29 protein-coding genes and 1 pseudogene (2 of these 30 running past the window's edge) are annotated in these 57,671 nt (G+C 71.1%); 16 read left to right on the top strand and 14 right to left on the bottom strand.

Annotation, left to right across the window (positions count from 1 at the left end; translation table 11 throughout):
* Positions 1 to 195, bottom strand: partial view of a hypothetical protein gene (locus tag FKR81_RS19215; protein ID WP_146353456.1) — the 5' portion only. It extends 171 nt beyond the left edge of the window; 195 of the gene's 366 nt are visible here — the first part of the coding sequence; it begins with the start codon at positions 193 to 195; its stop codon lies off the left edge, out of view.
* Positions 192 to 1,091, bottom strand: coding sequence for an SRPBCC family protein (locus tag FKR81_RS19210; RefSeq protein WP_235921638.1), 900 nt, complete (start codon positions 1,089 to 1,091; stop codon positions 192 to 194). Before FKR81_RS19210 ends, FKR81_RS19215 begins: the two co-directional genes overlap by 4 nt.
* An 81-nt stretch (positions 1,092 to 1,172) precedes the next feature.
* Here FKR81_RS19210 and FKR81_RS19200 point away from each other — a divergent pair, with 81 nt between their 5' ends.
* The 3 genes from FKR81_RS19200 (at position 1,173) to FKR81_RS19190 (ending at position 4,441) form a co-directional block, all read left to right on the top strand.
* Positions 1,173 to 2,258, top strand: a complete 1,086-nt coding sequence (locus FKR81_RS19200; RefSeq protein ID WP_186763052.1) for a winged helix DNA-binding domain-containing protein — start codon at positions 1,173 to 1,175, stop codon at positions 2,256 to 2,258.
* A 130-nt stretch (positions 2,259 to 2,388) separates the two neighbouring features.
* The gene (locus FKR81_RS19195; protein ID WP_146353454.1) at positions 2,389 to 3,624 is read left to right on the top strand and encodes an ABC transporter substrate-binding protein; all 1,236 of its coding nucleotides are present in this window, start codon (positions 2,389 to 2,391) and stop codon (positions 3,622 to 3,624) included.
* Between the two features lie 10 nt (positions 3,625 to 3,634).
* Positions 3,635 to 4,441: a methyltransferase domain-containing protein gene (locus FKR81_RS19190; RefSeq protein WP_146353453.1), complete on the top strand. Its 807-nt coding sequence runs from the start codon at positions 3,635 to 3,637 to the stop codon at positions 4,439 to 4,441.
* On the opposite strand, the gene FKR81_RS19185 is transcribed toward FKR81_RS19190, so the two are convergent.
* Genes FKR81_RS19185 through FKR81_RS19160 form a run of 6 tightly spaced genes read right to left on the bottom strand, consistent with a single transcriptional unit; the run spans position 4,411 to position 11,995 of the window.
* Positions 4,411 to 5,253, bottom strand: coding sequence for an ECF transporter S component family protein (locus FKR81_RS19185; protein WP_146353452.1), 843 nt, complete (start codon positions 5,251 to 5,253; stop codon positions 4,411 to 4,413). The genes FKR81_RS19190 and FKR81_RS19185 overlap by 31 nt on opposite strands.
* A complete protein-coding gene (locus tag FKR81_RS19180) occupies positions 5,250 to 6,851 on the bottom strand; it encodes an ABC transporter ATP-binding protein (RefSeq protein ID WP_146353451.1) in 1,602 nt (533 codons plus the stop codon). Before FKR81_RS19180 ends, FKR81_RS19185 begins: the two co-directional genes overlap by 4 nt.
* Entirely contained in the window at positions 6,848 to 7,957 is a 1,110-nt protein-coding gene (locus FKR81_RS19175) for an energy-coupling factor transporter transmembrane component T (protein ID WP_146353450.1), read from the bottom strand. Before FKR81_RS19175 ends, FKR81_RS19180 begins: the two co-directional genes overlap by 4 nt.
* Positions 7,957 to 8,868 (bottom strand): ABC transporter substrate-binding protein, encoded by a 912-nt coding sequence (locus tag FKR81_RS19170; protein ID WP_146353449.1) that lies wholly within the window; start codon positions 8,866 to 8,868, stop codon positions 7,957 to 7,959. Before FKR81_RS19170 ends, FKR81_RS19175 begins: the two co-directional genes overlap by 1 nt.
* Positions 8,865 to 9,446, bottom strand: coding sequence for a flagellar hook-length control protein FliK (locus FKR81_RS19165; protein ID WP_146353448.1), 582 nt, complete (start codon positions 9,444 to 9,446; stop codon positions 8,865 to 8,867). Before FKR81_RS19165 ends, FKR81_RS19170 begins: the two co-directional genes overlap by 4 nt.
* Complete coding sequence (locus FKR81_RS19160) at positions 9,443 to 11,995, bottom strand: hypothetical protein (protein WP_146353447.1); 2,553 nt, start codon at positions 11,993 to 11,995, stop codon at positions 9,443 to 9,445. The genes FKR81_RS19165 and FKR81_RS19160 overlap by 4 nt, the downstream gene beginning before the upstream one ends.
* Before the next feature lie 334 nt (positions 11,996 to 12,329).
* On the opposite strand from FKR81_RS19160, the gene FKR81_RS19155 reads away from it, so the two are divergent.
* Positions 12,330 to 13,340, top strand: coding sequence for a prenyltransferase/squalene oxidase repeat-containing protein (locus FKR81_RS19155; protein ID WP_146353446.1), 1,011 nt, complete (start codon positions 12,330 to 12,332; stop codon positions 13,338 to 13,340).
* On the opposite strand, the gene FKR81_RS19150 is transcribed toward FKR81_RS19155, so the two are convergent.
* From FKR81_RS19150 to FKR81_RS19140, 3 genes are read right to left on the bottom strand one after another with little or no spacing between them, the layout of a single operon-like run.
* Positions 13,337 to 16,360 (bottom strand): family 78 glycoside hydrolase catalytic domain, encoded by a 3,024-nt coding sequence (locus FKR81_RS19150; protein WP_235921637.1) that lies wholly within the window; start codon positions 16,358 to 16,360, stop codon positions 13,337 to 13,339. The genes FKR81_RS19155 and FKR81_RS19150 overlap by 4 nt on opposite strands.
* Positions 16,361 to 16,392: 32 nt before the next feature.
* Positions 16,393 to 17,052, bottom strand: coding sequence for a potassium channel family protein (locus FKR81_RS19145; protein ID WP_235921636.1), 660 nt, complete (start codon positions 17,050 to 17,052; stop codon positions 16,393 to 16,395).
* A complete protein-coding gene (locus FKR81_RS19140) occupies positions 17,042 to 18,379 on the bottom strand; it encodes a TrkH family potassium uptake protein (protein ID WP_268891571.1) in 1,338 nt (445 codons plus the stop codon). Before FKR81_RS19140 ends, FKR81_RS19145 begins: the two co-directional genes overlap by 11 nt.
* A 431-nt stretch (positions 18,380 to 18,810) precedes the next feature.
* Between FKR81_RS19140 and FKR81_RS19135 the strand changes: the two genes are divergently transcribed.
* From FKR81_RS19135 to FKR81_RS19115, 5 genes and pseudogenes are all read left to right on the top strand, one after another.
* A complete protein-coding gene (locus tag FKR81_RS19135; protein WP_146353444.1) occupies positions 18,811 to 20,085 on the top strand; it encodes a serine hydrolase domain-containing protein in 1,275 nt (424 codons plus the stop codon).
* Between the two features lie 50 nt (positions 20,086 to 20,135).
* Positions 20,136 to 27,707 (top strand): annotated as a pseudogene (locus tag FKR81_RS19130) (amino acid adenylation domain-containing protein); the annotation flags it as partial.
* A gap of 11 nt (positions 27,708 to 27,718) precedes the next feature.
* The gene (locus tag FKR81_RS19125; RefSeq protein ID WP_146353442.1) at positions 27,719 to 46,093 is read left to right on the top strand and encodes a non-ribosomal peptide synthase/polyketide synthase; all 18,375 of its coding nucleotides are present in this window, start codon (positions 27,719 to 27,721) and stop codon (positions 46,091 to 46,093) included.
* Positions 46,090 to 47,307: an MFS transporter gene (locus FKR81_RS19120; protein ID WP_146353441.1), complete on the top strand. Its 1,218-nt coding sequence runs from the start codon at positions 46,090 to 46,092 to the stop codon at positions 47,305 to 47,307. The genes FKR81_RS19125 and FKR81_RS19120 overlap by 4 nt, the downstream gene beginning before the upstream one ends.
* Positions 47,304 to 47,501 (top strand): MbtH family protein, encoded by a 198-nt coding sequence (locus tag FKR81_RS19115; protein ID WP_146353440.1) that lies wholly within the window; start codon positions 47,304 to 47,306, stop codon positions 47,499 to 47,501. Before FKR81_RS19120 ends, FKR81_RS19115 begins: the two co-directional genes overlap by 4 nt.
* Positions 47,502 to 47,620: 119 nt before the next feature.
* Here the strand turns inward: FKR81_RS19115 and FKR81_RS19110 are convergent, their stop codons facing one another.
* Positions 47,621 to 48,241: a TetR/AcrR family transcriptional regulator gene (locus FKR81_RS19110; RefSeq protein WP_146353439.1), complete on the bottom strand. Its 621-nt coding sequence runs from the start codon at positions 48,239 to 48,241 to the stop codon at positions 47,621 to 47,623.
* A gap of 66 nt (positions 48,242 to 48,307) precedes the next feature.
* Here FKR81_RS19110 and FKR81_RS19105 point away from each other — a divergent pair, with 66 nt between their 5' ends.
* A complete protein-coding gene (locus FKR81_RS19105) occupies positions 48,308 to 49,066 on the top strand; it encodes an alpha/beta fold hydrolase (RefSeq protein WP_146353438.1) in 759 nt (252 codons plus the stop codon).
* Here the strand turns inward: FKR81_RS19105 and FKR81_RS19100 are convergent.
* On the bottom strand, positions 49,059 to 50,552 hold the full coding sequence (locus FKR81_RS19100; RefSeq protein ID WP_146353437.1) for a response regulator transcription factor: 1,494 nt from the start codon (positions 50,550 to 50,552) through the stop codon (positions 49,059 to 49,061). The two genes, FKR81_RS19105 and FKR81_RS19100, sit on opposite strands and share 8 nt — an antisense overlap.
* 74 nt (positions 50,553 to 50,626) lie before the next feature.
* On the opposite strand from FKR81_RS19100, the gene FKR81_RS19095 reads away from it, so the two are divergent.
* The gene (locus tag FKR81_RS19095; protein ID WP_146353436.1) at positions 50,627 to 51,394 is read left to right on the top strand and encodes a class I SAM-dependent methyltransferase; all 768 of its coding nucleotides are present in this window, start codon (positions 50,627 to 50,629) and stop codon (positions 51,392 to 51,394) included.
* Between the two features lie 9 nt (positions 51,395 to 51,403).
* Positions 51,404 to 52,564, top strand: coding sequence for a metallophosphoesterase (locus FKR81_RS19090; RefSeq protein ID WP_146353435.1), 1,161 nt, complete (start codon positions 51,404 to 51,406; stop codon positions 52,562 to 52,564).
* Here FKR81_RS19090 and FKR81_RS19085 read toward each other — a convergent pair.
* Complete coding sequence (locus FKR81_RS19085; protein WP_146353434.1) at positions 52,539 to 53,852, bottom strand: DUF2252 domain-containing protein; 1,314 nt, start codon at positions 53,850 to 53,852, stop codon at positions 52,539 to 52,541. The two genes, FKR81_RS19090 and FKR81_RS19085, sit on opposite strands and share 26 nt — an antisense overlap.
* A gap of 76 nt (positions 53,853 to 53,928) precedes the next feature.
* Here FKR81_RS19085 and FKR81_RS19080 point away from each other — a divergent pair, with 76 nt between their 5' ends.
* From FKR81_RS19080 to FKR81_RS19065, 4 genes are all read left to right on the top strand, one after another.
* Entirely contained in the window at positions 53,929 to 54,522 is a 594-nt protein-coding gene (locus tag FKR81_RS19080; protein ID WP_146353433.1) for a hypothetical protein, read from the top strand.
* A 93-nt stretch (positions 54,523 to 54,615) separates the two neighbouring features.
* Entirely contained in the window at positions 54,616 to 56,616 is a 2,001-nt protein-coding gene (locus FKR81_RS19075; RefSeq protein ID WP_146353432.1) for a neutral/alkaline ceramidase, read from the top strand.
* A 173-nt stretch (positions 56,617 to 56,789) separates the two neighbouring features.
* Positions 56,790 to 57,548: a bestrophin-like domain gene (locus FKR81_RS19070; RefSeq protein WP_186763051.1), complete on the top strand. Its 759-nt coding sequence runs from the start codon at positions 56,790 to 56,792 to the stop codon at positions 57,546 to 57,548.
* Positions 57,549 to 57,575: 27 nt separating this feature from the next.
* A protein-coding gene (locus FKR81_RS19065; protein WP_146353430.1) for a hypothetical protein crosses the window boundary here: on the top strand, positions 57,576 to 57,671 show its 5' end (the start). 360 nt of this gene lie beyond the right edge of the window; the window shows 96 of its 456 coding nt (coding positions 1–96); it begins with the start codon at positions 57,576 to 57,578; its stop codon lies beyond the right edge, outside the window.

Here is a 57,671-nt window from a genome sequence, read left to right as displayed (position 1 = left end):
GGACTCGACGCCCGGCTCCACGGTGCCGCGCAACGTCAGCTCGCCCGCGGACGGCGTCGGTGTCGGCTGCGCATGAGATGAGGACGACGTCCGCGACTGCGAAGCAGAGGAGGACGAAGAGGACGGCGGCGATGTCTGCGCCGGTAGCCCGCATGCCGCGAGCACCACCAGCAACACCGCCGCCAGGTATCTCATCGGCCTGCCCCGAGTATGCGGGTGAGGCTCTTCTCGGTGTCGCTGCCGAGCTTCTCCATCGCGATCTTCGCAACCGGCGTGCCCAGCCTCGCGAGCCCGTTGAGCTCGACGTGCGCGTGGTAGGCGATCTCGGTGGTGCCGGGTGACTCCCCCGCGCTGAACGAGAGGTCGTCGGTTGAGGTGGCGGTCTTGTTGGTCCCGACGAACCGCAGCCGGTCCGGCTCGCTGCGCGTCAGCACGTAGACCAGCTCGGTCTTCCTGCCGAGGAACATCGACACGTTGCGCCAGCGCGCGCCGACGGCGACCGGGCCGGTGTCGATCCGCGTGCACGACACGGTGCCCGGATCCCACTGCTCGGTGCGGGAGAAGTCGCGCAGGTAGTCGGCGACCTCGTCGGGTGCGGTGCCGACGGTGAACGTGCGCGTGACGTCCACGCCCGCCACCGGGCTGCTGAACGCGGTCTCGGCCGCGCGGACGCGCGCGTCCTCGACGACGCGGGCCTGCGACTCCGCGCGCGACAACAGGCGGTCGAACGCGGCGGGCTCGACGTCCTTCAGCTCGCGCACCGCACGCCACAACGCGCTCTTGCCCTCGATGCCGAGCCGCATGGCCTCCAGCTCGACGAGGTCGCTGAGCGGCGATCGGCTCAGCAGCCGCCCGTTCGGCTTGATCTGGCCCAGTTTCCCGGCGACCCAGCCGGCGGCGGCCTTGTGGCGGCGCACCGGCACGTCCAGCTCGCGCATGAGCCTGAGCAGGGCGAGCCGGTCGTCGGCCACGTCCCGCGCCAGGTCGCGCAGCTCGGTGTTCCTGGCTGAGACGCGCCGGGCGAGCTCGACGCCCGCCGTGGCGCCCGCCAGGTGGTCGTTGAGGTAGATGCCCAGCAGTTGGCTGACCACGCGTTGGCCTCCTCGGTACCGCGGATGATGCCATCCGGATACCCAGTACGGCAGTGGCCATTCACCGCTACCGTCACGTTCGTGGAACTGACGGCCGCCCAGACGCGCGTCGCGCGCACCCACGCCCAGCTGCTCGCCGGCCCGCGGAGCGACCAGGTCGCGGACGCGGTGCGGCACGTGGTCGCGTTGCAGGGACAGGACGTGCGCGCCAACCGGATGTCCGTGCGCGTGCGGACGAACGGCCTCACGGGAGCCGACGTGGACGCGGCGTGCGCCGCCGGATCCGTGGTGCGGACGTGGGCGATGCGCGGCACGTTGCACATGCTGGCCGCCGAGGACGTCGGCTGGGTCGTCGGCCTGCTCGGGCCGCGGTTCGCGTTCGCCTTCCGGTCGCGCAGGCTCCAGCTGGGGCTCGACGAGGCGACGTGCGACCGCGCCACGGGCGAGATCCGGGAGGTGCTGGCCGGCGGGAAGGTGCTGACCAGGGCCGAGATCATGGCCGCGATCGACGTCGACGTTCAGGGCCAGGCCCAGGCGCACCTGCTGGGCTACGCGGCGCTGACCGGGGTGATCTGCCGGGGGCCGGAGATGTCCGACGCGGAGCCGGCCTACACGTTGCTCGAGGAGTGGGCGGGCCCGTCGGAGGTGCTGCCCGAGGAGAAGGCGCAGGCGCGACTGGCGCAGCGGTATCTCGCCGCCTACGGGCCCGCCACCGCGGAGGACTTCGCGGCGTGGTCGGGTCTGCCGCTCGGTCCGGCGCGAGCGGGGTTCGCCGAGATCGCCGCACAGCTGCGCGAGGTGGTGGCCGACGGCCGAGTCGCTTACGTGCTCGACGATCCGGTGCTGGACGACCGGACGACCGTGCGGCTGTTCGGGCACTTCGAGACGTACCTGCTCGGGTACCGCACGCGGGAGAACGCGGTGCCCGCCGAGTACGCCAAGGTCCTCCAGACCGGTGGCGGGTTCATCATGCCGTCCGTGTCGGTGAACGGGCGGATCGCCGGGCTGTGGAAGCACGCGTGGCGCAAGGAGCAGAAGCAGGACCTGATGGTGGTGACGCTGGAGCCGTTCGGCGTGATCGCGAAACAGCTGCTCCCCGCGATCCGCGCCGAGGTCGCGGACATCGGCAGGTTCCTCGGCGTCCGCGCCCGGCTCGACGTCGAATGAATTTGATTGGTTATTGAAGCTTCTCGGGCTCACCGGTGTTTCGCGCCACATTGTTTGAACGGTCGGCTGGAATTGGCAATAATCCGCGCTACCCACCGGTAACTTACGTTGAACGAGCCGAGGCCTGCCGATGTCCATCCCCCGCGTCGTGGTGAGCGCCGCACTGTTGTTGTCCGCGTTGACCAGCGGTTGTGCCGAACAACAGCCACCGGTCCCGATGAGATCCGGGGTCGGTGTCACCGAGAGCTCCATCGCGCTCGGCGTGCTGACCGATATGACCGGCCCGTTCAAGTCTTCCGCCATTCTGCGCATTCGGGGGTATGAGCTCTACCTCGATCAGGTCAATCAGCGCGGCGGTGTGTGCGGACGGAAAATCGAGCTCAAGCAGAAGGACCACGGGTTCGACGTGCAGCGCGCGCTCGACGGCTACTTCGAGCTGGAGCCGCAGGTGCTCGGGTTCATCGACGTGGCGGGCGCGCAGATGACGGCGGCCATCGAACCCGACCTCATGCAGACCAGGGCGTTGACCGTGCCGGGCTCGTGGGCGGCGGCGCTGCTGGGCAACCCGCACATGATGATCGTCGGCACGACGTACGACCTCGACGTGCTCAACGGGCTCGACCACTACCGCCGCACCGGTGTGATCAAGCAGGGCGACACGGTCGGCCACGTCTACATCAAGGGCAACTACGGCGACAACGCCTTGGACGGCACCAAGTTCGCCGCGACCAACTGGGGCATGAACGTCTCCGAGCAGCCCATCGGTGACTCGACGGCCGACCTCACCACGCAGATCACCGCGTTGAAGACGGCGGGCGCCAAGGCCGTCGTGCTGAGCACCACCCCGCCGCAGACCGCCATCGCGGTCGGCATCGCCGCGCGGATCGGCTGGGACGTGCCGTTCCTGGCGAGCGCGGTCGGGTTCGACCCGGCCATCCTCGAGTCACCGGCCGCCGCCGCGGTGCAGAAGCAGGTGCTGATCGCGTCCCCGGTCGCCCCGTTCGTCGCCGACGCGCCCGGTCCCCGCGAGGTCCGCGACGGCTACCAGGCGAAGTTCCCCGGCGAGAAGGCGTCCATCAACGTCGTACACGGGTACGTGGTGGCCATGGCGTACGTCGCGGTGCTCGAGAAGGCCTGCGGGAAGAACGACCTGACCCGCGACGGCGTGCTCCGCGCGTTCCACGACACCAACGGCATCGACACGAAGGGCATCACCAGTCCCCTGCGGTTCTCGCTGGTCGGACGGCCGTCCGCGACCCAGTCGTACATCGTCCGGCCCGATGCCGGGGTGCCGGGCGGGCTGTCGGTCGTGGAGCCGCTGCGCGAGTCCGAACTGGTGAAGGCCAAGGGCACCAGGGCCAAGTAGCATCCGGGTCGTGCCGGACGTCTACGCCACCATCAGCCAGGCCGACGCAGCCGTGGTCGAGCAGCTGGCCGGGATACTCGAGCTGCGGGCAGCAGACCCGCAGCAGCAAGAGATGCGCACGGCGTATCTGTCCGATGTGGACTTTCCGCCGAGCGCCCGCGTGGCCGAGATCGGGTGCGGCACCGGCCCGGTCGCGCGGACGCTCGCCGCGCTGCCCGGCGTGGGTGAGGTGGTCGGTGTCGACCCGTCGCCCCTCTTCGTCGAGAAGGCGCGCGAACTGGCACGGGACCTGCCGAACCTCACGTTCGTCCTCGGCGACGGGCGTGAGGTGCCGCTGGAGGACGACTCGTTCGACGTGGTCGTCTTCCACACCACGCTGTGCCACATCCCCTCGCCGGACGAGGCGCTGGCCGAGGCGCGCAGGCTGCTCAGGCCGGGCGGAACGCTCGCCGTGTTCGACGGTGACTACGTGACGGTCAGCGTCGCGCACAGCCCGAACGACCCGCTGCAGGCGTGCGCGGACGCGTGCGCCGAGAACCTGATCCACGACCCGTGGCTCGCGCGGAAGCTACCGGTGCTGCTGCGCGACGCGGGGTTCGGCGACATCCGGCTGCGCGGCCACAGCTACGTCGAGGCGCCGTCGTCCGGCGGGTACCTGCTCGCGGTCATCGACCGCGGCGCGGACGCGTTGCACAGCGCCGGGCGCATCAGCGGCGACATGGCCGCCGCGCTCAAGTCCGAGGCACGGCGCCGGTCGGACGAGGGCGAGTTCTACGGCCACATCAACTACTTGAGCGCGGTGGCCCGCAGGTCCTGATCGAACGTCGCCACCGCACCGAACGAGGCGCGCCGCGACGCGCGGCGCAACGTGGCCAGCACAGCCGGGCCGAGCACCAGGATCGCGATGGTGTTGGTGATCGCGCGGCCGGTGTCCCAGCCCGCGGTCGACGTCAGCAGGGTGAACACCGCGAACCGGTGCAGATTCTCCAGCACCGGATCACCGGGCACGTACGAGATGTGGCCGTCGTGGTACGGCACCTCGGCGTCGGTGATGAACGGCCAGAACCACAGGTTCATCATGAACCCGAACAGGTACGCCACCACGATCCCGTACCCGACGAGCATCGCGATCTCGGCCTTGCCGCGCACCCGCCGCGGCAGCAGACCGGCGCCCATGCCGATCCACGCCGACGCCATCATCTGGAACGGCAGCCACGGGCCCACACCGGCGGTGAGGAGTGCCGACGCGAACAGCGACGTGCAGCCCAGCACGAAACCGAAGCCCGCGCCGAACACCCGCCCGGACAGCACGAGCATGAAGAACACCGTCTCGATGCCCGCGGTCCCCGCACCCAGCGGCCGCAGCGCCGCGTTCACCGCCGACAGCACGCCGAGCATCGCGAGCGCCTTCGAGTCCATGCCGCCCTCGGACAGCTCGGCCAGCACCACGATGATCAGGATCGGCAGGATCCCGATGAACACGAACGGCGCGTCCGGGCCGTGCTGCATCGACTGCGGTTCGACGCGCACCAGCAGCGGCCACACGAACATCATCAGGCCGGCCAGCGACGCCAGGCCCAGCACCGCGGCCGAGCGCGGGCCTAGCCGCACCACCGACGGCGCCCTCACCGGACCACCTGCGGCAGCGCAGAACGCACGTCGTCCACGGTCAACCACGACTCCCCCATGATCTTGGCGACCTGGGTGGCGAACGCGGGCGAGCCGCCCAGCACCTCGCCGGTCGGGCCGTCCGAGACGATCTCGCCCTCGGCCATGACCACGACCCGGTCCGCGACCGACGCGACGAACTCGACGTCGTGCGTCGCCACGACTACCGCCCGGCCCTCCGCCGCCAGGTCGGTGATCATGGTCGCCAGTGCCGCTTTCGCCGTGTAGTCCAGGCCGCGGGTCGGCTCGTCGAGCAGCATGATCCGCGGCGCGGCGGACAGCTGGACCGCGAGCACGAGCGCCAGCCGTTGCCCCTCGGACAGGTCACGCGGGTGCGCGGAACGCGAGATCCCCGGCGCCAGCCGGTCGAGCAGCGAACTGCAGAACCCCGGCGTGGCACCGGATTCGACGTCGGCGGCGGCGCACTCGTCCGCGACCGTCTGCAGGTAGAGGAGATCACTGGCGGTCTGCGGCACCATCCCGACGAGCTTGCGGGCCCGCGCGCTGTCCAGCGACTTGGGGTCCGTGTCGTCGACCCGCACGGTCCCACCCCGCCGCGGACCGGAGCCCTGCAACGCCCACAGCAGCGACGACTTGCCGGACCCGTTGCGCCCCATCATCGCGAGCACCGACCCCGCGCACAGGTCGAGCGACACCGCCCGCACGGCGACCTTCGGCCCGTACCGCACCACGACGTCGGAGCTGCTCAGCAACACCGGGCCGGCCCCAACCGGCCGCGACGGCGCGGAGCCGAGTGAAGAACGCAGCGAGCCGGCCGCACGACGCGCGTCGCGCACGGACATCGGCAGCGGGTCCCAGCCGGCGAGCCTGCCCAGCTGCACGATCGGCGGCGCGATCGGGGTGTCCCGCAGCACCTCGGCGGGCGTGCCGTCCACGACACCGCCGGTGCCGGGCACGTAGATCATCCGGTCGGCGAACGGGATCACGCGTTCCATCCGGTGCTCGGCCATCAGCACCGTCGTCCCCAGGTCCTCCACCAAGCGGGCCAGCGTGGCCAGCACCTCCTCGGCCGCGATCGGGTCGAGCGCGGACGTCGGCTCGTCCAGCACCAGCACCTTCGGGTGCGTCGTCAGGACCGACCCGATCGCGACGCGCTGCTGCTGGCCGCCGGACAACGTGCGCAGCGCCCGGCCGCGCAGCTCCGCGATGCCGAGCAGGTCGAGCGTCTCCTCGACGCGGCGGCGCATCACCTGCGGCGCCAGGCCGAGCTGTTCCATCCCGTACGCCAGCTCGTCCTCGACGGTGTCCGTCACGAACCCGGCCAGCGGGTCCTGGCCGACCACGCCGACGAGGTGGGCGAACTCGCGTGGTGGGCGGGAACGCGTGGTCTCGCCGTCGACCGAGACGGTGCCTTCCAGGTGGCCGCCGGTGAAGTGCGGGACGAGGCCGTTGATCGTGCCGAGCAACGTCGACTTGCCCGCACCGGTCTGGCCGGCGAACAGCACCAGCTCGCCCTCGCCGATGGACAGCGTCACATCGGACAGCACCGGCTCGGTCTGCCCGTGATAGGTGAAGCTGACGTGGTCCAGTTCGATCATGCGGCGACCTTCTCGGCGGGGACGTGCGGTGACGCGGGCAGCGGGGTGAGCACGGCGGGGATCACGCCGAGCAGCACGCCGAGGAGCGGCGACCACGACAACGCGGGCCACGACAGCGTGATCAGCGACGGGTTGAGGTTCATCGGGTTCACCGTGGACGTCACGAACATGACCGCGGCGACACCGATGCCGCTCGCGGCGACCACCAGTTCGGGCAGGTGCCAGCGGTCCGGCCGGTACCGGGTGCGCCGCACGCGGCGGCCAGCCAGCCGGAACCCGGCCAGCGCGACCAGGACGCCGGAGGAAAGCACTGGTGCGGCGAGGAAACGCGGCGTCGAACCGTCCAAAGTGGCGTAGACGCCGACGCACACGCCGATCAGTCCGACGATCATCAGGGCACCGGTGAGCAGCCGGGCGCGCGCCTCGACCAGTCCCGCCCGGCCGTAGCCGCGCGAGTCCATCGACGCGGCCAGCTGCAACGACCGCGACAGCGCGTCCTCGAGCACCGGGATGATGATCGCGTGCAGCGCGGCGACGCGCTTCCCGCTCGCGCCACCGCGCAGCTTGCGCGCCCGGCGCACCCGCAGCACGCTCTCGGCGAGCTGCGGGAACACCGACAGCGCGACGATCACCGCCGTGCCCACCTCGTACAGCGCGGGCGGCATGGCCTTGAGCAGCCGCTTCGGGTTGGCCAGCGCGTTCGCGGCACCGAGGCAGATCACCATCGTCGCGAGGCGCAGACCGTCGTACAGCCCGCCCAGCAACGACTCCGCGGACACGTCACCGAGCAACCGGATGCCCGCCGCCCACGCGGGCAGCGGGATCTCCGGCAGCCGCAGGATGATCGTCGACCCCTCGGCGCCACCGAACACGAGCCGGAAGAACACCCGCACGCACACGATGACCGCGCCGAGGTAGAGGTACATCCGGAACGCCATCGCCCACGGCGCGTCCGTGCGCCGCGCGACCACCACGTACCCGGCGACCGCCACGATCATCAGCAGCAGCCACGGGTTCGTCGTCCGCGTGGCCGCCACCGACAGGCCGAGCGCCCACACCCACCACGCGGCCGGGTGCAGGTCGCGCGGCAGGAAGTACCGGGCCATCAGGACTCCTGCGCGCGCTTGCGCCTTCGTCCGACGAAGAACGCCCCCGCACCCAGCGCCAGCACGCCGGCGCCCGCGACCCACGGCGCGTAGTCGCTGGCGCCGGACTGCCGCTGGATCGCGACGGTGACGTCCTCGGCGTCCTCGCCGCCGGTGAACTTCACGTTGTCCGCCGGGTTCGGCGCGGACGGCCTGGCCGACGCGCTCGGCCGCGGCTTCGGTGGTGGCAGCGCGGCCGACGTCGGACTGCCCGGCTGCGGCGCGGACGTGTCCTCGGTCTGTTGCCGCTGCTGCTCACCAGGTTGCCTGCCCTGCACGGGCTGCTTCTCGTTCAGGTCGTTGGACACCGGCGGAGGCTCTTCTTTCGCGTTGCACCCGCCGCCTTCGGTGCCCGGCCGGACGGGCGCGATCCGCGGCTGCGGGTTCGTGTCCGCCCCCGCGTTCAGCGAGAACGACCAGCCCTCGAAACCACCGGCGCTGAAGTCGCGGTTCTTCACACCCCACTGGCTGTATTCCCAGCCGCAGTTGTTGCCCGCGTGCCAGTACGACCAGTAGGCCGCGGCCGGTGGCGTGTCGACGCACATCTCCCGGTAGCGGTCACGCCCCTTGACCGGGAGCTCCTCGGTCGCCGAAGGCCGGTTCTCGACGCGGCAGATGAACGCCTCGCCCCAGCGCTGCACGCCCGCGATCTGGAAACCCGCGCCCTTCAACGCGTCCAGGCCGGTGCCGCGCGTGGTCTGCGGGTTGCACCGCACGATCGTCGTGCCGCCCAGCTGCTGGAAGTCGACGACGACGGTGACGCCGGTGCCGTCCCTGCAGTAGCCGGGGTGGCCCTTGCTCTGGTCGATCGCGTGCGCGGGAGGCGCGGTGGCCAACACCAGGAAGGCCACCGCGCACAGGACTCGACTCACGGGTTGACGGCCGGGTTCCGCGGCGTGACGCGGGGCGGCGGGTTCGTGGTCGCGGTCTTGTTCAGCGAGAACGACCAGCCCTCGAAACCACCGGGGATCGCATTGCGGTTCAACGCGCCGAAGTTGCTGTACGTCCACGTGGTGCCCGCGCCGTCAGCGTGCCAGTAGCTCCAGTACGCCTCGGCCGGCGGCGTGCGCACGCAGGCCTCCTTGTAGTTCGGGTTGCTCGCGCGCCGGATCACCTCGGTGGACGACGGCCGGTTCTCCAGCCTGCACACGAAACCGAGCCCCCACTGCGCGACACCCGTCACCGCGATGCCCGCGTCCTGCAACGCCTTGATGCCCGTGCGGTTCGTACCGGGGCTGGCGTTCGGCGAGCAGCGGGTGATGGTCGGCGCCGCGACGCCGCCGTTGCCGTCGAGCTCCTGGAAGTCGATCACGACGGTGGTGCCGGTCAGCGCGTCCGCGCCGGTGCAGATCCCCGCGTACCCCAACGCCTGGTCGACAGCGGACGCCTGCGGTGTCGCCGCGACCATCAGTCCGATGAGGACGGACGCGACGGACAGTGCCCTTCTCATGGTGCTACCCCCTTGTTCCTCGCGACAACCCGTCCCGCGACGAGCCCCAGCGCGATGACGAGCACGATCCCGCCGAGCCCGATGAGCAACGCGGGCCAGTGGACCGCCAGCGCCCGCGCCTGCACCGGTTGCGGCTCCTGCGCGGCCTGCTCCGCCTTGTGCGCGGCCAGCGGCAGCCGCACGACCGGCGAGACCGGCGACCCGGTCGCGCTCGCCCACGACCGGCCCGCGACACCGGACGCGACGGCCAGGCTGGTGAAGAGATCGGCCCTGCCGTCCGCGTTCGGCACGCCGCCGGTGGCGGGCACCAGCTCGCCGAGCGAGCGCGCGGTGGCGCTGGCGTCGAGTCCGGCGAACTGACGGGCGCCCGCGACGGCCGAGCTCAGCGCGACGTCACCGGTGATGAGGCCCTTGCCGTCGGTCCTCGCGGTGAGCGCGGCCGCAGCCGCCACGAGTGCGGTCGCGCGATGCTCCGACCAGGCGTCCGGCCATTCGGTGGCGGGTGGGTCATCGGTGCGCGGCCCGCTGTTCAGCGCCAGCACGGCGGCCGCGGTCGCGGCGGTGTCGCCGGACGCGCACTTGTCCGTGGTGAGCTCGGCGGGGAACGTCCCGTCGTCGCACTGGTGCTTGGTCAGCAGGTCGATCGCGGTGCTGTCGGTGGTCGCCATCGCGATCCACGCGTGCCTGCGCACCGTGTTGTCCGCGTCGCCGAACGAGCCCTTGTCGGTGAACTTCCCGTCCGGGCCGCGCAACGCGGTCAGGTCGTCGTGCAGCTGCTTCGCGGCCTCGTCCGCGGCCGCGAACCTCGCGACGATCAGCAGCTTCGCGAGCGGTTCCGCGTAGGACGCCGCGCCCGTCTCGTACGGCGCGCCGTGCGCGTACGCCTTGACCGACTCCGGGGTCAGCAGGAACTTCGACGCGCGCTCGACGGCCGTCGGCTGCTCACCCAGTGCGCGCAACGCGAGCACGAGTTCGGCCGTGGCGTCGTAGTCGACGAAGGTCTTGCCGTCCTGCGTGACCTCGACGTGGTCGCCGCCCAGGAGCTGGTTCGCCAGGTACGCGCCGAGGCGCGACGCGGGCGTCGGCGTGGCGGGCTGCGCCTTGTTCGTCGGCGGCGGCAGCACCACCGTGCGCACGACCGTGCGCGGTGGTGACGTGGCGTTGCCGGGCGCCTCGCCCTGCGCGTTCGGGACGACCTCCGGACTCGTGGTCGTGGTCGTGGTCGTGGTCGGTGCGGTGGTCGTCGTCGGCGTGGTGGTCGTCGGCGGCCCAGGCGGGATCGTCGTCGTTGTCGTGGTGGTCGTGGTGGTCGACGTCGTGCCGGTCGTCGAGGACGGGTCCCCTGGGATCTCTCCCTTGGCCAGCGCGAAGAACCCGACCTGCGAGAGCCCGAGCGAGGCCTGCGCGCTCGCCCGGATCCACGGGTCGAGCGCGGTGATCCCGCTGGTCCGCCCGGCGAGGTAGGAGTCGGGGTTGTACGCGATGGCACCGATGTGACCAGCGAGCGCGTTTCCGGCGTCCGCGGCCGCGTTGGCCTGCGCCGACTTGAGGAACCCGACGCCCCGGTCCACCTCGGCGCCGGACCCACCGGCGTCCGCGAGCGCCTGCGCGATCAGCCCGGTGCTGTTGGTGTTGGCCGCCTCGGTGCCGACGCCACCACCCCACCCGCCGCTCGCGGTCTGGTTCGCCTTCAGCCACGCGACGGTGCGCGCGATCGGCGCGTCGAGGCCGGGAGCACCCGCGGAACGGGCGGCGACCAGCGCGGACAGCGCGAGTCCCGTCGCGTCGCCGTCCGGCGTTGACTGGCCGAACGGCTTGCCCTCGTCGCACGTGGAGATCTTCTGGCCGTTCGGGGTGACGTGGTCGCCCGTCTCGTCGGTGGGGATGAGCCCGAAGAAGATCCGGAAGTAGCCTTCCGAGCACTGCTGGGTGATCAGCTTGTCGATCGCGAGCTGGTCGTTCTCGCCCGCCGCGGCCAGCCCGATGACGCCGAGCGCCTGGCCGAACATGTTGGCGTTGTTGCTGACGAAGTCCGCGAAGTCCGGGTTCTTCGTGTAGTCGCTGACCCGGCCCTTGTCCGGGCCGGAGCGCATGATCGCGGCCTTGGTCTCGGCGACCATGTCGTAGCCGTCGAAGGAACGCGGGTCGTGCCCGGACACCTCGGCCGCGACCAGGACCTTGGCGGCGGCACCGCCGACGATGATCGCCTCGTAACCCTCGCCGGGGACGAGCCCGTCCCAGGTGAAGTAGTCGGTCGCGTGGCCGCCCTCGTCGAGGAAGCCCGCGATCGGCGCGGCCAGCGCGCCGTCACCCGACGCGTGCAGCGCGAACAGCGTGTCGATCATCAACCCGTGGTCGGGCAGCGTCCCGCCGTTCGGGTTCTCGAGCGTGCCGTCGGGTTTGAGCTGCTTCGCCAGCCACTGGGAGTTGGACCTCGCCGCCACGCGGTCGCTCGCCGCCGAGGCCGTACCGGCCACCACGGCCACGACCAGGCCGATGCTGACGACGGACGACAGCGCTGCGACGTGCCTGCGCCGGGTGTGGTTCACGTTCTCCTCCTTTGCGGCTCGGAGGAGAGACCGGCGCGTGCGCCGAACGTCACCCCTGCTCTCGCGGCAGTGGTCTGACTTCGTGATCCACCCGTGCGGTGACCCGACTCGTCACATGAGTGACCCACGGTTGCGCGACAGTGCCGGACTTCGACCGGCTTCCCCGTCACGGGCGGCGAAGTGAGACTAACACCAAGATCTGGGCTCTCCGACCCCCATTCACCCTGGCCACAACGTTTCCACGTGGCGGATCTCACGACCGCGGGGCAGTGGATCTTGTGGTTAGCCTGATGCGGTCCGGCCGCGTCGGAGCGGCCGAGGGGGAGGAAGTCTCATGAGACGGTTCGTGCTCGCTGTCGCCGTGCTGTGCGGCATCTCGACCGGCCTGGCCGCACCCGCGGTCGCCGGAACCCACAACCGGGCCGAGGCCGCCGCGGGCTGGCTCGCGCGCCAGCTGGTCGACGGTGAACGCTTCGAGGCGGACTTCGGCGGCGAGAAGTTCCCCGACCAGGGCCTGACGATCGACGCGATCTTCGCGTTCGCGTCGGCGCGGGTGTCGGACGCCAATGCCGAGAAGGCGATCACCTGGCTGGCCAGGCCGGAGATCACGACCGGCTACGTCGGCAGCGGCACCGAGGCCTACGCCGGTGCGCACGCCAAGCTGATGCTGGCCGCACTGGTCAAGCACAAGAACCCCGCGTCGTTCGGCGGCGTCGACCTGCCCGCCGGCCTGCGCGGCCTGCTCACCCCGTCCGGCCGGTTCTCCGACCGCTCGGACTTCGGCGACTTCAGCAACGCGTTCACCCAGTCGCTGGCACTGCTCGCGCTCGACCGCACCCAGGCCGGTGCACCCGCGCCGGCCGTCACGTTCCTCGCGGGCACGCAGTGCGCCGACGGCGGTTTCCCGCTGAACTTCGGCCAGGCCACCTGCACCAGCGACGTGGACTCGACCGCGATGGTCGTGCAGGCGCTCTTCGCGACCGGCCGGGCGACCGACGCGCGTGAGGGCGTCGCGTGGCTCGTCACGCAGCAGCAGGCCGACGGCGGTTTCCGCGCCGTCGCCAACGGCCCGACGAACGCCAACAGCACCGGTCTCGCCGCGGAGGCACTCGCGAAGCACCGCCCGGCCGCGGCGGCCAAGGGCCGCGCGTTCCTGCGTTCGCTCCAGGTCGGCTGCACCGGCCCGGCAGCCGACCGGGGCGCCGTCGCCCACGACGCGTCCGGCTTCAACCCGGCCACCGCACCGCGTGCCACCGCGCAGGCGATCCTCGGCCTGAGCGGCGTCGGCCTCGCCGACCTCAACGGCGGCGGCCGCCCGCAGGCCCCCGTCCTCGCCTGCTCCTAGCCGAAGGTCCAGCGGCCCTGCGGGGCGCTGAACACGTGATAGCCCCGGTCGGTCCTCAGGTGTCGAGCACCGGCCGGGGCTTCAGTCGAACCCGGCACGTGGATCTCCGCCGTCGAACCGACCGGCACCTCGACGGTGAGGCGCATTCGTCCGTCCACAACGGACCAAGCCACCGAGATGCGGCCGCGCACGGACTCGAAATCCATCCGCGCCCACGACACCTTCGTGATCTCGGGACGGACGGTGAACGTGCGGAAGCCCGCGTCACCCGGTCGCAGCCCGGCGATCCTGGTGTAGAGCCACTCCACGACCGTGCCCTTGTAGTAGTGGTTGCGCGACCTGGTCGCGGTGTCCCACATCTCCCACATCGTGTCGGCGCCGTTGTCGAACCAGTAGCCCCAGCTCGGGTGCGCCCGCTCGGCCGCGACGGCGTGCGCGAGGTCCGCGTACCCGTTGTCGGACAGAGCTTGCAGCAGCACGTGCGCGCCGAGGCAGCCGACGTCGAGCCGGTTGCCGCGCGCCTTCAGCTCGTCGGCGAGCCGTCCGGCGACGGCGGCCACCGATCCCGGCGGGACCATCCCGAACGCCAGCGGCACCGCGTTGGACGTCTGCCGGTAGCCGGGGTCCTTCGCGGTGCGGTAGTGGCCGGACGGGTCGAGGAAGGTGGCGTTGAACGTCTTCAGCAGCCCGTCGGCGACCGAGCGGTACCGCGTGGTCTTCCCGATCACTTCCCCCAGTTCGGCGGTGAGCACCAGGCCCCGGTACAGGTAGGTGGTGGCGGTGAGCCGGGTGTCCTCCGGCGGGACGCCCGGCACGCCGGGCGGGTGGTAGTCGCCGAGCGCGGTCACCGCGAGCCCGTCGCGCAGCCGGGCGATCTCCCAGTCGAGGTAGCGCACGAGCGCGGGCCAGTGCCGCTCGGCGACGCGGGTGTCGGCGTACACCCGGTACATCTCCCTGAGCAGGAAGGGGTACACGGTCGTCCACTCGGGCGCGGGCGACATCTCCTTGCCGCCCCACCCTCCACTCGGGACGATCAGCGGCAGCTGCCCGGACTGCTCCTGGCTGTCCGCGAGGTCGCCGATCCACTTGGTGAGGAACCGCGCCATGCCGAACTCGGCGAGCATCGACGGCGCGCCGAGCTGCGCGTCACCGGTCCAGCCGTTCTTCTCGAACACCGGGGTGTCGGTGGGGATGTCGTGCAGGTTGTTCGTCACGGTCCGGCGCATCGCGGCGTCGTAGCGCTCGAACAGCGGCTCCGAGCAGCGGAACGCGCTGACCTTCCGCACGTCGCTGTGCACCACCCGGCCCGCCAGCTCGACCGGACGCGCACCGGTGACCTGGACGTACCGGAAGCCCTTGTAGGAGAACCGCGGCTCCCACGTTTCCCTCGCACCACCGCAGACGTACTCGTCGAGCTGCTGCCGCGGCCCGGTGACGTAGCGGTTGGCCATCCGCACCGTGCCGTCCGGGTTGAGCGTCTCGCCGTGCAGCAGCCGGACGACCGTGCCCGCCGGGGCGTCGACCGTGATCCGGGTCCAGCCGGACATCGTGCGGCCCATGTCCGCCACGACCACACCGGGACTCGGCTCGCTCACCCCGGCCGGGGTGACCGTCTCGACCACCCGGATCGGTTCGTGTTCCTGTGCCCGCACAACACCTTTCGGTGCCGCCATAGGCACGACCGGCTCCCACTCCCGATCGTCGAACCCCGGTGACGTCCACCCGCTCGGCGCCAGCCGCGCGTCGTACGTCTCGCCGGTGTACAGGGAGTTCGACCGGGTCGGCCCGGCGGTGACGCGCCACGTCCCGTCCGACGCGACGGTGGTCGTCGTGCCGTCCGGGTGACTGATCTCCAACTGGGCCAGCAGTCGCGGTTCGCCGTGCCACGACGGCCTTTCCCAGCCGAACACGTTCGGCGTGCGCATGCCGTAGAACCCGCGGCCGAGCGCGACCCCGATCGCGTTCCCGCCGGGCCGCAGCGACGAGGTGACGTCGTGCACCGAGTACAGGACGGTCCGGTCGTAGTCGGTGAACCCCGGCTCCAGCACCCGGTCGCCGACGCGCAGCCCGTTGATCTCGGTCTCGTGGTACGCCATGCCGCTGATGTACAACCGGGCGCGGGACACCGGCTTCGCGAGGACGAACTCCTTGCGCAGCAACGGTCCCGGATCCTCCTCGACGGTGACGCCGCTCCCCCACGGCCCCTGCCCGTACGGGTGCAGCACGGTCGCCTCGGGCCACGCGCCGTCGTCGAAGCCCGGTTGCTCCCAGCCGGGCACTTCTGTCGCCGACGCCTTCCAGCCGGTCACCGGCGAGTTCCCCAGCCGCAGCAGGAAACCGCCGTTGCCCGCCCGGTTCGTGACGCGCGCGGCCACCACGAGCCGGCCACCGGTGACCTCCGCCCGGCGGCCGATCTTCCACCCGTCGGCCGTCTCGGGTGAGCGCAGCACCTCACGTCCGTCGACGAACAGCGTGAAGTCGTCATCCGCTGTCGCGACCAGGGTGACAACGTTGTCAGGAACTGTCACGACCCCGCGGAACCAGCGCGTTCCCACCGGGTCGCCCGACCAGATCCACGACGCGCCAGCCAGGGAGGGCGACGCGTCGGCCGCGCCGATCCAGCGCGCCTGCCACGGGGCGCCGAGCAGGCCGGTCTCCCACCAGCTCCGCTCGCTCCACTCCGACGCGCACCCGTCGCCGTCCCACACGCGAACCCGCCAGTGGTACCGGGTGCGCGGCCGCAGAGCCGGTCCGCCGTAAGCGATGCCGACGGTCTCCCCGGAGTCGACCTTCCCGGACGACCACCCGTCGACCTCGATCTCGTACGCGGTCTGCCGCACACCGGTCCCGTCGGCGGCCAGCACCCACGACAGGCGCGGCCGTTCGACATCCGTGCCCAGCAACGCGTCGGCGTACTCGACGGTGGTGCCGGTGACTCTCAACCGGGACCCGGCCGAGAACAGGGGCGCCGAAAGGGCGACACCCACCGCCGGGGTCTTCAGGAAGTCACGCCTGCGCACACGGCCTCCGATGCATTGATCTTCAATGCACACTAGGGGAGGTCCGCGAACCGCTCCACCTCGCCGGTCCTGCCGGCCACGATCAGCACGTCACCGGGATTGACCACGGTGTCGACGGTCGCGTACGTGAACCCCTCGCCGGGCCGCTTCACGCCGACGACCGTGACGCCGTACTTCGCCCGCAGCCGCGACACCCCGAGCGAACGGCCCAGCGCCTCGCCCGGCGGCCGGGTCTTGATCATGGCGTAGTCGTCCTCGAACTCGATGAAGTCGAGCATCCGGCCGGTCACCAGGTGCGCGACCCGCTCCCCCATCTCGTGCTCGGGCAGCACCACGTGGTGCGCGCCGATCCGGGAGAGGATCCGGCCGTGTTCCCGGCTGATCGCCTTGGCCCAGATGTGCGGGATCTCGAAGTCCACCAGCACCGCCGTGGTGAGGATGCTGGCCTCGAGGTCGGTGCCGATGCCGACGACGGCACGGGTGAACTCGTCCACCCCGAGCTGCCGCATGACGTCGGCGTCGGTGCTGTCGGCGACGACGACGTGGGTCAGCTCGTCGGCGTGCCGCTGGACGAGTTTGGGATCGGAGTCGATGCCGAGCACCTCCGACCCGTGCGCGATGAGCTCGATCGCGAGCGAGCTGCCGAACCGGCCCAGCCCGATCACGACGACGCGGGACGCCTTATCCGACAATGGGTCGCTCCTCGGGTAGTTCGTAGCGCCGCGTGCGTTCGCGCAGCGCGAGCGCGGAGGCCAGCGTGATCGGGCCCAGCCTGCCGACGATCATCAGCAGGATGATGACGACCTGGCCGGTCACCGGCAGCTTCGGCGTGATGCCCGTCGACATGCCGACGCCGCCGAACGCCGACGTCGTCTCGAACAGCACGTCGTCCAGGCGGAACGAGGTGGTCCCCAGCAGGATCAGGGTCGCGGCCATCACCGCGCCGACGCCGAGCAACGCGACGGTGACGGCCTGCCGCTGCACCTCGTTGCCGATCCGCCTGCCCATCGCGTGCACGGTCGGCTCGGCCCGCACCTCGGCCAGCAGCACGAACGCCAGCAGGGCGAACGTGGTGACCCTGATGCCGCCCGTGGTGCCCGCGCTGCCGCCGCCGATGAACATCAGCACGTCGTTCACCAGCAGCGTGGCGGGCTGGAGCTGGGAGATGTCGACGGTGTTGAACCCGGACGTCCCCGGCATGACGCCGTGGAACAGCCCGATGAGCAGCTTCTCCGGCACGCTGAACGGTCCGAGCGTGCCTGCGCGCCCCCATTCGACGACGAGCACGACGAGCGTGCCGAACGCCATCAGGCCCAGGTAGACGGGCACCGTGATGCGGGTGTGCAGCGAGTACCTGCGGTGCCCGCGCCTGCGCATCAGCTCCAGCAGCACGGGGAAGCCGAGGCCGCCGGTGATCGCCACGGCCGCGATCGGCAGGCAGATGAACGGGTCCGTCGCGAACCGCATCAGGTTGTCCGGGTAGAGCGCGAGCCCGACGCTGTTGAACGCGGACACCGAGTGGAACACGCCCTCGTACAGCGCGCGGCCGGGTGAACGGCTGTAGCCGAGCCAGAACCGCAGTCCGAGCAGGATCGCGCCGACCGCTTCGACGGCCAGGCTGATCAGGATCACGCCCGCGACCAGGCGGCGCACCTGGCCGAGGTTGAGCGTGTTCGTCTCGGTCTTCACGGTGAGCTGCATGCGCAGGCCCATCCGGCTCGAGATCAGCATCGCCAGCAGCGACGCCAGCGTCATGATCCCGAACCCGCCGATCTGGAACAGCAGCAGCACGACGGCCTCACCGAACGCCGACCAGTGCGACGCGGTGTCGACCACGGCGAGCCCGGTGCCGGTGACGCCGGAGACGGCGGTGAACAACGCCGTCATCGCGGCGGTCGGCCTGCCGCTCTCCGCCGCCGCGGGCAGCATCAGCAGCAGCCAGCCGACGACGGTCGCGGCGAGGAACGCCATGACCACGAGCCGGGCGGGATGCCGCCACCCGGTTGTCCGCCCATGCACCCGGCAAGATTAGCTTCGGCGCCCCGTCTCAGCCGACCAGCGCGGCGAGCGGGCACCCTAAGCACTCACACACTGAAAGAACTTCCACACTTCCGCCCAATCCCGAAAAGTCGACATTTGCTTGTAGACTGAGCATCGCTCAGTTACTCCGCGTCAATGTCGGGCAGCGCACACGGTTCTCCGGGATATCACCTAGCCGGCCGTGCATTACGAGACGTTTCGGTCCAAACACGGCCATTCAGGTGAACTCCCGCCAAAGAGCGGCGAACAGCCTGTGACAACCGAAGACGAGCAACGTCTTAATTGGATAATCCCTGTCGTATGCTCCATTCGGCGGTCCCGTTCGTCTATACGTGTTTGACAACGTACGACTGAAGCTGAACGGCCTAATGAGTTGATCCTCTGGGGGTTCGACATGCTCGCGAGGAACCATGGATGACTCCCTTCTCTCCCCATTGCTGGAGAAACTCGCCCGACACCATCTGATTCCCGGTGCGCAGTTCGCGGTTCACCGGGACGGCCGGACCCAGGCCGTCGAGTTCGGAGAACAGGAACACGCGGGCGGAGTGCCGATGACCGGGCAGGCACGGGTGCCGGTCGGGTCGATCAGCAAGACGTTCACCGCGGCGCTCGCGATGGTCCTGGTGTCCGACGGGGACCTCGACCTCGACGAGCCGCTCGCCGAGTGCCTGCCCGCCGGGCTGAGCGAGGGGCTGACCGCGCGCCACCTGCTCAGCCACACCGGCGGCCTGCCGTCGGACCCCGACGAGGTCAGAGCGACGTCGTTGCGGCGGCACGCGCAGGACCTGTGCCGGCGGACCGCGCCCATGCACGAGCCCGGCCGGAGGTTCTCGTACTCGAACAGCGGCTACGTGCTCACCGGCCACCTGATCGAGATCGTCACGGGTATGAGCTGGTGGGAGGCCATGTCGTCGGTACTCCTGCGGCCGCTGGGCATCGATCCGCACTTCGTCGTGGCGCCGGACGGCGGCCAGGCGACGGTCCCAGGGCACGCCGTCAACCCGGCCACGGGCAGGGTCGTGCCGGTCGAGCAGTCGCTCACGCTCGTGGACGCGCCCGCCGGCTCGATCGCCGCCAGCGCGCTGGACCTCGTCGCGCTCGGCAAGCTGCTCGCGGGCCTCGGGCCGGGGCTCGTCGACGACGACGTGCTCGCCGGGATGAGGGTGCCGGTGCCCGGCGCCGAACCGTTCGGGATGGCCGACGGGTGGGGACTCGGGGTCGCGCTGTACGACGGCGGCTGGCTCGGGCACGACGGCACCGGTGACGGCACGTCGTGCCACCTGCGGGTGCACCCGGAAAGCGGGACGGTCGCCGCGCTCACGACGAACGGCAGCACCGGATTCACGATGTGGCGCGAGTTCGCACGTGAGCTGGGTATAGGTGATTACGACGGTTTTCGTCAACTAGGTAAACCCCTAGAATCCACGCGGGAATTCATGGGACGTTTCTTCAACGGCGACACGGAGTATTCCGTGGTGCCCGGTGTCGATGCTCCGCTGCGCCTCGTGGTAGACGGCGAGCCATTCGCCGAGTTGACTCTCTACAACGACCTCGTGTTCGCCATGCGAGACGTTGACACCGGGGAGACGAACCAGACCGGCCGGTTCCTGCGGGATTCGCACGACGCGGAGATCAGCTGGTTGCAGGTCGGCGGCAGGCTAGCGCGCCGCCACACCGCCGCCTGATCCGCCCCAGTTTCAGCCTTGTCCTCCGAAAGGCAACCTCGACGATGATCCTCACAGAACTCTTCCGCGCCCAGGTCGACCGGACACCGGACGCTCCCGCGATCATCTCCACCCGAGAGACGCTCACCTTCGCCGAGCTGAACGCCCGCGCCAACCGGCTCGCGCACTGGCTCATCGCCCGCGGCGCAGGCCCCGAACGGGTCGTGGCGCTGCGACTACCGAGGTCCGTGGAGATCCTCGTCGCCCAGCTGGCCGTGCTGAAGGCGGGCGCCGCCTACCTGCCGATCGACCCGGCCTACCCGGCGGACCGCATCGAGTTCATGCTCACCGACGCGGCGCCGCTGCTCGTGCTGGACGGCCCGGTGGACACGAGCGGCTGCCCGGACACCGACCCCGTCGTCGACGTCGACCTGGCCGGCATCGCGTACGTGATCTACACGTCCGGTTCCACGGGGCGCCCCAAGGGCGTGCTCGTGTCGCACGCCGGGCTCGCGAACTTCTCGGCGGCCGAGATCGAGCACTTCCAGGTGCGGCCCGGTGACCGGGTGCTGGAGTTCTCCTGCCCCAGCTTCGACGCGTCCGTGCTGGAGCTGTGCATGTCGCTGCCCGCGGGCGCGGCGCTCGTCGTGCCGCCGATCGGCCCGCTGCTCGGCGACCAGCTCGCCGAGGTCATCAGGGACAACAAGGTCACGCACGCGCTCATCCCGCCGGTCGCCATGGCGACCGTCCCGGACGTGCCGCTGCCGGACTTCCGCACCCTCGTCGTCGGCGGCGACGCCTGCTCCGCCGAGCTGGTCGCCCGGTGGGCACCCGGCCGCCGCATGATCAACGCCTACGGTCCCACCGAGTCCACCGTGGTCTCCACCTGGAGCGAACCTCTAGTCCCCGGCGGGCTTCCGCCGATCGGCAAGGCGATCCCGGGCACGGTGACGCACGTGCTCGACGACGAGCTGCGCCCGGTGCCCGACGGCACGCCGGGCGAGCTGTACGTCTCGGGCATCGGCCTGGCGCGCGGGTACCTGGACCGGCCGGGCCTCACCGCGACCCGGTTCGTGGCGAACCCGTTCGGCGCGCCCGGTGCCCGCATGTACCGCACCGGCGACATCGTGAACCGGGACGCGGGCGGCGTGCTGCACTTCGTCGGGCGCGCCGACCACCAGGTGAAGATCCGCGGGTTCCGCATCGAGCCGGGCGAGATCGAGTCCGTGCTGCTCGAGCACCCCGGCGTGCGCGAGGCGCTGGTCGTGGCGCGCGCCGACCAGGGGCTCAAGCGACTCGTCGCGTACGTCGTCGGCGACGCGAACCGGGTCGAGCTGCGGCAGCTGGTGGCCGGCAGGCTGCCCGACCACATGGTGCCGTCCGCGTTCGTCACGCTCGACGCGTTCCCGTTGAGCGCCAACGGAAAGCTCGACCGCAAGGCGTTGCCCGCTCCGCTCACGGGCACCGAGGACCCCGGTTTCCTCGCTCCGCGGACCGACGCCCAGCGCGCAGTCGCCGAGGTGTGGCGGCAGGTGCTGGGCGTCGACGCGATCGGCGTGGAGGACGACTTCTTCCAGCTGGGCGGCGACTCCGTGCTCGCCATGAAGGCGCTCGCCCTGCTCGCGCCCGGACTGCCGCTGCGGACGCTCTTCGACAACCGGACGGTCGCCCAGCTGGCCGCGGTGCTGCCCGACACCCGCGCCGACCGGATTCCGCACGTCCACAACGGACAGCGACCCGTTCCGCTCTCGTCCACCCAACGGCGGTTGCGCGGCGCCGAGGGAATCGACAACAACACCGCGGTCGCCGTGCGGCTCGTCGGCGAGCTGGACCTGCCGCGGCTCCAGAACGCGCTCAACGCACTCGCCGCGCGGCACGACGCGCTGCGCACGACGGTCCACGACGACGTCCAGGTGATCGCACCGCACGCCGAACTGCCGCTCACGGTCGTCGAGAACATCGACGACGAGCTGCGCAGGCCGTTCGACCTCGCACGGGGCCCGCTCACCCGCGCCCTGCTCGTTCCCCAGGGACACGACGACCACGTACTCGTGCTGTGCCAGCACCACATCGTCACCGATGGCTGGTCGGTCTCCGTGCTCTTCGCCGAGCTGGCCGCGCTGTACGCGGGCGAGGTGCTCGCGGAGCCGGAGCTCCAGTACCCGGACTTCGCGCTGTGGCAGCACGAGCAGCCCGCGGGCGGCGTCGACTACTGGCGGCACAAGCTCGACGGCATCGAGTCGCTCGACCTGCGCACCGACCACGTCCGCCCGCCGCTGCGCGGCACGAACGGCGCCGTCCACCGCGTCCGGCTCGCGCCCGAGCTGGTCGGCCAGCTCGCGAAGGTCGGCCGCGCGCACGACGCCACGCTCTTCATGACGCTCACCGCCGCGCTCAAGGTGATCATGGCGAGGTGCAGCGGCCAGCGCGACATCGCGCTCGGCACGGTCAACTCCGGCCGGGGCAGGCCCGAGCTGGACGGCGTCGCGGGCTTCTTCGTCAACACGCTGGTGCTGCGGTCGTGGATCAACCCGAGCGACAGCTTCACCGAGTTCCTCGGCACCGTCCGCGACACCGTGCTGGAGGCGTTCGCGCACGACGACGTGCCGTTCGACCGGCTCGTCGAGGAGCTGCGCCCGGACCGCGACCCGAGCCGCACGCCGATCGTGCAGGCCGCGGTGGCGCTCCAGCAGCCGCTGCTGCGGAGCGCCGACTTCGGCGGCCTGCGCGCCGAGGAGTTCGACCTGCCGCGGCACGCCGCGCGGTTCGACCTCGTCGCGGACTTCTGGCCGCGCGACAACGGGTTGACGCTGGCGCTGGAGTACAACACGGACCTGTTCGAGCCGGACACGATCGAGCAGATGGCCTGCCACCTGGTCGCGCTGTGCGAGGCCGTCGCCGCCGACCCGGACATCAGCCTGTCCGGTTTCGCGGGCGAGGCGGAGTCCACCACCAGGGTGCGCGGCTTCCGGGTCGACCCGGCCGTCGTCGAAGGTGCGCTGAAGCCCCACGTGGCCGACGCGCACGTCGTCGCCCTCGACGGCAGGCTCGTCGGCTACGTGACGCCCGGCGACGTGAACCCGGCTCTGCTCAGAGGTCTGCTCGGCCAGGTGCTGCCGGACTACATGATCCCGGTGACGTGGGTCGTGCTCGACGTGATCGACCGCGACGACCTGCCGGAGCCGCCGGAGGAACGTCCAGCGGACGTGCGGTACGTGCCGCCGCGCACGCCGGTCGAGGCCGTGCTGGCGTCGGCGTTCGCCGAGGTGCTCGGCGCGCCGAAGGTCGGTGTGCGGGACAACTTCTTCGCGCTCGGCGGTGACTCGATCCTCGGTATCCAGGTCGTGTCGCGGGCGCGGCAGGCCGGTCTGAAGCTGACCGCGCGGGAACTGTTCGTGCACCAGACGATCGCCGCACTGGCGCCGCACGTCGAGACCTGCGTGACCCCGGCCGCCGACCAGAACCGGGTCGCGGGCTTCGTGCCGCTCACGCCGATCCAGCGGTGGTTCTTCGAGAACAACCCCGACCACGAGCGGTTCCACCAGTCCGTCGTCGTCGACTTCCCTGAAGACGTGGACGCGCAACGACTTCAGGCCGCCGTCGCGAAGCTCGTCGAGCACCACGACGCGCTGCGCATGCGGTACGAGCGGACCGGCACCGGCTGGCGGCAGCACAACGAGCTCGACGGCCACTCGCAGCTGACGTGCCAACAGCTCGGCCCGCGCGGCGTCCGGCTGTCCGCGCACCACCTGGTGGTGGACGGCATCTCGTGGCGCGTGCTGGCCGAGGACCTGCTCACCGCGTACCAGGGCGAGTCGCTGCCCGCGAAGACGACGTCGCTGAAGGACTGGGCGGGCAAGCTCGCCGTCCACGCCCATCGCGGCGGCTTCGACGACGAGCGCGCGTACTGGGCCGGGATCACCGGTGGCCGGTTCCCCAGCGGGACGACCGCGTCGCAGCGCGCGGTCTCGGTGCGGCTGACCAGGCAGGAGACCCGCGCGCTGCTCAAGGACGTGCCGCCGGTCTACCGCACGCAGGTCAACGACGTGCTGCTCGCGGCGCTCGGCTGCGTGCTGAGCGGCTGGACCGGTGACCGCCGGGTGCTGCTCGCGCTCGAGGGCCACGGCCGCGAGGAGCTGTTCGACGGCGTCGACCTGTCCCGGACGGTCGGCTGGTTCACCACGATGTTCCCGGTGGCGCTGGAGATGCCGGAGGCGGGCTGGGGCGCGACGCTCAAGGCCGTCAAGGAGCAGCTGCGCGAGATCCCCCGGCGCGGCATCGGCTACGGCGCGCTGCGGTACCTGACCGACGAAGGTCTGCCGGACGTCACGCCCGAGGTCGGCTTCAACTACCTCGGCCGGTTCGACGACGCCCAGCGCGGCATGGACCTCGACGCGGACCCGGCGAGCCCGCGCCCGCACGCGATCGACGTCGTCGGCCGCGTCGAGCAGGACGCGTTGGAGCTGACCTGGTACTACAGCACCGATCTGCACGACGGGAACACCGTCCGGCGGCTCGCGGACGAGATGCTGACCGCCTTGCGCGACATCACCCGGCACTGCGCGAGCCCCGAGGCAGGCGGCCGCTCGCCGTCGGACTTCCCGCTGGCGCGACTGGACCAGGAGGCCTGCGACCGCATCGCGCGCGGAGACGTCGAGGACGTCTACCCGCTCACGCCGATGCAGGCGGGCATGGTGTTCCACGGCCTCACCCAGGCCGACGGCGTGTACTTCCAGCAGACCAGCTTCATCCTCGACGGCGACGTCGACGAGCTCGCCGAGTCGTGGCAGGCCGTCGTCGACCGCACGCCCGTCTTGCGCAGCAGCGTGGTGTGGGAGGGCGTGCCGGAACCGCTGCAGGTCGTGCACGCGGGCCCGGTGCTGCCGGTCACGAAGCTCGACTGGACCGGTGTCTCCGACGAGCAGCGCCGCACCCGGCTGCGCGCGCTCATCGAGGAGGACAAGGCACTGGGCCTCGACCTGACGGTGGCGCCGCTGATGCGGATCGCGCTCGCCAGGCTGTCCGCGACCGAGGTGCAGGTGCTGTGGACGTTCCACCACGTGCTGCTCGACGGCTGGAGCGTCTTCCAGGTGCTGAGCGACGTGCTCGGCGGCCCGGTCGACCGGCCTCCGTTCCGCGACTACGTGGAGTGGTTGCGGCGCCAGGACGACGACCTCGCCGAGCAGCACTGGAGCGACGTGCTCGGTGACTTCGCCGAGCCGACCGCGCTGCCGTTCGACCGCCAGCCGACCTGCCAGCACGCCGCGTCGACGTCGCAGCGGCTGCGGATCTCGCTGAACGAGGAGGAGTCCGCCGCGCTCTACGCGTTCGCGCGGAGGCAGCAGCTCACCGCGGGCACGATCGTGCAGGGCGCGTGGGCGATGCTGCTCGCCCGCTACAGCGGCCGCGACGACGTGTGCTTCGGCTCGACGGTGTCCGGCAGGCCGGTCGACCTGCCCGGTGTCGACGACATCACCGGCATCTTCATCAACACGCTGCCGGTGCGGATCGGCGTCGACAACGCGGCGCCGGTCGCCGGGTGGCTGCGCGGCGTGCAGGAAGCGCAGGCCTCCTCGCGCCGGTTCGAGCACCTCCCGCTGACCAAGCTGCACGCGCTGAGCGGCGTCGCGGGTGGCGTGAACCTGTTCGACAGCGCGGTGGTGTTCGAGAACTACCCGGTCGACGGGCTGAAGCTGCGCGCGGTCGAGGCGGCGGAGCTGACGAGCTTCGCGTTGAGCGCCACCGTCTACCCGGAGGCGGAGCTGCGGATCCTGCTCGGCTACGAGCCGTCGCTGTTCGACGAGCGGACCGTGCGCAGGCTCGGCGAGCACCTGCGCGCGTTGCTGCTCGGCATCGTCGACGACGCGGACCGCCCGGTCGGCGAGGTGCCGATGCTCAGCCCGGTCGAGCGGCACCAGGTGCTGACCGCGTGGAACGACACCGAGCACGAGGTACCGCCCGTCACGCTGGTCGACCTGCTCACGCCGCACGACCCGGACGCCGTCGCGGTGCGCTTCGAGGGCGAGTCGGTCAGCTACGGCGACCTCGTGGCGCGCGCGAACCGGTTGGCGCACCGCCTGATCGCGGCGGGCGCCGGTCCGGAGCGGGTGGTGGCGGTGACGCTGCCGAGGTCGATCGACCTCGTGGTCACGCTGCTCGGCGTGCTGAAGTCCGGCGCGGCGTACCTGCCGATCGACCCGGACCTGCCCGCCGACCGGATCGCGTTCATGCTGTCCGACGCCGCCCCGGTGCTCGTGATCTCCTCACCGCTCGACGCGGCGGGCTTCCCGGACACCGACCCGGACGTGGTGCCCGCGCTGGACAACCCGGCGTACGTGATCTACACGTCCGGTTCGACAGGACGGCCGAAGGGCGTCGTGGTGCCGCACGCGGGCATCGTGAACCGGCTGCTGTGGACGCAGCACGAGTACCAGCTCACGCCGAGGGACCGGGTGCTGCAGAAGACCCCGGCGAGCTTCGACGTGTCGGTGTGGGAGTTCTTCTGGCCGCTGATCGTCGGCGCGACGCTCGTGGTGGCGAAGCCGGAGGGCCACCGCGACTCGGCCTACCTCGCGGACCTGATCCAGCGCGAGAACATCACGACCGTCCACTTCGTACCGTCGATGCTGCGCGCGTTCCTCCGCGAGCCCGCGGCCAAGGGGTGCACGAACCTGCGCCGGGCGTTGTGCAGCGGTGAGGCGCTGCCCGCGGACGTGGTGCGCGACTGGCACGAGCTGCTGGACGTGCCGCTGCACAACCTCTACGGCCCGACCGAGGCGTCGGTCGACGTGACGAGCTGGGAGACCACGCCCGACCCGCTGACGGTGCCCATCGGGCGGCCCGTGTGGAACACCGCGCTGCGGGTGCTGGACGCGGACCTGCGGCCGGTGCCGCCGGGGGTGCCCGGCGAGCTGTACCTGGCGGGCGTGCAGCTGGCCCGCGGCTACCTCGGCAGGCCGGGGCTCACCGCGGACCGGTTCACCGCCGACCCGTTCGGCCCGGCAGGTTCGCGCATGTACCGCACCGGCGACCTGGCGAAGTGGCGCGCCGACGGCACGGTCGAGTACCTGGGCCGCACCGATCACCAGGTCAAGATCCGCGGCCTGCGGATCGAGCTGGGCGAGATCGAGGCGGTGCTGGCGACCGTGGCGTCCAACGCCGCGGCGGTGGCGTGCGGCGACCGGATCGTGGCCTACGTGACCCCGGCGACCGCGGACGTCGGCGCGTTGCGGGAGGTCGCGGAGGCGGCCCTGCCCGCGTACATGGTGCCGTCGCTGATCGTGCCGCTCTGCGAGTTCCCGTTGAGCCCCAACGGGAAGCTGGATCGCCGCGCGCTACCCGCGCCGGAGTTCGGCCAGGAGAGCGGGTACGTCGCGCCGCGCACGCCGACCGAGGAGGCCGTCGCGATGATCTGGGCGCAGGCGCTGGAGATCGAGCGCGTCGGCGTCGACGACGACTTCTTCGAACTCGGCGGCGACTCGATCCGCAGCCTGCACGTCACCTCGCTCGCCCGCTCCACGTTCGGCGTCGAACTGACCCCGCGCGACGTCCTGTCCGCCCGCACCGTCGCCGCGCTCTCCGACCTCGTCGAGGAACTGATCCTGCGCGAGCTCGAGCAGGCCGCCTCGCTCGACGAGCTGTGAAGGAAGCTTCCATGACCACCTCGAAGCAGAGCCGCGTCTCCGCGCTGCCCGCACACCTGCAGGAGCAGCTCCGCAAGCGGCTCGCGGGCAACAGCACCGCCGCGGCACCGGTCATCCCGGCGGTGCCGCGCACCGGCCCGCTGCCGCTGTCCCCGGCGCAGCAACGGCTGTGGCTGCTGAACCGGCTCCAGCCCGATGCGAACGACTACAACTCGGCGCGGGCGCTGCGGTTCCGCGGCGCGCTGGACGTCGAGCTGCTGGTGCGGTGCGTGCAACGGCTGCCGCGCAGGCACGAGTCGCTGCGCACGACGTTCGCCGACGGTCCGGTGCAGGTGGTGCACCCGCCGTCCGAGCTGGACGTCCGCCGGGTGTCCTGCCGGCCCGATGAGCTGGACGAGGTGCTGACGGCCGAGTTCGCGCGGCCGTTCGACCTGACCACCGGCCCGCTGCTGCGGGCGCTGCTGGTCCGCGTCGCCGACGACGACCACGTGCTGCTGCTCAGCGCGCACCACATCGTCGTCGACGGCTGGTCGCTCGGCGTGCTGACCGAGGAGCTGGCCGCGCTGTACCGGGGCGAGCAGCTGCCGGACCTGCCGCTGCAGTACGCGGACTTCGCGGTGTGGCAGCGGGAGCAGCCGTTCGACGAGCAGCTGGCCACGTGGCGCGACCGGCTCACCGGCATCGCGCCGCTGGAGCTGCCGACCGACCGGCCGCGTCCCGCTGAGCGCACCGGCGCGGGCTCGGTGCACGAGCTCACCGTGCCCGCCGCGCTGACCGCGCGGCTCACCGAGCTGGCCACCGGGCGCGGCACGACGGTGTTCGCCACCCTGATGGCGGCCTGCCAGGTGCTGTTCGCCCGGTACGCCGGGCAGGACGACGTCGCGATCGGCACGGTCACGTCCGGCCGCGAGCGCTCGGAGCTCAACCGGGTCGTCGGGTTCTTCGTCAACACCGTCGTCGTGCGGTCCATTGTGGACAGTCGTCGTCCGTTCGCCGAGTTCCTCGACGACGTGCGCGACTCGACGATGGACGCGCTGGGCAGCAGGGTGCCGTTCGAGAAGCTGGTCGACGCGGTGAGCGCCGAACGCGACGCGAGCCGCAACCCGCTGTTCGACGTGATGGTGCTGCTGCAGAACACCGAGCGCGCCATGCCGTCGTTTCCCGGTCTCGACGTCGCGGACGTGGCGCTGGACCGCTGGGCCTCGAACTTCGACCTGTGCGTGGAGTTCACGGCGCGTGCCGATGAGCTGGAATGCGCACTGGAGTACAGCACGGATCTGTTCGACGCGGCGACCGTTGAACGGCTCGGCGAGCACCTGCTGGTGCTGCTGGACGGCATCGTCGCCAACCCCGGCACTCCGATCGGCGACCTGCCGCTGCTGACCAGCGCCGAGATCGACGCGACCCGCTCGTGGAACGACACGGCCCTCGATGTTCCGGTCACGACGTTCCACGACGTCTTCGAGCGTCAGGTCGAGAGCACTCCGGACGCCACCGCTCTCGTGTGCGGCGCCGAGTCGTTGACCTACACCGAGCTGAACGAGCGCGCGAACCGGTTGGCGCACCAGCTGATCAGCGACGGCGTGCGGCCGGAGCAGATCGTCGGCGTCTCGATGCCGCGCACGGCCGACGCGATCGTCGCGATCCTCGGTGTGCTCAAGGCGGGTGCGGTGCACCTGCCGATCGACCCGTCGCTGCCGGACGAACGCCGCGAGCAGCTGCGCACCGACTCGGGGGCGGTGCAGGTGCTGACCTCGGTGCCGCAGAACGGCCCCGTCACCAACCCCGTCGTGGACGTGCGGCCGGACAACGCGGCGTACGTCATCTACACCTCCGGTTCGACCGGGACGCCCAAGGGTGTCGTGGTCGAGCACCGGAACCTGGTCAACCTGCTGCACAACCACGTGCACGACTTCGCAGCCAATGACTTCAACACCAGCGAGCGGATCCGGGCCGCGCTGAGCGCGGTGTTCTCGTTCGACACGTCGTGGGAGGGCCCGGTCCTGATGGCCGCCGGGCACGAGCTGCACCTGCTCGGCGACGACGTGCGGCTCGACCCGGACGCGCTGGTCGCCTACGTCGGCGAGCACTCCATCGACTTCCTCGACCTCACGCCGTCCTACCTCCAGCAGCTGATCCCGGCCGGCCTGCTCGACCAGCGGCCGAAGATCCTCATGCTGGGCGGTGAGGCGCTCGGCGAGGCGCTGTGGCGCGAGCTGGCGGCGTCACCCTCGACCGCGAGCCACAACTTCTACGGTCCCACCGAGTGCACGGTCGACGCGGTGTCGTGCCGCGTCACGGGTGACCGGCCGGTGATCGGCGGGCCGTTGCGCAACCTCCAGGCGCACGTGCTGGACGCGGACCTGCGGCCGGTCCCGTCCGGTGTCACGGGTGAGCTGTACCTGTCCGGCGCGCAGGTGGCGCGCGGCTACCTCGGCCGTCCCGGACTCACCGCGTCGCGGTTCGTCGCCAACCCCTTCGGCGACGGCCGGATGTACCGCACCGGCGACCGGGTGCGCTGGACGGCGTCCGGCGAGCTGGAGTACCTGGGCCGCGCGGACGACCAGGTCAAGATCCGCGGTTTCCGGATCGAACCGGGTGAGGTCGAGGCCGCGCTCGTGCGGCACCCGGACGTGTCCGAGGCCGTGGTCGTCGTGCGGTCCGATGGCGGGCACGACCGGCTCGTCGCGTACGTCGTCGGCACGGCGAAGGACCCGCGGTCGTGGCTCAAGCAGAGCCTGCCGGACTACATGGTGCCGTCGGTGTTCATGACGCTCGACCGCATCCCGTTGACGCACAACGGGAAGGTCGACCGCAAGGCGCTGCCCGCTCCGGAGGTGACGCAGGACGGGTTCGTCGCGCCGCGCACGCCGGTCGAGGAGCAGCTGGCGGCCATCTGGTCCGAGGTGCTGGGCGTCGAGCGGGTCGGCGTCGAGGACAACTTCTTCGGGCTCGGCGGCGACTCGATCCTCGGCATCCAGCTGGTGTCCCGCGCCCGCAGGGACGGGCTGAAGCTGTCGTCGCGCGACGTGTTCCGGCACCAGACGATCGCCGAGCTCGCACTCGTCGCCACCCCGGACGAGCAGACCGCGGCCGCACCGGTCATCGAGGGTCCTGCCCCGCTGACGCCGATCCAGCACTGGTTCTTCGCGAACGACGGCGGCAACGACTACACGATGTCGCTGCACGTCGACCTGGTGTCCGATGTGGACTCCGGCAGGCTCACCCGTGCGCTCGGCGCGGTCGTGCGGCACCACGAGGCGTTGCGCACCCGGTTCATCGACGGCCGCCAGGTGGTCACCGACGAGGCGCCGGTGCTGGAGTTCGTCTCGGACGACGACCACGAGAAGCACATCTCGGCCACCCGCCTGGACATCGCGAACGGGCCGGTGCTGCGCGCGGTGGTGTTCACCGGCCCGTCACCCCGGCTGTTCCTCGCCGTGCACCACCTGGTGATCGACGGCGTGTCCTGGCGGATCCTGCTGGAGGACCTGGAGAAGGCGTACCGCGGCGAGCGGCTCGACCCGGTCGGCACGCCGTTCGGCCAGTGGGCGCACCTGCTCCGCGCGCACGTCGAGTCCGGCGCGTTCGCCGACGCGCTCCCCCACTGGCGGGCGCAGCCTGCCGGTGGGGCGCTCGCGTCCGGTGTGCGGCACACGTTCACCGTCGAGCTGGACGAGGCGACGACGTCCGCGCTGCTGCACGACGTCCCGGACGTCTACCGCACGCAGATCAACGACGTGCTGCTGAGCGCGTTGGGCGCGGTGCTGCCGGAGGCGAGCTTCACGCTGGAGGGCCACGGCCGCGAGGACGTGCTCGACGCCGACCTCTCGCGCACCATCGGCTGGTTCACCACCCAGTTCCCGGTGTCGCTGGACATCCCTTCCGGTGACTGGGGCGCGATCCTCAAGTCCGTCAAGGAACAGCTGCGCGCCATCCCGCACAAGGGGCTCTCGTACGAGGCGCTGCGCTACCTCACGCCGGACAGCGAGCTGACCGGCCACCTGCCGGACGTGTGCTTCAACTACCACGGCCAGTGGGACGTGGCGAAGTCTGATCTGTTCGGCGACCGGCACGACGTGCCCGGCCCCGACCTCGCCCGGCACGGCATGGAGATCAACGGCCTCGTCGAGTCCGGCAGGCTGAAGCTCACCTGGTCGCACACGCTGGACGACCACCGCGTGCGCGCCATCGCGACGGCCATGCTCCAGGCGTTGCGCGAGATCGCCGAGCACTGCGCGCACAGCGCGGGCGGCCGCACGCCGTCGGACTTCCCGCTGGCGAAGCTCACCCAGGCCCAGGTCGACGGGCTCGGAGCAGACGTGGAGGACGTCTACCCGCTGACGCCGTTGCAGGCGGGCATGGTGTTCCACAACCTGCTCGACCCCGGCGCGTACGTCGACACGCTCGAGCTGGTCCTCGACGGCGTCACCGACCCGGAGCAGCTGCGCGAGGCGTGGCGGCGGGTGATCGCGCGGACCCCGGCGCTGCGCACCAGCGTCGTGTGGGAGGGCGTCGACGAGCCGGTGCAGGTCGTGCACCGACAGGCGCACCCGTTGCTGCGCATCGACGTCACACCGCTCGGCGACGACCGCGTGCGGCTCGTCTGGGAGTCGCACCACGTGCTGCTCGACGGCTGGAGCACGGCGCAGGTGTTCGCGGACGTCTGCGCTGAGTACCGCGGCGAGCGGCCGGTCACCCGGCGGCCGTTCCGCGACCACCTCGAGTGGCTCTCACGGCAGGACGCCGCCGAGGCCGAGCGGTACTGGCGCGAGACCCTGCGCAGCGCCGAGCCGACGCCGCTGCCGTACGACCACAAGCCCGCCGAGTCGCACCAGGCCGAGTCGAGCGAGTCCGTCCGGATCACCATGTCCACTGAGGACTCCGACGCGCTCAGGAACCTCGCCCGCGAGCACGGGCTGACGGTGAACACACTGGTGCAGGGCGCGTGGGCGATGCTGCTGTCGCGCTGCAGCGGTGAGCGCGACGTCGTGTTCGGCACGACGGTGTCCGGCCGCCCGGCCGAGCTGCCCGGTGTCGAGTCGATGATCGGCATGTTCATCAACACCGTGCCGACCAGGGTGCTCGTGGACGACCGGCCGGTCGTCGACTGGCTGCGCGACCTGCAGAACGCGCAGAGCGACGGCCGCGCGCACGACCACGTGTCGCTCGCGCAGCTCGGCGCCGGTCTGATCAACAGCGTCGTGGTGTTCGAGAACTACCCGTTCGACAAGGCGTCCGACACCGTGCCGCGGGTCGCGGAGGTGCGGGCGAGCGACACGACCAACCTGCCGATCGCGCTCACCGCGTACCTGGACGAGCGGCTGAACTTCGACCTCGCGCACGACCCGCGCCTGTTCGACGTCGCGACGGCGCGCCGCATGGCGGACCGGCTGTGCATGCTGCTCACCGGCATCGCCGCGGACCCGAGCCGCACGGTCGGCGAGCTGCCGTGGCTGACCCCGGCCGAGCGCAACCAGGTGCTGGCGCTGTGGAACGACACCGCGCTGCCGACCTCCGGCGAGCTGTTCCACCAGGTGTTCGAGCGCCAGGTCGAGCGCACGCCGGACGCGGTCGCCATGCCAGGACTCACGTTCACCGAGCTCAACCTGATGGCGAACCGGCTGGCGCACAAGCTGATCGCCGACGGCATCGGCCCCGAGCGCGTCGTCGCGCTGGCACTCCCGCGCACCGCCGAGATGATCGTCGGCATCCTCGCGGTGCTCAAGGCGGGCGGCGCGTACCTGCCGATCGAACGCGACCTGCCGCGCGAGCGGTTCGACCTGATCGTCGCCGACGCGGGCGCCCGCGTCGTGCTGACGTCGTCGCCGGACACCCTCGACCACCCGGACACCAACCCGGATGTGCTGGTGCGGCCGGCGAACCCGGCGTACGTGATCTACACCTCGGGCTCGACCGGCAAGCCGAAGGGCGTCGTCGTCGAGCACCGCCAGCTGGCGAACCTCTACGCCGACCACTGGGACACGCTCATCCCGGACAGCCACGTGCAGCAGCGGTTCGCGCTCACCGCGGTGTTCTCGTTCGACACGTCGTGGGAGGGCCTGCTGTTCCTCGCCGCGGGCCACCAGCTGCACGTGATCGACTCCGAGCTGCGGCTCGACCCGCCCGCGCTCGTCCGGTACGTGACCGAACACCGCATCGACGTCATGGACGTGACGCCGACGTACGCGCAGCAGCTGATCCCGGCCGGCCTGCTGGAGTCCGGGCTCAGCGTGCTCATGTTCGGCGGCGAGGCCGTGAGCGACGCGCTGTGGCTGCAGGTGCGGCAGCATCCGCGCGTCACCGGCCACAACTACTACGGCCCAACGGAATGCGCCGTCGACGCGACGTACTGCACGCTCGCCGACCACGACCGGCCGGTGATCGGCAGGCCCGGTGGCAACCTGGAGGCGTTCGTGCTGGACGCGAGCCTGCGTCCGGTGCCGCCCGGTGTGCCCGGCGAGCTGTACATCGCCGGTGAGCAGGTCGCGCGCGGCTACCTCGGCCTGCCCGGTCTCACGGCGTCCCGGTTCGTCGCCAACCCGTACGGCCCGGCCGGGTCGCGCATGTACGCGACCGGCGACCGGGTTCGCTGGCTGGACAACGGGATGCTCGACTACCTCGGCCGCGCCGACGACCAGGTCAAGATCCGCGGCATGCGGGTCGAGCCGGGCGAGATCGAGGCCGCGCTCCGCTCGATCCCCGGTGTCCGCGAGGCCTCGGTCGTCGTGCACGACCAGCGTCTCGTCGCCTACTTCGTCGGTGCGGCGGAGACGGACCCGCGTGCGGCTCTGTCCGCTGCTCTGCCCGATCACCTGGTGCCGTCGGCGTTCGTCCAGCTCGACGAGCTGCCGATGACGCCGAGCGGCAAGCTGGACCGGAAGGCGTTGCCCGCGCCCGAGTTCACCTCGGCGGAGTTCGTGGCACCGCGCACGCACACCGAGCGGGTGATCGCGGACGCGTGGGCCGAGGTGCTCGGCGTCGAGCGAGTCGGCGCGCACGACAACTTCTTCGCGCTCGGCGGTGACTCGATCCTCAGCATCCGGGTGATCTCCCGGCTGCGCGCGACGTTCGGCGTGCATCTCTCGCCGCGCGCGGTGTTCCAGCACCCGACGGTCGCCGGGCTCGCGTCCGTGCTACCGTCGGACGAGGCCGACGCGATCCCCTGTGCACCAAGGGATCAGGCCCTGCCCCAGTCGTTCGCCCAGCAGCGGCTGTGGTTCCTGGACCAGTTCGAGCCGGGTGGCACCGAGTACATCACGCCGACCGCGCTGCGGCTGCGCGGTGAGCTCGACCTCGACCGGCTCAACGACGCGCTGACCGCGCTGGTGGCGCGGCACGAGTCGCTGCGCACGACGTTCGACGACGGTGTGCAGGTCGTGCACGAGCCGTACCGGGTGACCGTGCCGGTCATCGAAGGCTTGCTCGACGAGATCCTGCTGGCGGAGACGACCGCGCCGTTCGACCTGCGCACCGGTCCGCTGCTGCGGACCTGCCTCGTGTCCGTGGACGACGACGAGCACGTGCTGGTGCTGACGCTGCACCACATCGTCACCGACGGCTGGTCGACGAGCGTCCTGACCGAAGAGCTCGCCACCCTGTACGCCGGCGGCGAGCTGCCCGCACCACCGGTGCAGTACGCGGACTTCGCGGTGTGGCAGCGCGAACAGGACCTGGACGGCCAGCTCGAGTACTGGCGCACTCAGCTCGCCGGGGTGGCGCCGCTGGAGCTGCCGCTCGACCGGCCGCGCCCGGCGGTGCGGACGAGCGCGGGCGCGATGCACGAGTTCGAGGTGCCCACCGAGGTGCTGGCCTCGTTGCGGGACGACGACACCACGCTGTTCATGACGCTGGTCGCCGCGTGCCAGCTGCTGTTCGCCCGGTACTCCGGCCAGGAGGACGTCGCGGTCGGCACGGTCACGTCCGGCCGCGAGCGCGCCGAGCTGGAGCACGTCATCGGGTTCTTCGTGAACACCGTCGTGCTGCGGTCCACCGTGGACCCGGCCAGGCCGTTCGGCGAGCTGCTGGCCGGCGTGCGGCGGACCGTGCTGGACGCGTTCGACCACCAGGACGTGCCGTTCGAGCGGGTCGTCGACGCGCTGCGGCCCGAGCGCGACACAAGCCGCAACCCGCTGTTCGACGTGATGGTGCTGCTCCAGAACACCGCGGGCGAGGTGCCGGACATCCCCGGTCTCGCCGTCAGCGAGGTGCGGCTGCCGGTCGTCACGTCCACCTGCGACCTCACCATCGAGTTCCAGGAGCAGGGCGACGTGCTGCGCGGCGCGTTCGAGTACAACACCGGCCTGTTCGACGCCGGGACGATCGAGCGGATGGCGCACCACCTCGTCGTGCTGCTCACCGAGGTCGCCGCGGGCCGTCCGGTCACGATGCTCGACGACGCCGAACGCGACCGCGTGCTGACGGCGTGGAACGACACCGCGCTGGACGTGCCCGCGCTGCCGTTCCCTCGGCTCTTCGAGGCGCAGGCCGCGCGCACGCCGGACGCGACCGCTCTGGTCTGCGAGGACGAGCGGCTCACGTTCGCCGAGCTGGACGCGCGGGCGAACCGGCTGGCGCACCGGCTGATCGCCGACGGTGCGGGCCCGGAGCGGGTCGTGGCGCTGAAGCTGCCGCGCACCGCGGACTTCGTGGTCGCGCTGCTCGGCGTGCTGAAGGCGGGTGCGGTGTACCTGCCGGTCGACCGCGACCTGCCCGCCGACCGGATCGAGCTCCTGCTGCGGGACGCGAACCCGGTAGCCGTGCTGGAGGAGATCAGCGATCTTTCGGGATGGTCTTCGACGAACCCCGGTGTCGAGGTCGACCCGGCGAGCACCGCGTACGTCATCTACACCTCCGGCTCGACCGGCACACCGAAGGGTGTCGCGGTCGAGCACCGCAACCTGACCAACCTGGTGGCCAACCACGCCACCCACTTCGGCCGCCACGCGAAGCTGCGCGCCGCGTTGACCGCGGTGTTCTCGTTCGACACGTCGCTCGAAGGCCTGGTGATGCTCGCGAACGGCCACGAGCTGCACCTGATCTCCGACGACGTGCGCCGCGAGCCGGAGGCGCTGGTCGGCTACGTCGGCGCGCACGGCATCGACTTCCTCGACCTCACGCCCGCGTACGCGCAGCAGCTGGTCGCGGCCGGTCTGCTCGACCACGAGCCGAAGATCATCATGATCGGTGGCGAGGCGGTCGGTGCGGACCTGTGGCGGCGGCTGGCCGAGGCGGGCAGCACGGTCCACAACTTCTACGGCCCCACCGAGTGCACGGTCGACGCGACCGCGTGCGAGGTCACCGGCACCCGCCCGGTGATCGGCTGGCCGCTGCGCAACCAGCGGGCGCACGTGCTCGACGCCGACCTCCGGCCGGTCCCGGTCGGCGTCCCCGGCGAGCTGTACGTCTCCGGTGCGCAGGTCACCCGCGGCTACCTCAACCGGCCCGGCCTGACCGCGCAACGGTTCATCGCCAACCCGTTCGGCGCCGGTCGCATGTACGCGACCGGCGACCGGGTCCGGTGGCTCGGCGACGGCACGATCGAATACCTCGGCCGCACCGACGAGCAGGTGAAGATCCGCGGGTTCCGCATCGAGCCGGGCGAGGTGGAAGCCGTTCTGCTGCAACACCCCGGAGTCTCGTCAGCCGTGGTCGTCGCCCGCGAGGTCAACGGCCACAAGCGTCTCGTCGCGTACGTGGTGGGCACGACCGATCTGGCCGAGTGGGCGGGCCGGTCGCTGCCGGCGCACATGGTGCCGTCGGCGTTCGTCGAGCTGGCCGAGGTGCCGCTCACGCCCAGCGGCAAGGTGGACCGGCGGGCGCTGCCCGAACCGGTGTTCGCCGAGTCCACGCACACCGCACCGCGCAACGAGACCGAACAGGTCCTGGCCCGCATCTGGGCCGAGGTGCTGGGTGTCGACGGCGTCGGGATCGAGGACAACTTCTTCGGTCTCGGCGGCGACTCGATCCTCAGCATGCAGGTGGTCGCGCGCGCCCGTCGTGAAGGTCTGCTCCTGACGTCCAAGGACGTCTTCCTGCACCAGACCGTCGCGATGCTGTCGACCGCCGTGCGTCAGGCGCCGGAGCCGGTGCACCACGACCTGGTCACCGGCCCGGCTCCCCTGACGCCCGTCCAGCACTGGTTCTTCGCGAACGACGGTTCGAACGACTACACGATGTCGATGTACGTCGAGCTGGCGCCCGACGTCGACGCCGAGGCGCTGGCCCGCGCGGTCGAGGTCGTCGCCGAGCACCACGAGGCGCTGCGCATGCGGTTCGCGGACGGCAGGCAGGACTTCGTCGCCGTCACACCGCGCCTGGAGTTCGCGTCCGAAGTGGAGGTCCAGGCCGTCGACATCACCGGCGGACCGGTGCTGCGGGCCGTGCTGGTCGACGGGACCAGGCTCCACCTCACCGTGCACCACCTGGTGATGGACGCCGTGTCGTGGCGGATCCTCCTGGAGGACCTGGAGACCGCGTACCGCGGCGAGCCGCTGCCACCGCGGACCACGGCGTTCACGCAGTGGGCGCACCGGCTCGCGGCGCACGTCGCGTCCGGCGCGTTCGCCGACGCGCTCCCCCACTGGCGGGCCATCCGGCTCGGCGAGGCCACCGTGCCCGCCGCACGCCGCCAGTTCACCACCGAGCTCGACGAGGCGACCACGTCCGCACTGCTGCACGACGTCCCGGACGTCTACCGCACGCAGGTCAACGACGTGCTGCTCAGCGCGCTCGGCAAGGTGTTCGGGCACTTCACGCTCGAGGGCCACGGCCGCGAGGACGTCGTCGAAGGCGCCGACATCTCCCGCACGATCGGCTGGTTCACCAGCCAGTTCCCGGTGTCGCTCGACATCCCCGACGGCGACTGGGGCGCGATCCTCAAGTCCGTCAAGGAACAGCTCCGCGCGATCCCGCACAAGGGCCTGTCCTACGAGGCGCTGCGCTACCTCACCCCGGACAGCGGCCTCACCGGCGACCTGCCGGACGTGTGCTTCAACTACCTCGGCCAGTGGGACGTGGCGTCCGAAAAGGACGGTCTGTTCCGCGACCGGCTCGACACCCCCGGCCAGGACGCGGTGTCGACGCACCTGGTCGACATCACCGCGGCCGTCGAGAACGGCAGGCTCGTCTTCGACTGGGACCACGGACTCGACGACGAAGCGGCGCGCGCACTCGCCGGCGAAGTGCTCACGGCGTTGCGGGAGATCGTCGAGCACTGCGCGCACAGCGCGGGCGGCCGCACGCCGTCGGACTTCCCGCTGGCGAAGCTGACCCAGGCGCAGGTGGACGCGCTCGGCGCGGTGGAGGACGTGTACCCGCTGACGCCGCTGCAGTCCGGCATGGTGTTCCACACCCTGCTCGACGAGGACGCCTACACCGACCGGCTCGAGCTGGTGCTGCACGGCGTCACCGACGCCGATGCGCTGCGCGAGGCGTGGTGCCGGGTCATCGCCCGCACCCCGATCCTGCGCACGAACGTGGTGTGGGAAGGCGTGGACGAGCCGCTGCAGGTGGTGCGCGCCGAGCAGTCGGACCTGCTCTCCATCGAGATCACCGAGCTCGACGCGCACAGCGTGCGGCTCGTCTGGTCGACGCACCACGTGCTGCTCGACGGCTGGAGCACCGCGCAGGTCTTCGCCGAGGTGTGCGAGCAGTACCGGGCGATCACCACCGGCAGGGAGCCGCGGCTGGAGATCCGCCGACCGTTCCGCGACTACATCCAGTGGCTGCTCGCGCAGGACCAGCGGGAGGCCGAGACGCACTGGCGGCAGGTGCTGGACGGCGCCGAGCTGACGCCGCTGCCGTACGACCGGGTGCCGTCCGACGCGCACAACACCGAGTCGAGCGCGGACGTCCGCCTCGACCTGCCGGTGTCCGCGCTCGACCGGATGGCGCGCCAGCACGGGCTCACGGTCAACACCGTGGTCCAGGGTGCGTGGGCGATCCTGCTGTCCCGGTTGAGCGGCAGGCGCGACGTCGTGTTCGGCAGCACGGTGTCCGGTCGTCCCGCCGAGCTCGCGGGCGTCGAGTCGATGATCGGCATGTTCATCAACACCGTGCCGACCAGGGTGCTCGTGGACGACCGGCCGGTCGCCGAGTGGCTGCGCGACCTCCAGGCCGCGCAGAGCGAGGCGCGGCTGTTCGACCACGTGTCGCTGGCGCAGCTGCAGAACTGGTGCGGCGGCAAGCTGTTCGACAGCCTCCTCGCGTTCGAGAACTACCCGGTCGGCGACGACGACGGCGGCCTGCGGGTCGAGGTCGTGGACGGCAGGGACACGACCACGCTGCCGCTCGCGATCCGCGCGCACGCGGACGACCAGCTGCACCTCGAGCTCACCTTCGACCCGCGACTGTTCGACACCGGCACCGTCGCGCGGCTCGGCCAGCGGCTCGCGTTGCTGCTGGACGAGCTGGCGGCCAAGCCGGACCGGCCGTTGTCCGAGCTGCGCTGGATGTCGTCCGACGAGGAGCACCAGGTCGTCGTCGAGTGGAACGGCACCGCGACCGGCCGCCCGGCGACGACGATCCCGGAGCTGTTCGCGGCACAGGCCCGGCGCACGCCGGACAACATCGCGCTCACCTGCGACGGCGTGCACCTCACGTACGCCGAGCTGAACGCGCGGGCGAACCGGCTGGCGCACCTGCTGATCGAGCAGGGCGCCGGGCCGGAGCGGTTCGTCGCGCTGCGCCTGCCGCGCGGGCTCGATCTCGTCGTGGCGATCCTCGCGGTGCTGAAGTCCGGCGCCGCCTACCTGCCGATCGACCTCAGCTACCCGCCGGACCGGGTGCGCCGGATGCTCGAGGACACCCAGCCGGTCGTCGGGCTCGACGCGATGCCCGAGCTGTGGAACCACCAGGACACCGACCCGGTCACTCCACTTCGGACGGACAACTCCGCCTACGTCATCTACACGTCCGGCTCGACCGGCGTGCCCAAGGGCGTCGTCGTCCCGCACGCCAACGTGATCCGGCTGTTCGAGCAGACCCGGCAGTGGTTCTCGTTCGACGAGAACGACGTGTGGACGCTGTTCCACTCGTGCGCGTTCGACTTCTCGGTGTGGGAGCTGTGGGGCCCGCTGCTGCACGGCGGCCGGCTCGTGGTCGTGCCGCACGAGGTCTCGCGGTCGCCCGAGGCGTTCCTGCGGCTGCTCGCCGACGAGCACGTCACCGTGCTCAACCAGACGCCGTCGGCGTTCTACCAGCTGATGGCCTGCGAGCAGGTCGACCTCTCGCTGCGCTACGTGATCTTCGGCGGCGAGGCGCTCGACCTGTGGCGGCTCAGGGACTGGTACGCGCGGCACGACGCCGTGCTCGTCAACATGTACGGCATCACCGAGACCACGGTGCACGTCTCCTACCTGGCGCTGGACGAACAGACCGCGGCGTCCGCGCCGGGCAGCATGATCGGCACCGGCATCCCGGACCTGCGGGTGTACGTGCTCGACGAGGACCTGCGGCCGGTGCCGCCGGGCGTGACCGGCGAGATGTACGTGGCGGGCGAAGGCCTGGCGCGCGGCTACCTCAACCGGCCCGGCCTGACGTCGGAACGGTTCATCGCGAACCCCTTCGAGTCTGGCCGCATGTACAAGACCGGTGACCTCGCCCGCTGGCAGGACGGTCAGCTCGAGTACCTGGGCCGCGCCGACCACCAGGTCAAGATCCGCGGCTTCCGCATCGAGCTGGGCGAGATCGAGGCCGTGCTCCACCCGGCCGTGCGACAGGTCGCGGTCGTCGAACGGGATCAGCGGCTCGTCGCGTACGTCGTCGGCGACGCGACCGTCGCGGAACTGCGCGAGCTGGCGGCGACCTCGCTGCCGGACTACATGGTGCCGTCGGCGTTCGTGCACCTGGACCACCTGCCGCTCAACTCGAACGGCAAGCTGGACCGGCGCGCACTGCCCGAGCCCGGCCGCGAGTCGGCCACCAGCGCGGAGTTCGTCGCTCCGCGCGACCGGACCGAACGCGTGATCGCGGACGTCTGGGCCGACGTGCTCGGCGTCGAGCGGGTCGGTGTCGCGGACAGCTTCTTCGAGCTGGGCGGCGACTCGATCAGCAGCATCCGGGTGATCTCCCGGCTGCGCACCGAGTTCGGCGCCGACCTCTCGCCGCGCGACCTGTTCGACCACCCGACGGTCGAGCGGCTGGCGCGGGTGCTGCCGGACCGCGGCATGACGACGATCCCGGTCGTCTCGCGGGACGGCGAGCTGGAGCTGTCGTTCGCGCAGCAGCGGCTGTGGTTCCTCGACCAGTTCGAGCCGGGCGGCACCGAGTACGTGACGCCGCTCGCGGTGCGGCTGACAGGCGCACTCGACGTCGACGCGTTGTCCCGTGCGGTGACCGGGCTGGTGGCCAGGCACGAGGCGCTGCGCACGACGTTCCGCTCGGCCGACGGGCACGGCGTCCAGGTCGTGCACCCGCCCGCCCCGGTGGAGATCCCGGTGGTCACCGGTGACGTCGGCGAGCTGCTGGCTCGCGCGGCCACCACGCCGTTCGACCTCACCACCGGTCCGCTGCTGCGGCCGTTGCTGATCAGGGTTTCGCCTGATGAGCACGTGCTGGCGCTGACGATGCACCACATCGTCACCGACGGCTGGTCCGGCGGGCTGATCATGGAGGAGCTCTGCGCGCTGTACGCGGGCGAGGAGCTGCCTGAGCTGCCCGTGCAGTACGCGGACTTCGCCGCCTGGCAACGGTCCCTGCCGCTGGTGCCACAGCTCGACTACTGGCGTGCGCAGCTCGCCGGCGTCACGGCGCTGGAGCTGCCGACCGACCGGCCCCGACCGCCGGTGCACACGACCAACGGCGCGGAGCTCCAGTTCACCGTGCCGGCCGAGGGACTGCGCGCGCTGGCGCGGAGCCACGACAGCACGCTGTTCACCGCACTGGTCTCCGCCTGCACGGTGTTGCTGCACCGCTGGTCCGGGCAGGACGACGTGACCATCGGCACCGTGACGTCGGGCCGTGAGCACCCGGAGCTGGAGCGACTGGTCGGCTTCTTCGTCAACACGCTCGCGCTGCGGTCCACTGTGGACGGAGAGCGGAGCTTCACCGACCTGCTCGGCTCGGTGCGCTCGACCGTGCTGGACGCGTTCGCGCACCAGGACGTGCCGTTCGAGCGCGTGGTGGACGCGGTCGCACCGGAGCGCGACACCAGCCGCACGCCCCTGTTCGGGGTGCTGGTGGCGTTGCAGAACGCACCGAGCCAGGTCACCGGGCTGCCCGGTCTGGAGGCGACGGACGTCGAGACCGCCGTGCACACGGCGAGCTTCGACGTGGCGTTCGAGTTCACCGAGGACGGCGACGAGTTGCACGGCACCGTCACCTACAACACCGACCTGTTCGACCGCTCGACCGCTGCCCGGCTCGCCGAACACCTCTCCCTGCTGCTGGAGGGAATCGTGGCCGCGCCGGACGTCCCGGTCGCGTCGCTGCCGATGCTGCCTCCGGCCGAGCTGGAGCAGCTGGACCTGTGGAACAACACGACCCGCTACGTCGAGCCCGCCACGTTCGCGCAGCTGGTCGAGGCACAGGTCGAGCGGACGCCGGACGCACCGGCGCTGGTGTTCGACGGCGGTGAGGTCACCTTCGCCGAACTGAACGCGTGGGCGAACCAGCTCGCGCGGCTGCTCATCACGCGGGGTGCCGGGCCGGAGCGGATCGTGGCGGTCCAGCTGCCGAGGTCGGTGGAGATCGTGGTCACCGAGCTGGCCGTGGCGAAGGCCGGCGCGGCGTTCCTGCCGGTCGACCCGAACTACCCGGCCGAGCGCATCGAGTTCATGCTCGGCGACGCCGCGCCGGTGTTCGTGGTCGACGAGCCGCTGGACGCGTCCGGTTTCCCGGACACGAACCTGGACGTGCTGGTCGACGTGGCCAACCCGGCGTACGTGATCTACACGTCCGGCTCGACCGGGCGCCCCAAGGGTGTCGTCGTGTCGCACGCCGGGCTGGCCTCGTTCGCCGCGGCGGAGATCGACCACTTCCAGGTGCGGCCGGGCGACCGGGTGCTGGAGTTCTCCTCCCCGAGCTTCGACGCGTCGGTCCTGGAGCTGTGCATGTCACTACCCGCGGGCGCGGCTCTGGTCGTGCCGCCGGACGGCCCGCTGCTCGGTGCGCAGCTGGCCGATGTCCTGCGCTCGCACCGGGTCACGCACGCGCTGATCCCGCCGGTGGCGATGGCGACCGTGCCGGAAGTGCCGCTGCCGGACTTCCGCACGCTGGTCGTCGGTGGTGACACGTGCTCGGCCGAGCTGGTCGCGCGGTGGGCCCCCGGCCGCCGGATGATCAACGCGTACGGGCCGACCGAGTCCACCGTGGTCACCACGTGGAGCTCTCCGCTGACGCCGGGCGGGACTCCGCCGATCGGCGGGCCGATCTGGAACACCGAGGTGCACGTGCTGGACGGCTCGCTGCGGCCGGTGCCGATCGGGGTCGCGGGTGAGCTGTACGTCAGCGGCCCCGGACTGGCACGCGGTTACCTGAACCGGCCCGGCCTGACGTCGTCGAGGTTCCTGCCGAACCCGTTCGGCGTGCCCGGTTCGCGCATGTACCGCACGGGTGACGTGGTGCGCTGGGACGGTTCCGGCGCGCTGCACTTCGTCGGCCGCGTCGACGAGCAGGTCAAGATCCGCGGGTTCCGGGTGGAGCTCGGTGAGATCGAGACCGTGCTGCTGCGCCACCCCGCGGTGCGCGAGACGGTCGTCGTGGCGCAGGAGTTCAACGGTCACAAGCGACTTGTCGCGTACGTGGTCGGTGACGTGGCCGACCTGCGGCGGCACCTGAGCGACGCACTGCCGGAGTACCTGGTGCCGTCGGCGTTCGTACCTGTGGACGCGATCCCGATGAGCCCCAACGGGAAGGTGGATCGCAGGGCGCTGCCGGTGCCGGACCTGTCGGCGCTGCGCACCGCCGGGTACGTGGCGCCGCGGACGCCGGTCGAGGAGTCGCTCGCCGGGCTGTGGGCGGACGTGCTCGGCGTGGACCGGGTCGGGATCGAGGACAACTTCTTCTCGCTCGGCGGTGACTCGATCCTGAGCATCCAGGTCGTCGCGCGGGCCAGGAAGATCGGCCTGCGGCTCGCGACGAAGGACCTGTTCCTGCACCAGACGATCGCCGAGCTGTCCGGCCACGTCACGGTCTCGGACGACACCGGCGACCGCGCCGAGGTCGTCGGCGACGTGCCGCTGACGCCGATCCAGCAGTGGTTCTTCCACTCCGATCGGCGATCACCGCACCACTTCAACCAGTCGCACCTGGTCGAGCTCACCGGCACGCCCGACGTCCCCGCGCTGCGGGCGGCACTGGCGGCGCTGGTGGCTCACCACGACGCGCTGCGCATGCGGTACGCGTTCGACGGTGTCTGGAAGCAGCACAATCCGGGCGTCACGCCGGTGGACGTGCTGACCGTCCACCCGGCCGACGAGCTGGAGGAGGTCGCGGACGAGCTGCACGCGAGCTTCGACCTGTCCGGCGGACCGTTGCTGCGGGCCGCGTTGTTCGGCGGCTCGTGCCTGTTCCTGGTGGCGCACCACCTCGTGGTGGACGGCGTGTCGTGGCGCATCCTGCTCGACGACCTCGACACCGCCTACCACCAGGCGGTGCGCGGTGAGCCGATCGACCTCGGCGTGAAGACGACGTCGGTGCTCTCCTGGGCTCGGCAGCTCTCGTCCGCGGTGGACGCGGGCACGTTCGACTCCGAGATCCCGCACTGGGAGTCGGTGCCGGACTGGTCGCCTTCCCTCGCCGCCGGACCGGAGGACGCGATGGCGTTCGAGCTCTCGGCCTCGGACACCGACGCGCTGCTGCGCGGCGCGCCCGCCGCGTACCGGACGGGCATCAACGACGTGCTGCTCGGCGCACTGGCGTGGGCGCTGGGCCGCTGGACGGGTGCGCCGTCGGTGACGATCGACCTGGAGGGCCACGGCCGCGAGGACGTGTTCGACGGCGTCGACCTGTCCCGCACGGTCGGCTGGTTCACCACGATGTTCCCGGTGCGGCTCGACGTGCCCGACGGGTCGTGGCGCGATCTGGTGAAGTCGGTGCGCAAGCAGCTGCGCCGGTTGCCGGGCAACGGTTTCGGCTACGGCGCTTTGCGGTGGGCGGGCAAGGCGCCCGCGGTCAGCCCGCCGGTGTCGTTCAACTACCTGGGCCAGTTCGACTCGCGGGCCGAGGACGCGTCGCAGAGCCTGTTCGGCACCGTGTTGCCCGCCGTCGGCCAGGAGCACGACCCGGCGGACCGCGATCCGCACGTGCTCCAGGTGGTCGGCGAGGTCGGCGACGGACGCATGACGTTCAGCGTCGTGCACCGCCTCGCCTCGGTCGACGGGTTCGTGGCGGACTTCCAGGCCGCGCTGCGGGCCATCGCGGCGGACTGCCGGGGTGCGCTGTGACCGCGGTTCCTCTGTCCCGCAACAGGAACTACACCCTGCTGTGGGGCAGCCAGGCGGTGTCCGAGGTCGGGTTCAACGCGTCGCTGATCGCGTTCCCGCTCGTGGTGCTGGCGGTCACCGGATCGCCCGCCGCGTCGGGCGTCGTGCTCGCCGCGGACGCGATCGCCCAGCTCGTCGTCGGCCTGCCCGGCGGCGCGCTGGTCGACCGGTGGGACCGCCGCCGGGTGATGCTGTGGTGCGAGGCCGTGCAGGCGGTGTCGCTCGTCAGCCTGGCGCTGGCGCTCTGGCAGGGCTCGGCCTCGTTGCCGCACATGGTGTTCGTCGCCGCGGTGATGGGTGCGTGCCGCGCTCTGTTCGAACCCGCGGAGGACGCCACGCTGCCGTCCGTCGTACCGGACTCGCAGCTGGCGACGGCCGTGGCGATGAACTCGGCGCGCTCGTCGGTCGGGCAGATGGCGGGCACGGCGCTGGGTGGCTTTCTGGTCGCGTTGGGCCGCTGGGTGCCGTTCGCCGTGGACGCTTTCACGCACGTGGTCGCGTTCGTCGGCCTGTGCTTCCTGCGCGTGGCACCGCGCCCGGTGACCCGTGCGCCGATGCGCCACCTCGGCCGCGAGATGCTCGACGGCCTGCGCTGGGTGTGGCAACGGCCGGAGATGCGCGCGACCGCGGTGTGCGCGGTGGTGCTGAACCTGTTCTTCTCCGCCTACTACCTGGTGATCATCGTGCTGGCGCAGGGCCGCGGCGTGCCGTCGTCCGAGATCGGCGTGATGGCCGCGATGCTGGGTGTGGGCGGAGTGGTGGGTGCGCTGATCGCGCCCCACCTGGTGTCCCGGCTCTCCCCGCACGTGTGCATCGCAGGCGTGTTCTGGGCACTGACCCTGTTGGCGCCCATGGCGGTGTTCGTCCACAACGGATACCTCATGGGCGCCCTGTTCGCCGGAATGGCGCTGCTCGCGCCGACCGCGAACACCACGATCAGCACGCACCAGCTGCTGCTCACCCCGGACTCGATGCGCGGACGGCTGAGCGGCGTGATGAACGTCGTCGTCGGCACGGCCGCCGCACTCGGCCCGGCGCTGGGCGGCGTGCTGGTCGAGCTGCTCCCCGGATCCGGCGCTGTGCTGCTGTGCGCGGGCGGCATCGCGATCGTCACGGTCATGGTGACCGTGAACCCCGTTCTCCGCGCATATCCGCGAAAGGACGTCATGGCATGAGGGACGACATCTCCTACCAGGTGCTCGTCAACGACGAGGACCAGTACTCGCTCTGGCCCGCCTCGCACGAGGTCCCCGCGGGCTGGCGCCCGGACGGCTTCCGCGGCACCAAGGACGAGTGCTCCGCCCACGTCGACGAGGTGTGGACCGACATGCGGCCGCGCAGCCTGCGCGAGCGCATGGCCGCCGGCTGAGCTCGCGGCGCCTGACGCCGGGACGATCGAGGTGCCTGACACCGGATCGTCCCGCGTCAGGCGTCAGGCGTCCCAGCTCACCGAGTGAACGGCCCGTTCCCAACACCAGGTTCGAGTGTTCAGCGCCCGTAAGCGGCCATGAAGACGCGGACGCCCTCGTCCGCGAACCGCTCCAGCTCCTCCGGTGTGAACGGGTTCTCGTCGACCTCGAACATCGCCTTGTTCATCGGGATCGACAGCACCAGCCACAGGAAGTGCTGCGCGGCCAGCATCGGGTCGGGTGTGTGCAGCAACCCGCGCGAGTGCAGCGTGCCGAACCGGTCGGCGAGCATCGCGTAGGAACGGCCGGGCGCGCTGTCGAACCAGGTGCGCGCCACGTCCGGGAAGCGGTCGACCTCGCCGATGATGATCCGCCGCAGCCGGACCAGCCGCGGCTGCATGACGTTGACGACGATCTGCCTGCCCAGCGCGCGCAGGTCGCCGTCGATGTCGTCGCTCGCGGGCAGCGACTCGATGATCTCGTCGGACCGCTCCTCGGTCGTCTTGATGTCGCCGACGATGATCTCGGTGAACAGCCGTTCCTTGTCCGCGAAGTGCTTGTAGACCGTCTGCTTGGACACCTCGGCCAGTGCCGCGACCTCGTCCATGCTCGCGCCGGCGTACCCGCTGCGCAGGAACACCGTCCGCGCGGCTTCCACGATCGCGCGCCGCTTGCGGGCCGACCGTCCCTCGATCTCCATGGCAACATAGTACTGGACCGTCCAGTTCTCAGTACTGTACCGTCCAGTACTGACTGGAGGTGGGCGATGAAGGTCATGTCACGCGACGGGACGGCGATCGCGTACTCGCAGGTCGGCAGCGGTCCGGCGGTGGTGCTGGTGGACGCGGCGAGCTGCTACCGGGGCTTCGGCCCGATGGGAGAGCTGGCGGACGCGCTCGAAGAGCGCTTCACGGTCTACACCTACGACCGGCGCGGCCGGGGCGAGAGCACCGACACTCCGCCGTACGCGGTCGAACGCGAGGTCGAGGACCTGGCGGCCGTCATCGACCTGGCGGGAGGCGAGGCGTTCGTGCACGGCTTCTCGTCCGGCGCGGTCCTGGCTCTGCACGCCGCCGCGCACGGGTTGCCGATCCGGGCGCTCACCCTGCTCGAACCCCCGCTCGGCGAGGACTCCGCGGAGGATCCGCTGCGCGGCGAGCTGGAAGCCCTGCTGGCCGACGGCCGCCGCGGGGACGCGTATCTGCACTTCCAGCACAGCATCGGGGTGCCGGACGAGTACGTCACCGGCAGGCGCGAGTCGCCGCAGTGGCCCGCCTTCGAAGCGCTCGCGCACACCCTCGTGTACGACACGGTGATCGCCTCGACGCTCCCACTCGGCCGGCTCGCGGAGATCGCCACGCCGACGCTCGTCGTGGACAGCGAGGCGAGCGACGCACGCCTCCACGCGTGGGCGAAGGGCGTCGCGGCCGCACTCCCCCGCGGCACGCACCGCACGCTGCCCGGCGAGTGGCACGGCGTGGCGGCGACCGAACTGGCACCCGTGATGGCCGAGTTCTTCAGCTGACAGGACGCACGGCGAACGCAGCGGCTTCGGCGCGGTTGCGCAGACCGAGCTTCGCCAGCACGTTGCTGACGTGGTGCGACGCGGTCTTCCTGCTGATGAACAACCGCGCCGCGATCTCCGGGTTGGACAACCCGAGCCCGAGCAACGCGAGCACTTCCTGCTCGCGCTTCGACAGCACGCCGACGTCTTTGGGCCCGGTCCGCCCGCGAGCACCCAGCGAGCGCAACAGAGCCGCCGCCTCATCGGCCTCACGGGCGGCACCGAGCCGGGAGAACACTGTCAACGCCGCCTTCGCCTCGACGACCGCGATCTCCGGAGCGGCCAGCCGCGCGAGCTCCAGCCGGGTGCGGGCCTCCTCGAACGGCAACCCGGCCGCGCCGAACCCGGCGAGCGCCGCCTCGAGATCACCAACCGCGTCCGCACCGGACCGCGCCGCCACGAACCCGCGTGCGAACGAGGCGACGGCACGCAACGCGGGCGTCGGTGTGACGAGGCGCGAACACAGCTCCAGCGCGGAGGAAAAGCGCCCGGCCAACGCCTCCACCTCGGCGAGCAGGGCGAGCACCGGCGCCTGCGTCATCCCGTCCCCGTGCTGGGACACGTGCCGCCGCAACAGGGTCGCCGCCAGCTCCACCGACCCGCGCGCCAGGTGCGTGCGCGCCAGCGGACGCACCGCGTACGAGTCGTGCTCGTAGCCGGTCAGCAGCGCCTCGGCCTCCTCGAGACGGCCCTGCCGGACCCGAAGATCAGCGAGGCGCACCACGGCACCCGAACACAAGGCGCGGTAGCTGACCGCGTAGAGCCGCGCCGACGTCGCCAACTCATGGTCGGCCTCGGCCCACCGCCCGGCCGCGGTGAGGATGCCGCCGTAGTACATGCGGCAGATCGCCGACGCCCAGTCCGGTGCGTTCGCGGCGTCCGTCCACTGCTCGGCGCGCCGCACGTCGAGCACCATCTCGCACGCCAGCAGCATCTTGCAGTAGATCTCGCCCGCGGCGGCGAAGTTCGGCACCTCACCGCCGCGCGCGGCCGCGGCCGCCTCGTCGAGCCTGCGCATGCCCTCGTCGACGTGCCCGCGTTCCACCAGAGCCACCCCGGCGTACGCCAGTGCGTCGAACTCGAGCGAGTGGTCACCGAAGCGCCGCGCGATCTCCAGCGCCGCGGCGATGTGCCGGTCCTTCTCGTCGCGGTCGGAGGTCGCCAGCACGCACGCCAGCTCGACCCAGCCGCGTTCGGCGCAGTCACCGGACACCGACGCCAGCCGTTTCCCGCGCTCCAGCCAGCCGCTCGCGGCCGCGAAGTTCCCGTGCACGGCCGCGTAGTCGAACGCCAGGTGGTACGCGGCGAGCACCGCCGGGTAGCGGGTGTCGCCGCGGGCGCGGAACCCGGCGTACGCGCGTTCCCGCAGGTCGATGGCGGCGGCGTAGTCGCCTTCGCGGTAGCGGGTCTCCGCGAGCGCGTCGAGTGCCTCGGGTGTCCCGTCCACGCCGACGATTATCGCCCCGGAAACAGGGCAACTGCCCCATCCTCGGCGATCCGCGAGCGAGCAGGCTCACCCGCATGACCGAGGCGTTCCAGATCTCCGCCGACCAGGCCGAGGTCTACGAGTCGAAGTTCGTGCCCGCGCTCTTCGCGGACTGGGCGGCACCGCTCGCCGACGCGGCGGGCCTGCGACCGGGCCAGCGCGTGCTCGACGTCGCGTGCGGCACCGGCGTGCTGGCCCGCACCGCCGCCGACCGGGGCTGCGACGTCGTCGGCGTCGACCTCAACGAGGGCATGCTGACGGTCGCGCGCCGGGTGCGTCCCGACCTGGAGTGGCGCCGGGGAGACGTCACCGACCTGCCGTTCGAGACCGGCGAGTTCGACGTGGTGCTGTGCCAGTCGGCGCTGATGTTCTTCCTGGACGCCACCGCCGCGCTGCGCGAGATGGGCCGGGTGTCCGGCGGCACGGTCGGCGTGCAGGTCTACAGCAGCCTCGCCGAGCAGCCCGCGTACGGGCCGTGGGTCGAGATGGTCGGGCGGCACGCGGGCCGCGAGGCGGTCAGCCTGCTGAGCACGTACTGGGTGCACGGCGACCTCGACGTCCTGCGCTCGCGTTTCGACGACGCGGGCCTGGTGGTGACCGACGTCCGCACCAGGACCGGCACCGCGCGCTGGGGCTCGATCGACGAGATGGTGCGGGTGGAGGTCGAGAGCACGCCGCTCGTCGACCGGATCAGCGACGAGGTCTACGACCGCATCCGGGTGGAGTCACGCGCCGTGCTCGGCCGCTTCCCCGCCGACGCCGTCCCGATCGCCGGCCACCTGGTACTCGCGCGGCACAAGTAGATTGGAGACATGACAACCACCGCCGCGCGGCCCCGACTGTCGGTCAGGCGTGTCGTCTTCACGCTGGTGCTGCTGACGATCACGACCCTGCTGTTCTGGGTGCCGTGGGCGGGCCTGTTCCCGGCGTCCGCCGAGTGGCCGTCACCGGTCCGCGCGGTGAGCGGTGTGCTGTTCGTGGCGGCGGCCATCACGTTCATCGCCCTGATCACCCGGCGGCACTCCGACCGCGCGGCGCGCATCGCACACCTGATGCTGGGCGTCGCCTGGATCGCGTTCGCGTGGACGTTGATCACCGACCTGCTGCGGCTCGTGCTGCTGGTGTCCGGTGTGGACAACCCGCTGCGGTCGCGGATCGTCGCGGTGCTGCTGGCGGTGCTGATCGCCGGGCTCACCGCGCACGGCTACCGCGAGGCGCTGCGCGTGCCGCGGATCAAGCACGTGGACATCACGCTGCCGCGGATGGACCCGGCGTTCGACGGCCTGCGGATCGCGGTGCTCACGGACACGCACTACGGCGCCATGGACCGCACGCGCTGGTCGGAGAAGACCATCGCGGCGGTCAACGAGCTCGGCGCGGACGTCGTCGTGCACGTCGGCGACATCGCGGACGGGACCGCGGAGCAGCGCAGGGGCCAGGCCGCGCCGCTCGCGGACGTCGTTGCGCAGCACCGGTTCTACGTCTCCGGCAACCACGAGTACTACTCCAACGCGCAGGGCTGGATGGAGCTGATGGCGTCGTTCGGCTGGACGCTGCTGCACAACAAGCACGTCGTGCTGGAACGCGACGGCGCGCGGCTCGTGTTCGCGGGCGTCGACGACATCACCGCCAACTCCTCCGGCGAGGAGGGCCACCGCGCCGACCTCGACGCCGCCGTGGACGGCCTGCGCGACGACGACGCGGTCGTGCTGCTGGCGCACCAGCCGTCGGAGATCCGCAAAGCCGTCGCCAAGGGCATCGACCTGCAGCTCTCCGGGCACACGCACGGCGGCCAGATCTGGCCGTTCCACCTGCTCGTGAAGCTGCAGCAGCCGGTGCTCGCCGGGCTGAGCACGCACGGCGACCGCACCCAGCTCTACACGAGCCGCGGCGCCGGGTTCTGGGGCCCGCCGCTGCGCGTGTTCGCGCCGAGCGAGATCTCGCTGCTCACCCTGTCGAGTCGACGCCCTTGATCCGGCCACCCCGGAACGCGTCGACGAACAACCGGTGGTCCTCGCGCGTCTGCTCGGCGTAGCGCAGCGCGAACGAGACGACGGAGTCGGCGAACTCGGCGTCACGCCCACCGATGGCGGTCGCGATCGCCTCCTCGCACTGGAAGTCGACGAGCGTCTGGGACGAGTCGCTGTCCGCGACGCAGTGCATCTTGGCGGTCGCGCGGCCGAGGTACTCGAGCACCGGCGCCATGTCGGACGGCTCGCTGAGGTCGGACCAGTCGAGGTCGGAGACGTACGGCGACAGCTCGGACACGACGTACCCGACGCCGTCGACGGTGGTGTGCCCGAGCCACGGGTCGGCGTGCGCCTGCAGCGCGCGCTGCGAGATCGCGGTGCGGTGGCCGTGGTCGGTGAAGTAGGAGCGGATGCGCTCGTCGGCGACGATCCGGCTCGGTGCGGCCACGTTGGCCTGCTTCATCGACAGCACGACGTCGTTCTCGAGTGCCTGGGTGCGTCCCTCGACGAGCACGTTGTACGCGGGCAACCCGGCCGATCCGATGCCGAAACCGCTGCGCCCCACCACGTCCTTGACCGCGTAACTGAGGCTGCTGCCCGCGCGCTTGCCCTCGGGGATGGTGTCCAGGTAGCCGGCGAACGCCTCCTCGACGCGCGCCCGTTCGTCCGCGCCGAGCTCGCGGGTGCCGGAGCGGTCGCGGCGGAACTGCCGCTCGTAGTCGACGACGACCGTCTTCTCCTCCAGCAGACCGACCCTGGTCGCGAGGCGGGCGCTCTGCAACACCTGGTGCAGCACGCCTTCGGTGCTGTCGAGCCGCAGGCTGAACAGCTCGTCGCCCGGCCGTTCCGCGAACATGCGGACCTGGCCGACGTAGGCCGCGACGTAGCCGCGCACCAGTTCCTCGATCGTCTCGTCGGGCAACGCCTTGCGCCAGCCCAGCAGCGCCATGCTCGCCGCGAACCGCCGCACGTCCCACGTGTACGCGCCGAGGTAGGCCTCGTCGAAGTCGTTGACGTCGAAGACGAGCACGCCCTCGGAGTTCATGTAGGTGCCGAAGTTCTCCGCGTGCAGGTCGCCCTGGATCCAGATCCGGCTGGTGCGCTCGTCGACCCACTCGTCCGGTTCGTCGGCCATGTCCGCGTAGAACAGGCACGCGCTGCCCCGGTAGAACGCGAACGGCTCGGCGGCCATCTTGCGGAACTTGTGCCGGAACGCGGCCGGATCGGCCGACATCAAGTCCTCGAAGGCCTCGTCGAGAACGGCCACGATGCGATCTCCGCGGTCAGCCATGCCAGACGCTAACCCCGCCGGGGTCGTAACGTCAGCCCCCGGATGCTCCCCGAGCCGACTCCGTGAGGAGAACGAGATGGACTACCAGGTCACCCGCGTCGCACTGCACGGTGTCGCGGAGCTGGTGCTCGCCGGACCGCAGTACGACGCGATCGGCACCATCAAGCTGCGCGTCACACCGGGCGGCTTCGGCACGATCGGCGCACCCGGCCTGCGGGTCGACGGCGACCAGCTCATCACCCCCGGCGGCACGCTGCCGCTCACCGGCACCTACGAGGAGCTCGCCGCGGCGGCCGGGGTCGCGGCACGCCCGCTGCGCGACGTCTACCACGACGGCCCGGACGTCACGCCGTCCTCGGCCATCCACGTGGACCCCGCGGACGCGCGGCGCATCGCCGACGCGTTCGCGCGGGGCGACCGGGCGCTGCGGGAGTTCGCGGACGCCGAACCGATCCTGTGGCCGGAGCACTTCGACCTCGGCATCACGGTCGACGAGGTCAACTACGGCATCTCGCCCGGCGACGCGCACATCGCCGAGCCGTACGCCTACGTCGGCCCGTGGCAGCCGCGCACCGGCCCGTTCTGGAACGCGCCATTCGGCGCCGCACGCCCCCTGACCAGCCTCGACGACGTGGCGGCCTTCTTCAGGGACGGCCGCGCGGCGCTCTAGTGATTTCCCGGTCCCCCCGACCTTGCCTCACGTGGCGTGGATCACTACCGTGCAGTAGATACGAATCCGCTTCACATATTCCGGGGAGCGCGGATGCGAGCCACTCGTCGCAAGGTCCTGCTGACCGTCCTGACCCTCGTCGCCGTCGCCGTCCCACCGGTGGCGCAGGCGGCGCCGGAGCCGTACCTGGTCGGCAGAGGCATCTCGGACGTCACGGGCCCCGCCGCCGAGAACGGCATGATGGGCTACTCGAAGTTCGACCAGAAGACGACCGGCATCCACCAGCGGCAACGCAGCCGGGCGTACGTCGTGGTCGACCAGGCGACCGGCAAGCGGGTCGCGTACGTCAACGCCGACCTGGCGATGATCTTCCGCGCGGTGCAGGAAGGCGTGCTCGCCAAGCTCCAGTCGCGCTACGGCAGCACCTACACGCGCGAGAACCTGCTGCTCTCGGCCACGCACACGCACTCGGGCCCCGGCGGCTTCTCGCACAACCTCGCCTACAACCTGTCGATACTCGGGTTGCAGCAGCAGACGCTGGACGCGGTCACCGACGGCATCGTCGAGTCGGTCGTCGAGGCGCACGAGGACCTCAGGCCCGGCTCGATCAGCCTCGGCCGCGGCGAGCTGACCACCGCGAGCGTCAACCGGTCGCGCACGGCGTTCGACCGCAACCCCGACAAGGGTTTCTTCCCGCAGGGCATCGACCCCGCGATGACCGTGCTGCGCTTCCGGCAGGGCAGCGACGACGTCGGCGCGATCAGCTGGTTCGCGACGCACAACACGTCGGTCACCAACGCGAACACGCTGATCAGCCCGGACAACAAGGGGTACGCGGCCTACAAGTGGGAGCACGACGACGAAGGCGTGCGCTACCTGGAGAACCGGCCGGGCTTCGTCGCGGCGTTCCCGAACACCAACGCCGGTGACATGTCGCCGAACCTCAACCTCAAGCCGGGTTCGGGCCCCACCGAGGACCAGTGGGAGAACACCCGGATCATCGGCGAGCGGCAGAACCGCAAGGCGCAGGAGATCTACGACGGGCCGCGGACCGCGATGAGCGGCGTCGACCACCGGATGCGCTTCGTCGACATGTCGCAGGTCAGCGTCGAGGGCCGGTACACGGCCAACGGCCAGCCGGGCACCACGTGCTCGGGCGTGGTCGGCGCGTCGACGATCGCGGGCAGCGTCGAGGACGGGCCCGCGATCCCCGGTTTCTCCGAGGGCATGCAGAGTCCGCTCAAGAAGCTGTTCGAGCCGTTCAACGTCCCGGTGCCGGAGTGGCTGAAGAGCTGCCAGTACCCGAAGGCGTCGCTCGTGCCGACGGGTCTCATCGGCGCGACGCCGAACGTGGTGCCGCTGCAGATCATCCGAATCGGACAGCTGCACCTCGTCGCGGTGCCCGGTGAGGTGACGATCACCGCCGGTCTGCGGATCCGCCGCAGCGTCGCGCAGGAGCTCGGCACCAGCGTCGACAACGTGCTGATCCAGGGCTACGCCAACGACTACAGCCAGTACGTCACGACGCCGGAGGAGTACGACTCCCAGCAGTACGAGGGCGGCTCGACCCTCTTCGGCCGCAACACGACACCCGCGTACCAACAGGAGTTCGGCAAGATCGCGGCGTCGATGCGCGCGGGCACTCCCCTGCCCGCCGGCCCGACGCCGGGCAGGCCGCCGTTCACCGAGCTCAACCTGCAGACCGGGGTCGTGTTCGACGACAAGGCACTGGGGCAGAGCTGGGGCCAGGTGCTCACCGCACCCGCCGCGTCCTACCAGCCCGGGCAGACGGTGACCGCGGTGTTCGTCACCGGCCACCCGAAGAACAACCTGCACCGCAACGGAACCTTCCTCGAGGTGCAGCGGCTCGAGAACGGCCAGTGGAAGCGGCACGCCGACGACGGCGACTGGTCGACGCGCTACCAGTGGAAGCGGGTCGGCATCGCCAACTCGGAGGCCACCGTCACGTGGGCCGTCCCGGCCGACACCCCCGCCGGGACGTACCGGATCGTCCACAACGGCGACTGGAAGAACGGGTGGAACGGCGCGATCAGTGGCTTCACCGGTGCCACTGGCAGCTTCACCGTCCACTAGGGAGTCCCCTCGGGGATTCCATCTCACTTGGGTGCGCACAACACCCAGGTGTCGTAACGGTCTCACCGCCACGAGTGATCAGACTCCGCTATGGCGGTGAGACCCGCACGGCTGCGGCCGCACTCGATCGAAGGATGGTGGTCCCACCGAGGCCACGCCTAGCGTCGATCATCGTGTGGGACGTGGTGCTGGTCGTGACTCTGACCGCGGGAGCGGTCTGCATCGCCGTGCTGATCGTCGACCGGATCGTGCCGGTCGCACGGCGGGTGCCGTACAACGAGCTGTCGGGCCACTTCTTCGCGGCCGTCGGCGCCTTCTACGCGATCCTCCTCGCGTTCGTCGTCGTCGCCGTGTGGGAGGACATGAACGCGGCGAAGGACAACACCTACGTCGAGGCGAACGCCTTGCCGGGCCTGTACTTCAGCTCGACGCAGTTCTCCGAGCGGGACAAGGCCGAGTTCCAGGACATCGCCGTCACGTACGCGCGGGAGGTCATCGACGACGAGTGGCCGATGCTCGCGCACGGCGAGGCGAGCCCGCGCGTGGACGACGTCGCCAAGCGGATGCGCAAGGTGCTGCTCCAGCTCGATCCGCAGACACCGAAGCAGGAAGCCTTGTACAGCGCCATGATCGAGCGGGTCAACGTGATCAACAGCGCCCGCCGCGACCGGTTGAACGAGGCGAAGCCGTCGATTCCCGGCTACCTGTGGTTCGGGTTGATCGTCGGCGCGCTGCTGGTCGTGGGCATCGCGTTGTTCTTCGGTGCGCCGCGGCCGATGCCGCACACGATCATGGTGATCGTCTTCGCGATGCTCGTCTCGGGCTCGCTCTACTACGCGCACCTCATGGACCACCCGTTCGCGGGCACGACCACCGTGACACCGGACGCGTTCCGCATCGCGTTGCGGCAGATGGGTCAGACGTCACCTTAGCCAGGACCGAACTCGAGGAGGACCGCCTTGTCACGTCTCGTGCTGATCATCGCCCTGCTGGCCGCCGGCCTGCCGCTCACCGCGTCGGCGAGCCCGGCCGCGCTGGAGCTGTTCGCGAAGCGC

This window comes from Lentzea tibetensis, assembly GCF_007845675.1.
GTDB classification, from domain to species: Bacteria; Actinomycetota; Actinomycetes; order Mycobacteriales; family Pseudonocardiaceae; genus Lentzea; species Lentzea tibetensis.
Note: the sequence above shows the minus strand (reverse complement) of the source record. Positions and strands in the feature narration are given on the sequence as shown.

Excerpts from the sequence above, each read along its gene's own strand:
- FKR81_RS19195 (WP_146353454.1), top strand. The coding sequence starts at position 2,389 with ATGTCCATCCCCCGCGTCGTGGTGAGCGCCGCACTGTTGTTGTCCGCG.
- FKR81_RS19180 (WP_146353451.1), bottom strand. The coding sequence starts at position 6,851 with ATGATCGAACTGGACCACGTCAGCTTCACCTATCACGGGCAGACCGAG.
- FKR81_RS19175 (WP_146353450.1), bottom strand. The coding sequence starts at position 7,957 with ATGGCCCGGTACTTCCTGCCGCGCGACCTGCACCCGGCCGCGTGGTGG.
- FKR81_RS19165 (WP_146353448.1), bottom strand. The coding sequence starts at position 9,446 with ATGAGAAGGGCACTGTCCGTCGCGTCCGTCCTCATCGGACTGATGGTC.
- FKR81_RS19155 (WP_146353446.1), top strand. The coding sequence starts at position 12,330 with ATGAGACGGTTCGTGCTCGCTGTCGCCGTGCTGTGCGGCATCTCGACC.
- FKR81_RS19135 (WP_146353444.1), top strand. The coding sequence starts at position 18,811 with ATGGATGACTCCCTTCTCTCCCCATTGCTGGAGAAACTCGCCCGACAC.
- FKR81_RS19125 (WP_146353442.1), top strand. The coding sequence starts at position 27,719 with ATGACCACCTCGAAGCAGAGCCGCGTCTCCGCGCTGCCCGCACACCTG.
- FKR81_RS19115 (WP_146353440.1), top strand. The coding sequence starts at position 47,304 with ATGAGGGACGACATCTCCTACCAGGTGCTCGTCAACGACGAGGACCAG.
- FKR81_RS19110 (WP_146353439.1), bottom strand. The coding sequence starts at position 48,241 with ATGGAGATCGAGGGACGGTCGGCCCGCAAGCGGCGCGCGATCGTGGAA.
- FKR81_RS19105 (WP_146353438.1), top strand. The coding sequence starts at position 48,308 with ATGAAGGTCATGTCACGCGACGGGACGGCGATCGCGTACTCGCAGGTC.
- FKR81_RS19095 (WP_146353436.1), top strand. The coding sequence starts at position 50,627 with ATGACCGAGGCGTTCCAGATCTCCGCCGACCAGGCCGAGGTCTACGAG.
- FKR81_RS19090 (WP_146353435.1), top strand. The coding sequence starts at position 51,404 with ATGACAACCACCGCCGCGCGGCCCCGACTGTCGGTCAGGCGTGTCGTC.
- FKR81_RS19085 (WP_146353434.1), bottom strand. The coding sequence starts at position 53,852 with ATGGCTGACCGCGGAGATCGCATCGTGGCCGTTCTCGACGAGGCCTTC.
- FKR81_RS19080 (WP_146353433.1), top strand. The coding sequence starts at position 53,929 with ATGGACTACCAGGTCACCCGCGTCGCACTGCACGGTGTCGCGGAGCTG.
- FKR81_RS19075 (WP_146353432.1), top strand. The coding sequence starts at position 54,616 with ATGCGAGCCACTCGTCGCAAGGTCCTGCTGACCGTCCTGACCCTCGTC.